The organism is Sarcina ventriculi, from assembly GCF_900456775.1.
Taxonomy (GTDB): domain Bacteria; phylum Bacillota; class Clostridia; order Clostridiales; family Clostridiaceae; genus Sarcina; species Sarcina ventriculi.
In genome coordinates, this window is sequence record NZ_UAUL01000002.1 from 1 (window position 1) to 46,508 (window position 46,508).

The 46,508-nt window shown below is 25.2% G+C and carries 45 protein-coding genes; 22 read left to right on the top strand and 23 right to left on the bottom strand.

The features are described 5' to 3' along the window. Positions 1-733, top strand: a 733-nt coding sequence (locus DR020_RS03625; RefSeq protein WP_265327735.1) for a nucleotide disphospho-sugar-binding domain-containing protein, incomplete at its 5' end; no start/stop codon positions are given. Positions 734-969: 236 nt separating this feature from the next. Here DR020_RS03625 and DR020_RS03630 read toward each other — a convergent pair. Both DR020_RS03630 and miaB read right to left on the bottom strand, forming a co-directional pair. Next, positions 970-1,335 carry a MazG-like family protein gene (locus DR020_RS03630; RefSeq protein ID WP_112365306.1) on the bottom strand — a complete coding sequence of 122 codons (366 nt, stop codon included), beginning with the start codon at positions 1,333-1,335 and terminating at the stop codon, positions 970-972. 72 nt (positions 1,336-1,407) lie between these two features. Continuing rightward, positions 1,408-2,739 carry a tRNA (N6-isopentenyl adenosine(37)-C2)-methylthiotransferase MiaB gene (miaB, locus tag DR020_RS03635; RefSeq protein ID WP_055257420.1) on the bottom strand — a complete coding sequence of 444 codons (1,332 nt, stop codon included), beginning with the start codon at positions 2,737-2,739 and terminating at the stop codon, positions 1,408-1,410. Between the two features lie 227 nt (positions 2,740-2,966). On the opposite strand from miaB, the gene DR020_RS12225 reads away from it, so the two are divergent. Continuing rightward, positions 2,967-3,122, top strand: coding sequence for a hypothetical protein (locus tag DR020_RS12225; RefSeq protein ID WP_156304283.1), 156 nt, complete (start codon positions 2,967-2,969; stop codon positions 3,120-3,122). 53 nt (positions 3,123-3,175) lie between these two features. Here the strand turns inward: DR020_RS12225 and DR020_RS03640 are convergent, their stop codons facing one another. The 8 genes from DR020_RS03640 to DR020_RS03675 all read right to left on the bottom strand — a co-directional run bounded on the left by DR020_RS03640 (position 3,176) and on the right by DR020_RS03675 (position 10,934). After that, positions 3,176-3,976, bottom strand: coding sequence for a GNAT family N-acetyltransferase (locus tag DR020_RS03640; protein ID WP_055257419.1), 801 nt, complete (start codon positions 3,974-3,976; stop codon positions 3,176-3,178). 41 nt (positions 3,977-4,017) lie between these two features. Next, positions 4,018-4,857, bottom strand: a complete 840-nt coding sequence (locus DR020_RS03645) for a 4-hydroxy-3-methylbut-2-enyl diphosphate reductase (protein WP_055257418.1) — start codon at positions 4,855-4,857, stop codon at positions 4,018-4,020. Positions 4,858-4,862: 5 nt separating this feature from the next. Beyond that, complete coding sequence (cmk, locus tag DR020_RS03650) at positions 4,863-5,513, bottom strand: (d)CMP kinase (protein WP_055257417.1); 651 nt, start codon at positions 5,511-5,513, stop codon at positions 4,863-4,865. Positions 5,514-5,531: 18 nt separating this feature from the next. Continuing rightward, positions 5,532-6,755, bottom strand: a complete 1,224-nt coding sequence (locus tag DR020_RS03655) for a BaiN/RdsA family NAD(P)/FAD-dependent oxidoreductase (protein WP_055257416.1) — start codon at positions 6,753-6,755, stop codon at positions 5,532-5,534. A 74-nt stretch (positions 6,756-6,829) separates the two neighbouring features. After that, entirely contained in the window at positions 6,830-7,714 is an 885-nt protein-coding gene (locus tag DR020_RS03660) for a MurR/RpiR family transcriptional regulator (RefSeq protein WP_112365307.1), read from the bottom strand. Positions 7,715-7,743: 29 nt separating this feature from the next. Then, a complete protein-coding gene (locus DR020_RS03665; RefSeq protein WP_058991775.1) occupies positions 7,744-8,286 on the bottom strand; it encodes a tRNA (mnm(5)s(2)U34)-methyltransferase in 543 nt (180 codons plus the stop codon). An 8-nt stretch (positions 8,287-8,294) separates the two neighbouring features. Beyond that, positions 8,295-9,005 carry a pseudouridine synthase gene (locus DR020_RS03670; protein ID WP_112365308.1) on the bottom strand — a complete coding sequence of 237 codons (711 nt, stop codon included), beginning with the start codon at positions 9,003-9,005 and terminating at the stop codon, positions 8,295-8,297. A gap of 153 nt (positions 9,006-9,158) precedes the next feature. After that, the gene (locus DR020_RS03675; protein WP_160110440.1) at positions 9,159-10,934 is read right to left on the bottom strand and encodes a penicillin-binding transpeptidase domain-containing protein; all 1,776 of its coding nucleotides are present in this window, start codon (positions 10,932-10,934) and stop codon (positions 9,159-9,161) included. A 180-nt stretch (positions 10,935-11,114) separates the two neighbouring features. Between DR020_RS03675 and DR020_RS03680 the strand changes: the two genes are divergently transcribed. The 5 genes from DR020_RS03680 (at position 11,115) to pulA (ending at position 16,515) form a co-directional block, all read left to right on the top strand. Next, a complete protein-coding gene (locus DR020_RS03680) occupies positions 11,115-11,663 on the top strand; it encodes a hypothetical protein (RefSeq protein WP_112365310.1) in 549 nt (182 codons plus the stop codon). Between the two features lie 5 nt (positions 11,664-11,668). Further along, a complete protein-coding gene (locus tag DR020_RS03685) occupies positions 11,669-11,992 on the top strand; it encodes a hypothetical protein (RefSeq protein ID WP_112365311.1) in 324 nt (107 codons plus the stop codon). Between the two features lie 43 nt (positions 11,993-12,035). Beyond that, on the top strand, positions 12,036-13,127 hold the full coding sequence (locus DR020_RS03690) for an amidase domain-containing protein (protein WP_112365312.1): 1,092 nt from the start codon (positions 12,036-12,038) through the stop codon (positions 13,125-13,127). 111 nt (positions 13,128-13,238) lie between these two features. Next, entirely contained in the window at positions 13,239-14,036 is a 798-nt protein-coding gene (locus DR020_RS03695; RefSeq protein WP_058991783.1) for an SdrD B-like domain-containing protein, read from the top strand. Positions 14,037-14,238: 202 nt separating this feature from the next. Beyond that, the gene (gene pulA / locus DR020_RS03700; RefSeq protein WP_112365313.1) at positions 14,239-16,515 is read left to right on the top strand and encodes a type I pullulanase; all 2,277 of its coding nucleotides are present in this window, start codon (positions 14,239-14,241) and stop codon (positions 16,513-16,515) included. A gap of 135 nt (positions 16,516-16,650) precedes the next feature. Here the strand turns inward: pulA and DR020_RS03705 are convergent, their stop codons facing one another. After that, a complete protein-coding gene (locus DR020_RS03705) occupies positions 16,651-16,809 on the bottom strand; it encodes a hypothetical protein (protein ID WP_156304282.1) in 159 nt (52 codons plus the stop codon). A 136-nt stretch (positions 16,810-16,945) separates the two neighbouring features. Here DR020_RS03705 and DR020_RS03710 point away from each other — a divergent pair, with 136 nt between their 5' ends. Then, the gene (locus tag DR020_RS03710) at positions 16,946-17,350 is read left to right on the top strand and encodes a PadR family transcriptional regulator (protein WP_112365314.1); all 405 of its coding nucleotides are present in this window, start codon (positions 16,946-16,948) and stop codon (positions 17,348-17,350) included. A 41-nt stretch (positions 17,351-17,391) separates the two neighbouring features. On the opposite strand, the gene DR020_RS03715 is transcribed toward DR020_RS03710, so the two are convergent. Together DR020_RS03715 and DR020_RS03720 are read right to left on the bottom strand one after the other, a co-directional pair. After that, positions 17,392-17,643: a hypothetical protein gene (locus DR020_RS03715; RefSeq protein ID WP_112365315.1), complete on the bottom strand. Its 252-nt coding sequence runs from the start codon at positions 17,641-17,643 to the stop codon at positions 17,392-17,394. A 95-nt stretch (positions 17,644-17,738) separates the two neighbouring features. Continuing rightward, positions 17,739-18,785, bottom strand: a complete 1,047-nt coding sequence (locus tag DR020_RS03720; protein ID WP_112365316.1) for an alanine racemase — start codon at positions 18,783-18,785, stop codon at positions 17,739-17,741. Positions 18,786-19,003: 218 nt separating this feature from the next. Here DR020_RS03720 and DR020_RS03725 point away from each other — a divergent pair, with 218 nt between their 5' ends. Beyond that, positions 19,004-20,323, top strand: coding sequence for an aspartate kinase (locus DR020_RS03725; protein ID WP_055257404.1), 1,320 nt, complete (start codon positions 19,004-19,006; stop codon positions 20,321-20,323). 42 nt (positions 20,324-20,365) lie between these two features. On the opposite strand, the gene yjeM (DR020_RS03730) is transcribed toward DR020_RS03725, so the two are convergent. Beyond that, positions 20,366-21,868 (bottom strand): glutamate/gamma-aminobutyrate family transporter YjeM, encoded by a 1,503-nt coding sequence (gene yjeM / locus DR020_RS03730; protein WP_265327736.1) that lies wholly within the window; start codon positions 21,866-21,868, stop codon positions 20,366-20,368. A gap of 415 nt (positions 21,869-22,283) precedes the next feature. Between yjeM (DR020_RS03730) and DR020_RS03735 the strand changes: the two genes are divergently transcribed. Both DR020_RS03735 and DR020_RS03740 read left to right on the top strand, forming a co-directional pair. Beyond that, entirely contained in the window at positions 22,284-22,940 is a 657-nt protein-coding gene (locus DR020_RS03735; protein WP_055257403.1) for a hypothetical protein, read from the top strand. Between the two features lie 80 nt (positions 22,941-23,020). After that, on the top strand, positions 23,021-24,025 hold the full coding sequence (locus tag DR020_RS03740) for a hypothetical protein (protein WP_055257402.1): 1,005 nt from the start codon (positions 23,021-23,023) through the stop codon (positions 24,023-24,025). 32 nt (positions 24,026-24,057) lie between these two features. On the opposite strand, the gene DR020_RS03745 is transcribed toward DR020_RS03740, so the two are convergent. Then, complete coding sequence (locus DR020_RS03745; RefSeq protein WP_160110441.1) at positions 24,058-25,650, bottom strand: putative polysaccharide biosynthesis protein; 1,593 nt, start codon at positions 25,648-25,650, stop codon at positions 24,058-24,060. Positions 25,651-25,903: 253 nt separating this feature from the next. Here DR020_RS03745 and DR020_RS03750 point away from each other — a divergent pair, with 253 nt between their 5' ends. The 3 genes from DR020_RS03750 to DR020_RS03760 all read left to right on the top strand — a co-directional run bounded on the left by DR020_RS03750 (position 25,904) and on the right by DR020_RS03760 (position 28,910). Continuing rightward, positions 25,904-27,157: an MFS transporter gene (locus DR020_RS03750; RefSeq protein WP_055257400.1), complete on the top strand. Its 1,254-nt coding sequence runs from the start codon at positions 25,904-25,906 to the stop codon at positions 27,155-27,157. Between the two features lie 5 nt (positions 27,158-27,162). Continuing rightward, a complete protein-coding gene (locus DR020_RS03755) occupies positions 27,163-27,906 on the top strand; it encodes a replication initiation protein (protein ID WP_160110442.1) in 744 nt (247 codons plus the stop codon). Between the two features lie 260 nt (positions 27,907-28,166). Beyond that, a complete protein-coding gene (locus DR020_RS03760) occupies positions 28,167-28,910 on the top strand; it encodes a hypothetical protein (RefSeq protein WP_055257398.1) in 744 nt (247 codons plus the stop codon). Positions 28,911-28,957: 47 nt separating this feature from the next. Here the strand turns inward: DR020_RS03760 and DR020_RS03765 are convergent, their stop codons facing one another. From DR020_RS03765 to DR020_RS03780, 4 genes are all read right to left on the bottom strand, one after another. Next, the gene (locus tag DR020_RS03765; protein WP_112365319.1) at positions 28,958-29,620 is read right to left on the bottom strand and encodes a hypothetical protein; all 663 of its coding nucleotides are present in this window, start codon (positions 29,618-29,620) and stop codon (positions 28,958-28,960) included. Between the two features lie 98 nt (positions 29,621-29,718). Next, positions 29,719-30,948, bottom strand: a complete 1,230-nt coding sequence (locus DR020_RS03770) for an MBL fold metallo-hydrolase (protein WP_082412314.1) — start codon at positions 30,946-30,948, stop codon at positions 29,719-29,721. Positions 30,949-31,167: 219 nt separating this feature from the next. Beyond that, positions 31,168-32,268, bottom strand: coding sequence for a tetratricopeptide repeat-containing glycosyltransferase (locus tag DR020_RS03775; RefSeq protein ID WP_112365320.1), 1,101 nt, complete (start codon positions 32,266-32,268; stop codon positions 31,168-31,170). Between the two features lie 73 nt (positions 32,269-32,341). After that, the gene (locus tag DR020_RS03780; RefSeq protein ID WP_055257395.1) at positions 32,342-33,175 is read right to left on the bottom strand and encodes a deoxyribonuclease IV; all 834 of its coding nucleotides are present in this window, start codon (positions 33,173-33,175) and stop codon (positions 32,342-32,344) included. A gap of 203 nt (positions 33,176-33,378) precedes the next feature. On the opposite strand from DR020_RS03780, the gene DR020_RS03785 reads away from it, so the two are divergent. Continuing rightward, entirely contained in the window at positions 33,379-34,548 is a 1,170-nt protein-coding gene (locus DR020_RS03785) for a DUF1002 domain-containing protein (protein ID WP_160110443.1), read from the top strand. Positions 34,549-34,704: 156 nt separating this feature from the next. After that, positions 34,705-35,475: an SDR family NAD(P)-dependent oxidoreductase gene (locus tag DR020_RS03790; protein ID WP_112365322.1), complete on the top strand. Its 771-nt coding sequence runs from the start codon at positions 34,705-34,707 to the stop codon at positions 35,473-35,475. A 57-nt stretch (positions 35,476-35,532) separates the two neighbouring features. Here the strand turns inward: DR020_RS03790 and DR020_RS03795 are convergent, their stop codons facing one another. Both DR020_RS03795 and DR020_RS03800 read right to left on the bottom strand, forming a co-directional pair. Beyond that, positions 35,533-36,744 (bottom strand): FprA family A-type flavoprotein, encoded by a 1,212-nt coding sequence (locus tag DR020_RS03795; protein ID WP_235865661.1) that lies wholly within the window; start codon positions 36,742-36,744, stop codon positions 35,533-35,535. Positions 36,745-36,959: 215 nt separating this feature from the next. Continuing rightward, complete coding sequence (locus DR020_RS03800) at positions 36,960-37,475, bottom strand: hypothetical protein (protein WP_112365323.1); 516 nt, start codon at positions 37,473-37,475, stop codon at positions 36,960-36,962. Between the two features lie 364 nt (positions 37,476-37,839). Here DR020_RS03800 and DR020_RS03805 point away from each other — a divergent pair, with 364 nt between their 5' ends. After that, positions 37,840-38,664, top strand: a complete 825-nt coding sequence (locus DR020_RS03805; RefSeq protein WP_112365324.1) for a nitroreductase family protein — start codon at positions 37,840-37,842, stop codon at positions 38,662-38,664. 33 nt (positions 38,665-38,697) lie between these two features. Here DR020_RS03805 and DR020_RS03810 read toward each other — a convergent pair whose 3' ends face one another. Further along, complete coding sequence (locus tag DR020_RS03810) at positions 38,698-39,102, bottom strand: PH domain-containing protein (protein ID WP_055257391.1); 405 nt, start codon at positions 39,100-39,102, stop codon at positions 38,698-38,700. Positions 39,103-39,213: 111 nt separating this feature from the next. Continuing rightward, complete coding sequence (locus DR020_RS03815) at positions 39,214-39,456, bottom strand: hypothetical protein (protein WP_055257390.1); 243 nt, start codon at positions 39,454-39,456, stop codon at positions 39,214-39,216. A 486-nt stretch (positions 39,457-39,942) separates the two neighbouring features. On the opposite strand from DR020_RS03815, the gene yjeM (DR020_RS03820) reads away from it, so the two are divergent. The 5 genes from yjeM (DR020_RS03820) to DR020_RS03840 all read left to right on the top strand — a co-directional run. Next, positions 39,943-41,484: a glutamate/gamma-aminobutyrate family transporter YjeM gene (gene yjeM, locus DR020_RS03820; RefSeq protein ID WP_055257389.1), complete on the top strand. Its 1,542-nt coding sequence runs from the start codon at positions 39,943-39,945 to the stop codon at positions 41,482-41,484. Between the two features lie 122 nt (positions 41,485-41,606). Continuing rightward, positions 41,607-42,488, top strand: coding sequence for a potassium channel family protein (locus DR020_RS03825; RefSeq protein ID WP_112365325.1), 882 nt, complete (start codon positions 41,607-41,609; stop codon positions 42,486-42,488). A gap of 130 nt (positions 42,489-42,618) precedes the next feature. Then, a complete protein-coding gene (locus tag DR020_RS03830) occupies positions 42,619-43,794 on the top strand; it encodes a macrolide family glycosyltransferase (protein WP_112365326.1) in 1,176 nt (391 codons plus the stop codon). Between the two features lie 262 nt (positions 43,795-44,056). Then, positions 44,057-46,066, top strand: coding sequence for an FUSC family protein (locus DR020_RS03835; RefSeq protein ID WP_112365327.1), 2,010 nt, complete (start codon positions 44,057-44,059; stop codon positions 46,064-46,066). 172 nt (positions 46,067-46,238) lie between these two features. Further along, positions 46,239-46,508: hypothetical protein (locus tag DR020_RS03840; protein ID WP_408069127.1), on the top strand; the 270-nt coding region annotated here is incomplete at its 3' end.

The following is a 46,508-nucleotide window of genomic DNA, read 5'->3' on the forward strand; positions in this document are numbered from 1 at the left end:
AAAAATGAAACCGGAAATGGCAAAATTAAAAGAAGATTATGGTATAGAACTTCCAAACTCTATGGAAGAAATTATTTTAGGATATAATGTTGATTTAAACTTAGTATTTACATCTAAATATTATCAACCATATACTAACAAATTTGATGATAAAAAATTTGCCTTTGTTGGACCTTCTATATTTGATAGAAAAGAATTAGAAAACTTTGAAATAGACAATCCAGATAATAAAAAGGTTGTATTTATATCTCTTGGAACTGTTGCCAATCAAAATTTAAAATTTTATAAAGATTGTTTAAAAGCTCTAGGTTCAAGGGATGATTTAATAGTTGTAATGTCTATTGGAAAAAGAATTGATATAAAAGAATTAGGAGATATACCTAGCAATTTTAGAATTTATAGTTATGTTCCACAACTTGAAGTTTTAAAACAAATAGATTTATTTATAACTCATGGTGGTATGAATAGTTCGAGTGAAGGATTATATAACGGACTTCCTTTAATTGTTGTTCCTCAATTTGCTGATCAATTTTTAATTGCAGAAAGGGTAACAGAACTTGGTGCAGGACTTCCATTGATTAATGACGTTAATCCATCATCAATAGAAAAAACAGTAAATGAAGTATTGTCAAATCCATCATATAGCGAAAACGCTAAAAAAATAGGTGAATCATTAAAAATGAGTGGTGGATATAAAAAAGCTGCTGAATGTATTCATGAACTTTTAAATTAATTAATATTTACTAAAAAGTGCTATATAAAAAATATAGCACTTCTTAGTTTTTAATTAAAAACTATTTTAAGTATAGCTAACACTAACCTCTTTTCTATATTTTTCATAAAATTTTCCCCTTTAAATTTAAAATAATAAAAATTTTTATTATGTTTAGTATAAATTATAATATTATCTTAAAATATTTAATATAATATTGAGGAATATTTATAAAAAATTAATATATTTAAGTTAATTTAAAAATTTTTACCATGTTTATATGGTCTTTCTTTATTTTTCTTCATTTTTTTGATTATTTCTTCTTCTATATTTATATTTAAACTTCCACATAAATCCCCAAGTCTTATAAATATATCAGCTAGTTCCTCTTTAAAGTTTTCCATATCATTTTTTCTAAGACCTTCAACTGCCTCTGCTACCTCACAGTTTATAAGCATAAGTCTTGTAGCTAAAGCATTATTTAAGAACATTTTATATTCATTAGAGTTAATTTCATATGTAGACTGTATAAGTTCAATATCTTCATAAAAACCTTTAGTTTTTGCATTTTTATGGGCTTCTTTACATAAAGTATCTATATTTAACTTATCTTTATTAGACATATATTTGTCCTCCTTCTATTTTAACTTAATTAAAACTTCAGGTAGCTAAAAATCTAGCTACCTGAAAATAAATTATGCTAATTCTCCAATTAAAGAGAATGATTGTGCTTTTACAATTTTAACTGAAACTAATTTCCCTATTAAATCTGCTGAACCAGCAAAGTTTACAAGTTTACCATTTCTAGTTCTTCCTGTTAATTTAGCTTCATCATTTTTTGAAGGTCCTTCTACTAAAACTTCTAAAATTTTTCCTTCGCATTCTTTATTTTTCTTTGCAACTGATTTATTAACAGCCTCAACTAATCTATTAAACCTATCATGTTTAACATCATCTGGAATTTGATTATCCATTTTATCAGCTGGTGTATGATTTCTTCTTGAGTAAATAAAAGTAAATGCTGAATCATATTCTACTTCATTGACTAAATCTAAAGTATCTAAGAAATCTTCTTCTGTTTCTCCTGGAAATCCTATAATTATATCTGTTGTTATAGATACATTAGGAATATTTGATTTTATCTTTTTAACCATATCTAAATAATATTGTTTATTATAATGCCTATTCATTTCTTTTAATATCTTATCTGACCCACTTTGTACAGGAAGGTGTATTTGTTCACAAAGCTTATCACATTCTTTTATAGCCATTATAACTTCATCTGTTAAATCTTTAGGATGAGAGGTCATAAATCTTAATCTTTCTAAGCCTTCTATATTATTTATTCTTCTTAAAAGACCAGCAAAATTTATATCCTCTTCTAAGCCTTTACCATAAGAGTTAACGTTTTGCCCTAAAAGAGTTATTTCCTTATATCCCTCATTTACCAAATCTTTTATTTCTTTTTCAATGTCTTCAGGCTTTCTGCTTCTTTCTCTTCCTCTAACATATGGAACTATACAATATGTACAGAAGTTATTACAGCCATACATTATAGTAACAAAGGCTTTTATAGCACTTTTTCTATCTATAGGAAGTCCTTCAACAATTCCTTCTTCTTTATTAATTATTTCCTTAACTTGAACTCCATCTTGAATTACCCTATTCAAATATTCTGGGAATTTGTAAGAATTATGGGTACCAAATATTATATCCACGAATGGGAAAGTTTTTAAGACTTTATCTGCCATACCCTCTTGTTGCATCATGCATCCGCAGATAGCTATTATTAAATCTGGATTCTTTTCTTTCATATTTTTCATTATTCCAAGATTTCCGAAAACCTTATTTTCGGCATTTTCTCTAACACAGCATGTGTTAAATATTATAATAGATGCCTCTTCTTTAATTTCAGTTTTCTTATATCCTATTCTTTTTAGCATACCAGATAATTTTTCAGAATCTTCTTCATTCATTTGGCAACCATAAGTTTGAATGAAGAAATATTTTTCTTTTATGTCTTTCATTATTTCCTCCTAATTTTAAAAACTATACATACGTATAAAATTAATTTATCATATTTATTTATTTTTTTCTATGATTATTTTGTATTAATTACTCTATATATCTTATGTAAATGTTTTTTAAAAGTATTTATTTTTAAAATTAATATTTTTAAATAAATTTGTTTTATTGTGGGGATTATTATTTTTTATTTAGGAAAAACTATTTATAAATAAGGAGTGTGATTTTTATGTATGATTTATTAGACGATTCAACAAGAAGAGGTCAAAAGGAAAAAAATAATAAGACAAGTAGATTTGATGAGAGAAATTATTATAAAAACAGTATCACAGCAAGTGTTTTAAACACAAAAACTTCTTATGTATCTACAGATTATTTATTATAAAATATTTTTTTATTGGCTTTAGATTTATTTATCTAAAGCCAATATAATGTAACCTATAAAATTTCATAACTATCTATTTTTGAAATTTCTTTAAATCCAAATTTTTTATACATATTATAAGCTATTTCATTACTTTCTTTAACTCTTATTGATATTTCTGATAAATTATTTTCACAAGCTAAATTTAAAATATAAGATAAAAGTTCTTTTCCATATCCTTTTCCTTGATATTTTTTTAATATTCCAAGATTGGCTATTGTATAGTTTCCGTCTAATATAAGCACTTGACCATAACCTATATCTTCTCCATTTAAAGTTATAAATTTTGCCATATCCTCAATAAAAAAATTTTTATTGTATTCGTATGCTATATCCCTTGGAGAAAGAGGAATTCTATCTGTTTCATAAAATACTTCATTTTGAATATCACATCTTAATCTGTCATCTTTTCCTTTAATAAATTGTCTAAAAGAAACATTATCATGTTTAAGAGGAAATTTTTTGCCTTTTAGATTAAGTGTCATTATAATATTAGCATCTTTTTTATAAAAGCCATAAGAAGTTAAATTATTCATATTATTATCCTTAACCTCATAAATAAACTTTAATGTATTTATATTATTCTTTTTAAAAATAGTTTCTTCTTTTTGATTTAATTTATCTATAAAATATATTTTATTTATATAACTTATATCAAAATCAAATCTATCTAATTGCCAAACCATTAAAAGTTTATTATTTATCTTAACTTTTACATACTTGTATTTAAAAAAATCAAAAGATATCTGTTCCTTGATTTTTGGGAATTTTTTTAATAAAAAATGCTCAAAAAAAGATATTTTACTTATTTCCATTTTAAGTCCTCCAAAATAATATACGTGTTACATATACTATCTTAAAGTTTTAATTTCTTTATAACTTCATCTAAAATCCATTGAGGAGTAGACGCACCTGCTGTTATTCCTATTTTTTTACCTTTAAACTTTAAAATATTATCTGTAAGTTCTTGCGCATTTTCTATATGAAATGAATTTTCGCAGTTAGCTTTACATATCTCATAAAGCTTTGTTGTATTAGAACTATTTTTTCCACCAACTACAATAACTACATCACAGTTCATTGAAATTTCAAAAGCACTTTTTTGTCTTATATCAGTAGCAGAACATATAGTATTGAAAGCAACTATTTGTTTGCTGTTTTTCACTACTTTTTCCATTATTGAATTCCAAGTTTTTTTCTTTTCAGTAGTTTGAGCAACTACGCAAATTTTAGATGGGATTTTATCTAATTCTTCTGCTCTGTTTACAACAATTGCCTCATCATTACACCATCCTGTAATTCCTATAACTTCTGGATGCGTCTTGTCTCCTATTATCATAATTTTATAACCTTTTTCATAATGATCCTTAACTTTAGAATGAATGCTCTTTACATAAGGACAGGTTAAATCGATTATCTTTAAATTCCTATTTTCTAGATTTTTTATAACACTTTCTTTAACGCCATGTGACCTAATTATTATTATGTCATCTTCATTTAATGAGTCTATATTTTTTTCATCTATAGAAAATATATTATTTTTTTCTAAATACTTTACTGCATCGTTGTTATGAATCAGAGAACCTAAAGTGTAGATTCTTTTATTGGCATCTTTTTGAGCTTTTATTGCTTCATCAACAGCCCTTTTTACCCCATAGCAAAATCCAGCATTCTTTGCTATAACTATATTATCTATGTCAATTACCTTCTTTCAATATATTGTGAGATTTTATTTGCTACATCTTCTATTCCAAGACCAGTAGTATCTATTTCAATAGCATCTTTCGCCTTTTTTAAAGGATCTACATCTCGATTAGTATCTAAATAATCTCTCTTTTTAATATCTTCTAATATTTCGTCATAAGAAACTTGTAATCCTTTTTTTAATAATTCATCATATCTTCTTGTAGCTCTTTCCTCTGGAGTTGCTGTCAAGAAAAATTTATATTTTGCATTTTTTAAAACAACTGTTCCAATATCACGCCCATCCATAATAACATCATATTTTTCAGCCATTTTTTGCATTTCTTTCACTAATTTTTTTCTGATTTCACTAATCGATGCAAAAGATGAAACATTCTTACTTATATTGGGCATAGTTAAATAATGTGAAACATTTTCTCCATCTAAAATAAGGTCGTCTCCTTCAAAATATATATCAGTATTTTGAATAAGAGTACAAATCTCATCTATATTGCTAGCACTTATATTATTTCTAAGAGCTTTTAATGTTACTGCTCTATACATAAATCCAGTATTTATATACATTAAATTAAATTTATTTGCTATAATTTTTGCTATTGTACTTTTTCCTGCTCCTGCTGGCCCATCTATTGCAATTGCTATTTTCATATTAAAATTCTCCCTTTTTTAAATCTCTTTTCCTGCTAAAAATCCTGTAGATAGTGCTATCTGTACATTGAATCCTCCAGTAAATGCATCAACATCTATAATTTCTCCTGCAAAAGATAAATTATTTATTACTCTTGATTTCATAGTTGATGGATCTATTTCACGTGTTGATATTCCTCCAGATGTAACTATTGCTTCCTTTAATGGTCTTAATCCATTAATGTTAAATTTCAACCCTTTTAAAAGCGATACCAAATGATTTCTTTCCTCTTTTGTTATAGAATGTACTTTTTTATTTTCATCAATTCCAGATTGCTTAATTATAATAGGAATAAGTTTCTTAGGAAGTAATTCATCTAAAGAATTTTTAAAATCTTTATTTAGATTTTTTTGGAAATCTTTTTGAATTCTTTTATCTAATTCTACTACATCTAATGCAGGTTTTAAATCTATATAAACATTAAATTCTTTATCATCTTTTATAAATCTGCTACCGCTTAAAACTAACGGCCCTGAAATTCCATAATGAGTAAAAATCATTTCTCCAAATTCTTTATAAACTGGCTTTTTTGCATTTTTTTCTTTAATAGTTAACTCAACATTTTTAAGCGATAATCCTTGTAATTCCTTTACCCATTCCTCCTTAAGTTCTATGGGAACTAAAGATGGCTTAAGTTCTATTATACTATGTCCTATCTTTTCGCATAATTCATGACCAATTCCAGTAGATCCAGTAAGTGGATAAGACTTTCCGCCTGTGCATAATATAAAATGATCTCCCTCGATTTTTCTTCCATCTTCAAGTTTTACATATTTTATAGTATTATTTTCTGTATGCCATGATATTACCTTAGAATTTAATTTAACATCTACATCTTTTTCTCTAAGTGCTTTAGAAAGTGCAAAAATTATATCTGATGACTTATCAGATTGAGGAAAAACCCTCATTCCACGTTCAACCTTTAGTTTAACTCCCAAATCTTCAAAAAAGTTTATAACATCATTGTTAGTATAAGTATATAATGCACTATATAAAAAGTGAGGGTTTCCAGGTATATAATCAAAAAATTCGCTTATATCACGTCCGTTTGTAACATTACATCTTCCCTTACCTGTTATATATAATTTTTTTCCAAGCTTTTCGTTTCCTTCTAACAACACTACATCATGTGACATTTTAGCAGAACTAATAGCTGCCATCATTCCAGCAGGTCCCCCGCCTATTACTACTATTTTTTTCAAATACAATCACTCCTTTAAAACATTATAGGGGTACTGTTATAATACATACCCTTCTAAAGTTTTTTATAAATTAGTTATCTTTCTATGTTATTTTGATTATAGGAGTATATATCATAATTTTTCCAAAGTTCTTCTAATTCATAAAAAGTTGATGTTATCTTATCTTTTTCTCTAACTCCTACTGCCACTATTAAAGCATTTATAACACTAAGTGGAGCAACTAATGAATCTACAAATGAAGCCATATTACTTTGTGCTATTAATGCGTAATCTGCAACTGTAGCTAGAGGCGATACATTACTATCTGTTATAGCTACAACCTTTGCTTTTCTTTCTTTAGCAAATTCTAGTCCATTTATAGTTCTTAGCGCATATCTTGGAAATCCTATGCCAATAACTAAATCCCCTTCATCACAATTAATCATTTGTTCAAATATGTTACTTATATTATGAGCAACAACTCTTACATCTTTGATGATAAGTCGTAAGTAAAATCCTAAAAATTCCGCAATAGCAGATGAACTTCTAAGTCCTACAATATATACTGTCTTTGCTTTAAATATTTCATCTATAACAGAATTAAAGTTTTCTAGATTTATTTTTTCCAATGTAGCTCTTAAATTCTCTATATCTGATTTTAAAACGCCCCTTAGAACATTTTCTTCACAAGCATAGTCATTAGAAAGTTCTAGACGCTGAACTGATGTTAATTTATTTTTTATAAGTTCTTGTAAAGCCTTTTGAAGCTTTGGATACCCACTAAATCCAAGTTCTATTGCAAATCTAACAACAGTAGATTCACTAACTCCAACACTATCTCCTAATTTTGCAGCAGTCATAAATGCTGCCTTGTCATAATTTTTTAATATAAAATTAGCTATAAGCTTTTGTCCTTTACTTAATCTTGGAAATTTTATTTGAATTAATTTCATAAGATCCTGAGTTTGTTCTATCTCCATAATAAAAACCTTTCTTAACTTTAAAACCTTTATTTTTTCTCTATTATCACCAAAGATGGTGGATTATTTGTTCTATTTAAAAATTGCTGATAAATTACTCCAAACTTTTTCTTTGATAAATTTTCGCAATAAGATAAAACAGCTTTTTTTTCTTTTTTCCCCTCTTCATGTCCACTATAAAGTGCTATAATCATAAGACCATTTTCTTTTAAAAGATTTAGTCCACTTTCTAAACTTTTTAATGTAGATTCTTTCTTAGTTGTTATAGATTTATCGCTTCCAGGAAGATATCCTAAATTATATACTATACAATCAACGTTTTCTTTTATATACTTATCAAAATTTTCATGAGAATCTAATATTAAAGAAACATTCTCAATATTTTTCTCTTTATAATTTAAAATAGCTTCCTTTTGAACATCAAAGGCATAAACCTTGTTAAAAATTTTTGATAAAAAATCAGTATCATAACCATTACCTAAGGTTGCATCTATTGCAATTAACTTTTTTTCTATAAAGTCATTTATTATATTCTGATAAATTGTTGAAATATCTCCTACATATTTAAACATATATACACTTAAAGAGAATTTATATAGGTAAGTTCTTCTAAACTTAATTCTCTCCATTTTCCTTTTTCTAGATTTCCAAGCTTTAAATTGCCAATTGCTACTCTCTTTAAAGCTATTACGTCATGCCCAAGCTTTGAACACATTTTTCTTATCTGTCTATTTTTCCCCTCATGAATTATAACACAAACTTCAGACGAATCCTTAAACTTTCTTATAGTATTTATTTTAGCATCTGCAGTTATGTATCCACCAATATCTACACCAGATTCAAAGTGTTTAATTTCATCTGTTGTAAATATTCCTTTTACCTTAACTATATATTTTTTATTAAGTTTTACTCTAGGATGAATTATTTTATTATAGATATCACCGTCATTAGTTAAAAGTAAAAGTCCAGAGCTATCGTAATCAAGCCTTCCTATCGGATATATTCTTTCATTAACCTCAATTAAATCCAAGACAGTTTTTCTTCCCTTTTCGTCACTATTAGTTGTTACATATCCTTCAGGTTTGTTAAGCATTATATATTTTTTAGTATCTTCTGGCTTTATAACCTTGCCATTAACCGTTACTTTATCTTTATTTGGGTCTATTTTACTCCCTAAAGTATAAACTATTTTTCCATTTACAGATACTTTTCCATCAGTTATAATGCTTTCACACTTTCTTCTAGAGGCAATTCCACATCTTGCCATATATTTTTGCAACCTTTCCTCCAAAATACATCACTCCACATTTAAATTCATATATATTTTAATTAAAAAGATTTTATTTTTCAATACTTTTTGCATGATTTAGAAACAAAATTTTCATAACATTATATTAATAACAAAAAATCAATGTAAGCAAGATACCACATTGATTTTTTGTTATTAATTACTATTTATATAATTTAATATATTGTCAAACAGAATATTTGCATAAGGTGCTGCAACAATTCCACCAAAATATTCACCACTTTTAGGGTGATCTATTACAATTATAAGAGATATATCTGGATTGTTTGAAGGTGCAAAACCAGCAAAAGATGAAACATATCCTGATTCTTCATCATATGTTCCTGTATTTTTATTAATTTTTTCTGCTGTACCGGTTTTTCCAGATATAGAATACCCCTTTATATATGCACTATTACTAGAGCCAACTTTAACCGTATTTTCTAACATAGTTTTTAATTTATTGATAGTATTTTCACTCACAGGCGCATCACTACTTGTAGCTTCAAAAGATTCAAGTGTAATTTTCTCACCCTTTGAATTTATATAAGATATATCTTTCATTACATGAGGTTGTATTAATTTGCCACCATTAGCTATTGAATTTAATGCTTTCATATATTGCATAATATTTAAAGTGTTAGTTTGTCCAAAAGATATTGTGGCTAAATCAACTTGAGTCATATCCTCTGTTGATTTTGTTATTCCTTTTATTTCTCCAGGTAAATCTATACCCGATAATTCATTTAATCCAAATTTTTCGATATATTCATTAAAAGTATTTTTTCCTAATTTAGATGCTATCTCCATAAAAACAACGTTACAAGAGCTTTCTAATGCCTCATCAAGCGTTATTAATCCATGTCCACCTTGTTCAGGACCTTTCCAACATTTTATGGTAGTATTGTCAATTGTTAATGAGCCTGAGCAATAATATTTTTCATTATTTCCCGCAATATTTTCTTCTAATGCAATAGCTGAAGTTATAACCTTAAATATAGATCCAGGTTCGATAGTCTTTGCAATAGCACTATTTTTCCACATATTTTGCAATTTATCATTATCTGTTTCTCCTGCAAAATTAGAATAATTATTAAATGAATCGTTAGGATTAAAATCAGGTTTATTTACCATAGCTAATACTTCTCCGTTATTGGGATTCATAACAACTATTGTTACAGAATCAGGATTTTGTTCTTTATAAGCTTTTTTAGCTACCTCTTCCGCAAAAAATTGAATTTTTTCATCAATAGTTAAAGTAACATCTTTTCCATTTACAGCCTCTGTATGTTGTGATTCCGAATAAGCTAATTGCCCTCCATAAGCATTAGTTTCCTGTATTGATATCCCAGGAACACCTGTTAATACTTTTTCATAATATGATTCTATACCGTTAATACCATTTCCATCAGAATTTATGTTGCCTAATAAATGAGAAGCAAAATTATTGTTAGGATAATATCTTTTTGTATTTGTCGTTACAGTAATTCCATCTATACCTAAATCTTTTATTTTAGTTGCTTGCTCTTTTTCAGCATTTTTTGATAGTACAATTAAATTATTATTTGAATTATTTAACTTATTTAGTACAGACTCTTGTGTTAAGTCTAATATTTCAGATATTGATTTTGCTATATTTTCTAGCGATGTATTATTATTTTTTGCATATTCTTTTATTAAATCTAAATTTAAATCTATTTTATACAAATTAGTATTTAGAACAAGAATTTCCCCGTTTCTATCTAATATATTTCCTCGATTCTCATCAATGCTTTTTTCGCTTGTCCATTGTTCCAAAGCCATACTTGCATATTCTTTTCCATTTATAATAGTTATGTAGCTTATTCTCAAAACTAAAATAAATAATAAAGTAATAAAAAATATTATAATATTTTTTATTCTTTTTTTATTAATATTTTTGCTCGAATTCATATTTTTTCTCCTAAATAAATACAATTTATGAATATTATAACATTTAATAATCATATTGTATACTTTAAAGTAAATTATTCTAGTGTAAAAATATTTTATAAACAAATAAAGGCTATATAGGATATAAGAATATTATTTTTTAATATTAATTAATATAGCAATTATTAAATTAGGAGCTATATGGATTATTTAAATAAATTATTTATAATAATACTTATTTTGTACAAAGATAGCGGTTATGAAGATAGATTAATGTTGACTTTGTTATCTTTAAAATTATTAAATCAACAAAAATTATATTCTAATAAATTTTATAAAATAAATAGAATTTATAAAAAAGATAAAGATGAACATATAAAAAAGATAAAAGATACTTATAATAAAAAAATATATATTCAAAAAATTAAAAATAACCATAAATCAAGAATAAATAGTTCTCTAGAAAAGGCAATGGCATTATACAAAGAACAGTTTAAGAAAAAGAGTGTTAAAAAAGCTTCTAATCTATTGATTTCAACTTTAAAACAAAATACAAAAAGCAATTATGTAATAGCTACTGATGATATTGTTAACAGAGAAAAAAATGAAAACAATAAAAAAATAATAAAAGCCCCTGTTCTTATATTAACTTTAAATATATTAGAAAGTTTTAAAGGTCAAATATATTTCTCAAATCCAATAAAATTTATAGACAATATAACTAATAAAATAATAATAAAGAGAAAATAGTTATAATGAGCTCAAATAACAAATTAACTATCTTTATAGAAGGATATTTAAAAACATGTATTGATTGTGTAGAAATGACTAATAATAAATTCTATAGTTATATAATAAATACTCCATTTTCATCAATTAAACATATAGATAAAGTTCATCATGAATTAAATGAAAAAACTGATTATAATAAACTAAGCATAGAAATATCAAATTCTAAACAAGAAATCAAGAAAAAATTAATAAAAAATGGTAATGATTATGGATATGATGAATGCAATTTATTAATGAATATAACATTTACAGCAAATATATTTAAAAATGATTTAATAACCATATAAAAATTTTAAGTATATAAATAAAAGATTAAATGAGGAATGATTAATGAAAAAACTAAAGAGCAATAAAATTAACCTATTAATTGTATTTTGTATTATTACTATGTTTATTTTTATAAGTTATAACAGATATGTTTTAGCTACTATAAATAATGATGAAGAAATTTCATTTGTTTTAGAGGAATTCTTTACTAATAAAAATAATTGTATTTTGTCTAAAGATTTAGAAGGATTAGGATGTTTTTATAATTTAGATAATAAAATTTCTAGATGGGCCTATGAAACTGAGGTACAAAAGATAAATTATTTAGATAATTGGTCTAGTAAACAAGGAATAAATTTTAATAATATTAAGTCAAATATAAAAATAAATAATGTTAAGAGTAAGGCAAATAATGTGTATAGTATAATATGTTCTATATCTACTGATGTTACATATAATTATCTAAATGATTCAACAGAAAATACTTTTGGTTTAGCATCTGTTCACTATTTAGATTTAAAAATAGAAAATGATAATTTAACAATATTAAAAGAATGGTATGCTGATCCATTAGTTGATTCATTAGATTTAAAAAAGATTAAAGCAGATAATATACAAGAATTTATTTTAGCTCAAAAATATCCTAATTTTATATTAAATGAGAGATTAGAAAAAGCAATGGATTATGCTCATTCCTATTGTGGGGTTTCATTAAATGGAAGTGATTTTAAATATAATTCTAATTATAAAGACTTTAATTCACAAGGGGGAGATTGTGCAAATTTTGCTTCGCAAATATTACATGAAGGTGGATTTAAGAAAAATAGCATTTGGAATTATTCAGCAGGCAGTGGAACAAAAGCATGGGTAAACGCTCAAGCTTTTAAAAATTATATGGTAAATAGCGGAAGAGGAAATTATATTTGCAAAGGAAAATATGAGAATATTTATAAAGAGGCATTTAAACTTAGACCTGGAGATTTTGTAGCTTATGAAGACAAGGGAAAAATAACTCATATATCAACTGTTACTGGATTAGATTCTAAGGGTTATCCTTTAGTTACATGCCATAATGCAGATAGGTTATTAGTTCCATATGATTTGGGATGGAGTAATAGTAATATAGTGTTCCATTTAATACATGTAAATTATTAATTTTTAATTAATCGAGTAACAATATATTAATAAACTTATATAATAATATATATTATTTATAACAAATAGAGTTTTAGATATGTAATTAAAGCTTTATTTTTAGGAGGATATATGATTTTTAATGAATTAAGTTGTACTTCAGATGAACAGGTAGAAATAATTGACGTTATTTTAGAAGATGAAAATGATAATACCACTAAAATAGAAAATGAAGAAGATACTTTAGGAATTATATCTGGAAATGTATTAGTTAATATAAACAATAAAGATTATGAAAAAGACAATTATATACCTGTAGATGGTTTAGAAATTGAATTGTATAACTATAAAAATCTTAATGCTCCAATAGATAAAGTAAAACCAGATAATCAAGGTTTTTATGAATTTAAAAATTTAGATGTAGATGACTATATTTTAAAATTATATTTACCCAATAATTATGAGTTATTAGAAGAAAATGATAAAAACTTTATAAATAAACAACTTTTAATATCTAAAAAAATAAATAACCAAAATAACATAGATATACCTATAAAATTAAAGAAAACATTTAGCGTAAAAGGTGTAGTATTTTTAGATAAATCTCAATCAAGTACTTATGATAAAGGAAGCATTGGTATAAATGGAATAAAAATTTCACTTTTAGATGAAGAGGATAAATTAATTAAACAGACCACTACTAAAAAATTTTTAAGCATTGATGGTTTTTTTGACTTTAATAATTTAGATTCTAATGTATATAAAATAGTACTTAAAATAGAAGATGGGATAGCATTTACTCCTCCAAAATATGATATAGAATTTGGTTCAAAAGCTAGTAAAACATTTTCAGGAATAAAATGTAAGGTAAGTGATCACGATTTAGATAATGCATATATTGGAGTTATTTCTTTGTCACAGCCACAATAAATATTTTTTTATATTAAGAAACCACCTATTTTATAGGTGGTTATAATTTCAAGGAATATTATTTTATTTTTATCATATAAATTATTAATTAATTTATATGATATAATTATTAAATTTTATGACTGTTTATATTTTTAATATATTATGTTAACTACATTCTTTAATATAAATTAAAAGAGTATTTGTTTTATGGAGATAATATATGTATAGAAGTTTAATAAATGATTTTGTTAACAGTAATAATAAAATATATTCTGCAATAATGGATAGTGATGACTGCATTAAATTATACTTAGATGAAAATATACATTGTGCTGATGATTATGATTTATTTGTTAATGGTAAAATAGAGAAAAATGTTTTAAAAATTTCTCTAGATAATAATAGAGAAATTTTAATAAAAAAGTTACCTAAAAATATAAAACCAAGCGATTTATTAGAGGTTCGTAAAAAAAATTCTATAAATAAAATTAAAGTTTTTATGAGAGAATATCTTGATAAATTTAATTATGACGGAAATGACCTAGGAGTAAAATTTTTAAAAGATAGTATAAGTTTAAAGATTTGGGCTCCTACTGCATATAAGGTTCAAGTAGCAGTATATAGAGATTGTTTTCAAAAACAAGATAAACCTAATTTTGTATATGATATGCTATTAGATGAGTATACGGGTGTTCATAGTATAAGAGTAGAAAAAACTAAAAATAGATATAAATATTATTTATATAAACTATACTTTAAAGATTTAGATGATAATAATTTAATGACTACTAAATTTAATTATGCAATGGACCCTTATGCCATAGCTTCTGGAATTAATGGGGATAAAGGATTTTTAATAGATATAAATGATTCAAGACTTATACCAAAAGAATGGGTTTTAGATAAAAGACCTAACAACATATCATATATAGAAGATTCTATTTTGTATGAATTGCATATTCGTGATTTTACAATAGATAGTTCATCGGGTGTTAGTGAAAATATACGAGGAAAATTTTTAGGGGCAGTTGAGGAAAATACTACTGTAAGCTATAACGGGATGCGAGCTAAAACTGGAATAGATCATTTAAAAGAACTAGGAATAACCCATGTTCATTTAATGCCAGTTTTTGATTTTGCAACTGTCGATGAATCTAAAAATGATAAATGTAGAAATTGGGGATATGATCCTAAAAATTTTAACATTCCTGAAGGCAGTTATTCTACTAATGCTTTTAACCCTACTGCAAGAATAAAAGAATTTAGAAGTATGGTTTCTAAATTTCATAAAAATAATATAAGAGTTATTATGGATATGGTTTATAATCACGTCTATGCTAAAGAAAATTTAAATAAAATAGTACCTGGTTATTATTTTAGAACAAATTCTATTGGAAAATTTACAAATGGCTCAGGGTGTGGAAATGAGTTAGCTACTGAAAGACCTATGGTTAGAAAACTAATAGTAGATTCTAATTTACATTGGATAAAAAACTATCATATTGATGGTTTACGCTTTGACCTTATGGAACTTATTGATTTAACTACTATGAAAGAAATTACTAAAAAAGTTCATGAAATAGATAACAGTATCATTATATATGGAGAGCCTTGGAAAGCAGAATGGTCACCATTAGTTACAGGAACTTATAAGGGATGTCAAAGAGGAAATAATTTTTCTATTTTTAATGATACATTTAGGGATGCTATACGTGGAAATAACAGCCCTTCTTGGGGATTTGTAAATGGAGATCAACATAATATGAATAAAGCTTGGAATGTAGTTGAGGGAATTAAAGGTTCAATAAATGGTCTTACAACTAATCCTAAAGAAAGTATAAACTATGTTGAAGCTCACGATAATTATACATTATGGGATCAAATAGAAAAATCATTAAATTCATCTTTGAAAATTGGCGAATTTAGAAAAAATATTTCTAAAAAACCTATAGATAATTATAACGTAAGACAATGTATGCTAGCAATTAGTATAATATTAACTTCTCAAGGAATTCCATTTTTACATGAAGGGTTTGAAATGCTTCGCACAAAACAAGGTGATCACAATAGTTATAAAAGCTCTGATGAAATAAATTCTATTAAATGGGTTGATAAAATAAAATTTATGGATATCTTTAATTATTATAAAGGTTTAATAAAGCTTAGAAAAGAACATCCTGCATTTAGAATGAGAAATGCTTTAGATATACGTGGAAATCAACATGTGTATTTCCCTCAAAATAATGATAAAAGTGGAGTTATAATATCCCATATAAGAAACCATGCCAATAATGATTCATGGAGTAATATACTTATAATTTATAATTCCACAACTATTGATAACTATGATATAAATTCATTTGTTCCCCTATCTTACAGCGGAAAGTGGAATATGGTTGTAGATAGCTCTTCTTCTGGAGTAGATATTATAAAAAGTGTTGAAAATGGAAATATTCCTGCTATGAAATCACATTCTATGATGGTGTTGTATGAATAAGCATAAAATTTATGATATTTTCTTATTAATAAAAAAAGAAGACTAACACGTTACGTATTAGTCTTCTTTTTTTGATCCTAATATTTAGTATTTATATTTAACACCAAAATCCTCCACATAAGAAAAGTAACCAAATTAATATCCAGCAATTATTTCCACAACCATATCCTCCGTTGTATCCAAATCCACAATTATTGCTACAACTGTTGTTGCAACCATAAAATCCGCAACTATTATTCCATCCTGAATTATTACATCCTGTTCTTCCACAGTTATTTCCGCAATTACATCCACAATTACACATAAAACTCACCTCACTTCTTAGGCATAATTTATTATATGTAACATAGATGATTTTTGTTAATAAATTAAAACCATTTATTTACTGATAAATTATATTATAATATAATTTATTATAAGAGGTGATTTTATGAAGGTTGATAATGAAAAAGGTAGAACAAGATTAGTTGCACCTAGGAATACCGTAAATACCAAACAATTATATACTTTTTATATATTAAAAGAACTTTCTAAAGGTAAAGAAATATTCGGAAATAAAGTTTTAGAGGAATTTAGAAATAAGTTTTCTACGTCCCCTCTTCCATTTCCAGTATCATCTAGTACAATATATGACACGTTTTACAATCTTGAAGAAAAAGGTTATGTAAAAAGTAAATGGATTGGAGATGATGTTGTAAATAAAAGAACAAAAAAGATATATTCAATTACAGATGAAGGAATGCAATATTATAAACTTCATGTAGCAAACTATATTGATGCGCTTGAAAAAAATAAAGCTGTTATTGATATGCTAATAAAAATGCTTAAATACTAATAATCCCCCCTAATGTAGGGGGGATTATTAGTATTTAATTTTTATCTATGACTTGATGAAGTATTTGTTTTAACATATCTTGAATTTCTATTGCTTGATTTAGATTTTCTAGATATACTTGCTCTCTTAGATGTAGATTTACCTTTAGAACTTTTTGAAACAGTTTTGGTCATTTTTTTATTATTAGTGTTTTTATATCTTTTAACACCTTTTTTAGCTTTAATTATCATATAGCATATAAATATTACAAGACCTAATGTAAGTATTCCTTTTATTACAGCTATAGTATTCATTTTTTATTACTTCCCTTTCCAATCCAACTTTAGACTCTATGCATTATTATATATTTCTTTATTCTCTATTGCAAATAAAAACTGCTTGTCTTATTTTACTCTATATAAACTTTCTCTACACTACTTTCGGATATTACAGGAGATAAATCTATTTTTAGTTTAGCATATTTATCTAAACCAGTCATATTTATAAGAGTTACGTTCATATTAGGTTTTCCTAATATCTCAACAGGTCTTCCACCATTAAATATTACATATCTTTTCTTTATGCTTCTATATAATATTTTAAACATATCATATATAGGGTTGTTCTTAGTTTCTCTTGTTATTCCCATTCCATGTACATTTCCACAAGCTAAAACCCCAACTGTCATATCAGATTTAGCAGTAAATAATCCGCCATATCCTACTTGTTCTCCTTTTGCTACCTTGCATACATTAACTGGAACTGCGTAATAAGTAAATGTCTTTTTTATTCCTCTATTATATCCCACATATCCATATATTATATTACCTCCTCTAGCTGCAGTTGTAAAATCTGCTGCCTTCCTAATATCATTATCTAGAATTCCACTTGATGCTAAACAATGAATAAACGGTATTTCTTCTTTGTATTTTTCAGCTACCTTTTTAAATCTTCCAACTTGTGATACTGTATATCTAACATCTTTACATTTATGTAAATGAGTGTATAATCCTTCAATTTCTATATTAGGATGATTTGATTTTAACTCTTGTATAACACTATCCAATCTATTTATTTTTATTCCCATTCTATTCATACCAGTATCTACATAAATGTGTACTCTTTTCTTAGTATTTTGAGGTAGTTCCTTTATAATTTCCTCATTATCTATACTAAATATAAGATTCTCTCTATCATCTTTAAAATCTTCTATTGTACAAAGAGGTGAAAGAAGTAATATATCAGTTTTTACATCTATCTGTCTACTTTCTTCTATATTTCCTACTGCTAAAATATCAACTTTATCTTCAAGATATTTAGAAATGGTGTTTATTCCAAGTCCATATGCATCACCTTTAATTACACCTATTAATTTTTTATCTCCAATTAGTTTTTTTATTATATTTATATTATGTTCTATAGCATTTAAATCTATTTCACACCAAAAATTACTCATTTTATAAACCTGCCTTCTTTTTATGTCTTAAATAATTATATTACATTAATAATATATAATAAATTTAATTCAAAAACTAGCATAATTTAAATTAAGTTATATTTATTAAGATTATTTATTAATAAATTAACCTTAATTAATTGAATTTAAAGTAAGTTATTGGTATGATTTATATATATAATTTTTAAATATATAAAATATTATTGGGGGCTAAAAATATGAATGAAATTATTGTAACAAAATTTGGTGGAAGCTCTTTAGCATCTGCCCAACAATTCAAAAAGGTTAAAGATATAATTCTTGCAAATCCAAATAGAAAATTTGTTGTTCCTTCAGCGCCAGGGAAACGAAATAGCAAAGATTATAAAATAACAGATGTTTTATATCTTTGTTATGCTCATATAAAAAGTGGTGTTCCTTTTGATGATATCTTTAAACTTATTGAGGAAAGATATTTAAATATAATAGATGAATTACAAATAGATATTAATCTAAAACCATATTTAAAAACTATCAAAGAAAAAATAGAATCTGGCGCATCTGCAGACTATATTGCAAGCAGAGGAGAATATTTAAATGGGCTAATTCTTTCTAAATACATTGGATTTGATTTTGTTGATGCCGCTGACATTATAGTTTTTGATGAAGACAGAAGTTATAATAGAGCTAAGACTCGTGAGAAGATAAATAAATTATTATCTAACAGAGAAAATGTAGTTATTCCAGGATTTTATGGAGCAAATGAAGAAGGTGACATAATTACATTTTCGCGTGGAGGTTCTGATATTACAGGTTCTATAATATCTTCAGGAATAAATGCTAATCTTTATGAAAACTGGACTGATGTTTCAGGTTTTTTAATGGCAGACCCTAGAATTGTTAAAGCTCCTAAAACTATTGAAACAATTTCTTATAAAGAGCTTAGAGAACTTTCATATATGGGCGCATCTGTTCTTCATGAAGAGGCAATTTTCCCTGTAAGAGAAAAAAACATACCAATTAGAATAAAAAATACAAATAGACCTAATGACCCTGGAACTCTTATCGTAGATGAATTATCTAAAGATTCCAAGGCATTAAGTGTAACAGGAATAGCTGGTAGAAAAGATTTTACTGTTATATCAATTTACAAGGCTCTTATGAATTCAGAACTTGGTTTTTGTAGAAAAGTTCTATCTATCCTTGAAAATAAAGGTGTTTCATTCGAAAATATGCCAGCTGGTATAGATACTGTATGTCTTGTTATAGATAGTAGTAAACTTAATAATAAATTAAATGAAATAGTAGATGAAATTAAAATGCAATGTAATCCTGACTCAATAGAAGTAAATCCTAATATGTCAGTTATTGCAACTGTTGGTCGAGGTATGGCTAAAACCCCTGGAATAGCAGCTAAAATATTTAATGCTGTTTATGAGGCTAATATAAACATAAAAATGATAGACCAAGGTTCAAGTGAAATGAATATACTTATAGGTATAGATAATAGTGACTTTGAAAAAGCTACAAATGCAATATATAACGCCTTTGTAAAATAAAAAAATAAAAGCATTAGGGAAAACTCCCTAATGCTTTTATTTTTATAAAATATCTTTATTCTTTAAATATCTTTTTTCATATATCATATAAAGAATTATTGCGATTATTGAGAATATTACAGGACCTGCAAGTTGTATGAAAGTTGAACGATAATTATTACTTTCAATTGCTGGTTGTATTATTGTAAATACATTAGCAAATCCTACAACACATGTAACTATTATAGCCCATATAGTACCAACTTTCTTAGACTTATACATTTCAAATGGTTTTTCAATTGATGTATTCTTTTTAAAGAATATAAATGCTATTGCTAAGAACATATATGGAATTGTCATTGATACATTTCCCATAAGAATTAAATCATTTAAAAAACTACTTCCGTCTGAACCTGCAAATGCTGAAGAAGCTATTATTATTATAACTATTGCACATTGTACCCACATAGCTACAACAGGCATTCCATCTTTGTTAAGTTTAGTTAATTTTTTAGGCCATATTTCCTTTGGAGTACCTTCAATAAGTTGTTTTATAGGTGAGTAAATTAATGTAAAGAAACCACCAGTTAAAGCAAGAAGCATTGAAAGTCCTATAAATCTTGCAAATAATGAACCTAAAAGTGCTGAAGCAGAAGCACTCATTCCAAATACTGAACCAATTTGTACACCTAGATTATTTAATATTACATAAGAAACATTTGCCATATTTACACCTGGATTTGTTAATACAGCATTCCAGTTTGTAAAAAATCCTACGAATAATATAGCTAAAGAATATCCAACCGCAATAACAATTGCTGCTATTTTAATAGCTTTAGGAAATACTACTGAAGCATTTTCTGTTTGGTCAACAAGTCCACCAACAGCTTCTAAACCTCCATAAGCGAAAATTGCAAATACTACAAATCCTAACATTCCAAGTGGTGATTGATATGCAGCATTAGGAGATGTTGTAAGTGCTGATAAAGTTAATTCTTGTGCTGGATGAAATCCGTTTCCAAAAAGTACAATTATTCCACCAAGTAATAAAACTACATTAGCGCACATTACAAATATACCACCAATTGATGCAATTTTAGATATATTCTTTAATCCTTTAGATGATACTGCAGTTATTACTAATATTAACAATATTCCTAAAACTCCAAGTAATTTTGGTCCGCTTAATCCAAATAATGACCAAGTAGATGTGGTGTCGCTACCAAATAATAAATTTGAAAATGGTACCCATATTGATGATGAGACACTAACCATCCAAATGATATATGAAGTATACCACATAAATGTTCCTATAAATGCAAACTTAGGTCCAACCGATTTTGACATCCAAGAATAAATACCACCTTTTTCATCTTTAAAAGCAGCACCATACTCTGCCATCATAAAAGCATATGGTATAAAAAACAATACTGCTGAGAATATATACCATGGTATAGCTCCGTATCCCATAAGATAAAAGGCTCTAGGTATATTAGTAAATCCAAATACTGATGTAAATATCATAAGTATTAATGATATTAGCCCCAATTTTTTAGTTTTTGTCAATGCTTTATTCCCCCTTTTATGTTAATTAATTGATAATTTAACTTCGTTAGTATATTCATCTGATGACTTTATATTATTATAGTTTTTGCCATTAGTCAACAAATTTCACATTACCTTTTTAGACATTTTTTTGTTTTTTTTTAAGATTATTTTAATTCCACTTAATGTTTAAAAAAAATACATGAATTTTAAAAAAAAATTTAATTATATTGTTTACTTATTAACTTTATTTTTTTAAAAAATACTTTTAATATAAAATATGTATAATAATTTAAAACATAATTATATATGTTTTAAATTATATTTAACAATGTTTTTTTACAAAATATTTATTATTTAGAAGGAATATACATTTTTTGTAAGAATATATAATATGTTGGTTTATTTTATACGCTTTAGGAGGGCTCAATTTAGAATGAATACTGTAAAAAATGAAATGTTATCAGTAGAAGATGTTTCTACTGCTTTAAAAATATCTAAATCACAAGTATATAAAGTTTTAAAAAAAAATAGGAACATCATAAAACCTATGATAAAAATTGATGGAAAAACCTTTATTTCTAATGAAGGAATTAAATATATTGAAGAAGTTTTTAATAAAACAATAACTACTTTAAGTGTAACTACGGATGAAATGGGGATTTCTTTAGAAGAAGTTGCAGTTACATCTAGTAGCACTAAATCATATGAAAATAAAAGTTTAGAAGATGTTAATTTAGAAAATTTTATTCAGAATCCTACTAAAAAAGTTACGACAATATCATCTAATAATCAAGAAAAAAAGGAAGTAAAAAATACGAAAAAGAAAAATATAAAAAATGATGATAAAACAAACATTTATGTGGCACCTATTGATTTTAAGGGTAAAACTATTTTTGAAACCGAGGAAAAAGAAGAAAAAAAATTAACTAAAGAACAACAATTAAAATTAGAGGAGGAAAAACTTTTAGAAAAACATTGCAGAGAAGTTGATACTAAGCTTATTAATTTAAAAGAAAGATTAATTGAAAAACAAGAGCTTAATAAAAAAAGTTTTTTTAAAAAAGTTATTAATAATATATTTAAAAAATAATTAGTTTAAATTTAAGAATATTATCTAAAGGAACAACTTAAACATATTATATAACTATGTTTAAGTTAAGGAGGATTCCTTTGGATAATTTTTTTTCAAATGATTCTACTACATCTTATACAAATATCTTTATATATTTAGATTCTATACTCATAAATGGCTTGTCTTCTGTATTTTTAAATGGATATATTCAAAAAAGAACAATAACTAAAACTATAGATAATTATATTTCAGGAAAAATAGATGATGGATTAAAAACTCATGATCATAATGAGTATAGTAAAAGTAAACAAGTAAATAAGCAATCGATAACCCCAAGAAGTAATGATTCACATATAAAAAGTAAAAATAATGTAAATTATTGCTGTGATGAAGATTTTCGAAATGAAAGTTTAGAAGGTCGTAGAAATGTAAGATTTCAAGAAAGTAATGAAACCATATATACGTATTTCTCTCTTCACCGAGAATTGTATGAATATATGAATTATTATAATATTATAAAAAACAATATTACTAAAGATAACATAATGAACGTATCATTTAATTCTGGTGATTATATTGAGATTAAAGGTGAAATAACATGTGTATCATTAGTTTGTTATTTAGACTATTTAATAACTATTATAGATTCTTTTAATACTTCAGAAAATGTAAATCTATTGGATAATTTAATAGCTAATAATAATCCAGGAATTTGGACATTCAATGCACTCTTAAAAGTTTTAATTCATTTTAAGGCAACTTTAGAAAAACAACATACTGGTGATATTGTGGTGAATTGTGGTGATAAAGTTGTCATTTTAACTGTTATTGATGATAATTTTTTAGAAAGTAAGGCTCACATATTTGACAAGTCTAATTGTTGTCTTACTATATTTGGAAAAGTTCTTAAGCATTGTTCGAAAAATGAAAATTTAAGTTTACTTAGAAAAACTGGACATCATGATTATTATGAAGGTTTTTTGAATAATCTCGAGCCATATTTAAATATATTGAGAAATAATGGTATATCAATTCCTAATCCACCTAAAATTAATTATGATGAGAACACTTTATTTGTAATACCTATTAGTATATATATTTAAAAAGGAGCTAAAAGTTTTAGCCCCTTTTTTATTTAAATATTTTTTAGTAGTAAAACTTTTTTAAATTTTCTAGGAACCATGTCCATAATGGTTTCATCTATCCCTTTTATGCTTAGCATCATATTTATATAAACTAATACCCCAGTATAAATTGTTATTAGAAGACTAAATACATTAGCTATATAACTAGGAACAACTACTACAAATAATGCATATAAAGCTTTATTTAAAATAAATATTATAACCCCCATAACAATTCCACTTAAAGCTGGTTTTTGCCAACTATCTTTAAGCACTCCAAAAACACCTATATGTTTTTCTATTACCTTTATATTAAGGATCATAGTTATTATATTAGATATTAGAAGTCCTATTATAACACCAAATATATTTATACTTGCGATTGGTATTAGTATAAAGTTACAAATAATTTTTATCACTACTCCAATAAATGATATAATAGCTCCTTCTTTAACTTTTCCTAAACTATTTAACATTGTGTAACTTAATTGATAAATAGATGAAAAAATAAATACATATGCACCAAACTTCATAATTGAGGCTCCACCTAAATTACTAGCTCCAAATATCATTGTAAATACTGATTTACTAAGTACAGATAATCCGATAGCTGAAGGAATGCCTATTAAAAATCCTGTTTTTATAAGCTTTTCAATAGATACTTTAAGTTTTGTTTTATCATTTAATACATTCGCTCCAGATATAATAGGAAGTACTGAAACTGCTAAAGAACTTATGAGTATCATAGGAACATTAATTATTTGCGTATAGTTACCATAATCTCCATATTTAACTCCTCTTACATATTCATCAAAACCAGCCTTCGCTAGTCCATTATTTATATTGGCTACATCTATTAAATTGCTTCCTGCATAAATAAATACAGCTGATAATAAAAGAGGAATAGAATATCTAATTATATAATTTAATATATAACGATTTGTATGCATTCTTTGTTTAGAAATTCTCTTAATGGTTTTATCTTTTTTGTATTTATATAATAAATATACAAGAGACCCCCCTGCTCCAACAGCAGTACCTACAGCTCCTCCAGCAACTCCTAGAGCCACACCATATCTTTTAAGTATAAAAGAAAACAATATACTAAAAACTATATTTAAAATTTGTTCTATAAATTGAGATATTCCAATTGGAGTTAAATTGTGTCTTCCTTGAAAATATCCTCTATAAGCGCTTCCAATAGCTGTAAGTAGTATACTTGGACAAAGTGTTAAAATTGCAAAATATGCATCTGAATAACCTATAAAATTTGTTATTGGTTTTGTAAATGCAAATAATATAAGCATCATAATAGTTCCCATTGATAAGAGAACTAATAACCCTAACTTAAAACTCGCCATGGCATCTTTTTCATGCCCTGTTTCATTATATTGAGAAATAAGTTTAGGTATAGCAGTTGATACCCCTGAGATTGTAACCATATATACAAAAGTATAGACGTTATAAGATGCATAATAAACACCATATCCAAATTTCCCTATACTCATGATTAAAAGTGGTATATATACAAGGGATAAAATTTTTGAGCAAATATTAGTAAATGCTAATATTATTAATCCCTTTGAACTATTTTTTTCACTCAAAACATTTCTCCTTTCTGTTATGTTTGTGTGAGATTATTAATTATTGCTTATTATACCTCTTTTTATATAATATTTACAATAATATTTATAATAATAAAAAATATTAAATTTTTGTTAATTTTTTAAACAATTTTATTTTTATTATGACTATGTAGCTTTATTGACATAATAAAAATAAAAGTTTATTATGACTTATGTACTTATTTGTCTTATTAAAAATTAATTTATAAAAAATAATACATAGGAGGAAAAGATGAAAAAAAAATTATCTAATAGTCAGCTTAAATTTATTATAATTTTAGGATTAGCACTAGGAATAAGAAATCTTGGTATGAGTTTAGTTGCTCCATTTATTTCTAATTACACTTTAGAACTTAAATATGGTACATTAGCTTTAAGTGGTATAGCTTTAGGAGGATTCAGTTTAACACAATCATTTTTCCAAGTACCTTTTGGAAGATTTTGTGATAGATTTGGTAACAAGCGCATTGTATTATTCGGATTGGCTCTTCTTATATGTGGTTTAGGATTATCGACATTTTCCCAAAATGCTTACATATACATTCTGTCTAGATTTTTACAAGGTACAGGTGCTATAACTGCTGGAGTCTTTGCATGGATTGCTAAAGAAATTGAAGATGAAAAAAGAGCGGATGCTATGGGGCTTTGTTCTCTTATAATATCCTTTTTTATAGTAGCTGCTTTAGGAGGAGGCCCTCTTCTTATTTTAATATGGAATGTTCAAGAACTTTATGCTATTGCAACTATTTTAGTTATTGTAGTATTTTTTCTTATTTTATTTTTTCTTAAAGATGATAGAAATAAAAATGAAATAAAATTATCAAAAGAAGAACAGGCAATAAAATCTAAAGAAACTTCTAAATATACAATCTCGTTATTAAAGAATTGGAAATTTGTTGGTTTTTGTTTTGTTGGATTTATAGCTCTTTTTGTATATATGTCTACATTTATAATAATCCCTGAATATGCTACGCATTTAGTTGGAGAAGTAAACCTTTGGATGGTTTATACACCAGCTATGTTAATTGGTATAGCTTCAATGAAAATATCAGTTGTATTTGTTAAAAGATCATATTCTAAGCAAGTAGCTATAATTGCTAGTTTATTTTTTGTTTTTTCAGGAATTATTTTAATATTTGCATCAAATTCATTAGTATTTTTAATAATAGGTAGCGCATTAGCTTTTGCAGCTTATTTCATATTAACTAATTTAATTCCTACTGCGACAAATCATATAGTAAAACCTGAATATAGAGGGTCTTTAAATGGTATTGTTAATGCTTTTACATATATCGGAGGTTTTTTTGGAAGTGCGATAACTGGTTTCCTTTGGGGAATAGATACAAAGTATGCAATCGTCGTTATAATTTCTCTTGCCATTTTAGTTACAATAATTGCATTTATAGCATTTCCTAAATTGATTATGAAAAATAGAAATAGTGCAGATTCAGAAAATGAAATAGAAATTGCAGTCTATAAGGAGTGATAATTTTGAGTTTATATGATTTATCTTTTTCATTTTTAAAAAGCGATTTTACAATATGTAATTCGATAAAAATAGATAAAATTCAAAAAGAATTTCTAAATCTTTTAATCTTATCTGTAAATAAAGATGATAGCAAAACTTCATATAAGTTTAAATTAGATAAGCTAGCTAATTATTTAGGATTAAGTAAAGAAAAGTGTTGTAAAGTAGTTAAAAGTTTGCTTCAAATATATATAGAGATGAAAAGTATTTCCGATAAATCTTATCTTTGTTTTAATATATTATCATCTGTATTTTTTAATATAGATGATAATTATATAGAAGTTGCTTTTTATGAAAATATAAAACCTTTTTATCTAAAATTAAGAAAGCTTTTTGAACTTGGAAATGCAACAGAACTTTTAAATCTAAATAGTAAAAATTCAATAAAGATGTATGAAATTTTAAAACCAGCAAAAACTAATAAAATTTATAACATTAAAATTGAAAGGCTTAAAGAACTTCTACATTTAAATAACGAATATAAATTATACGCTGATTTTAAAAGAAAGGTTTTATTATATACTCAACAAATGCTAAAACAAAAAACAGATATATATTTTGAATTTGAAGAAATAAAAATTGGAAAAAAGGTAGATTCATTAAATATAATTATATTTGAAAATGTATATAACGTAAAAGATGCAAATAATAATAAAATTTGTGTGGATTCTATTAAATTGGCATTAAAAAATATAATTATTTCTTAAAAAAGCACCTATATTAAAATCGTATTAAGTAATTATTTTATTATTTAATACGATTTTAATATTTTTAATAAATTTACACTCACATATTTAATTAAAAATATTACGAAATTAAATTTAAAAAGCATAGTATAAAAATTACAATTAATTACATTTAAAAAGAAAGTTGAAAGATAATGTAAAAAAGAATAATTTTAAATATTTTGTTATATTATGGATTTTTATAGGTATGTATGGTATAATATAGTCAGAGGTGAGAATTTATGGTAGGTTATACACAAGTAGAAAAAACTATTAATTTTCAAATGAGGGGATTAAACTATAGGGTAGATTTAAAAAGATTGGAAAATAATAATTCAATAGAAAGGTTTGAAAATTTCTTAAAAGAAAAACAACATTGTATAGAAATAGATAGTATACAAATCATTGATAAACCTTTAAATGCTAAGTTGGATTATCATGCAAATTTAATAGAAAAGGTTTTAAATAAAAACAAAGAAAAGTTATTACAAAATTGTTATAATGGATTTTGCAAATTCTTTGGAACTGAAATAAAATCAAATTCTTATTTTATAAATAAATGTAATTTAAGTATGGGAAATTTAATATATTTTCATTATTTTATGACTTTATTACTTGGTGAAGTTTATGATTCTGAAAGTTTATTTTTAAAATATAAAAAAGATTATAACTTTATAAAACATGAACAAATAATGGCATTAACGTTGGAATTAATGGAAAAAGAAACTTTATTTTTGTCATCCTTTATTAAAAAATCATATTTTAAACAATTAAGAGATAATGGCTTTGCATATCTTAATCTTCCTCTTAATGTTACAAATGAAATTATAGAAACTATAATTATGTTTTTAATAAACGATTGCAATGATGATAGTGATTATACTTCATTTAACTATATGTATAATTATCACATACAAAAATATAATAATAATATTTGTTCTATAAACATAAACGAAAACAAAATTTATTCAAAGCATTTTGCCTAAAGATAAAATGACCATCTATAAATATTATTTATAGACGGTCATTTTATTTATTTATTTAAAAGTTTCGCCAATCTTATGATATCTGAATTGTCATAAGATTTTCCAACTTTTTTTTGTTGATTACTGATGTTTTTTGCTGATTTTTCTTTCTCATGTATCTCTTTCAATATTTTAGCTATTTCTTCATTGGTGTGTTTATCATCTAATAAATATGTCTTAAATACTGTTTCATTATGAATAAACTTTGCAATGTTATTATCATCAATAACTACTTTGAAATCCCCTTTAGCTAATAGCATACATTTTATACAAGTATGATTATTTAATTCATTTATCAATTTCTCTATAGGCTTAGGATAAAAATTTACTAAACTAACCTTTTTCAAATAGTTTTTAAGCATTTGATTATTATAATAAGATGCATACTTATCAAGCATAAAACCATCTTTAAAAGAAAAATTTAAATTTTCTTTATTACCATTTAGATTTTTTCTAATTATAATGGAAACATAGTTGTCATTTATACTACTGCCATAAATAGATTCAATGTTTATACAGTTTCTAAGTATATATTCTATATCTTCTAGTTTTGCATTATATGAAATATATGCTGCTATTCTTTGAGCATGCTTATCATCTAAATGTGCTATCATCTCATATATCATGCATCTGTTTAAAAATTCATCTTTACTATTAATCATTATTTCCATCAATATCCACTCCTTTTGTATAAAATGTCCATATTTATATATTAACACTTTTTTAACAAATAAACTACATATGCACATTATTATACTTAGGAATTTTTTTAATTAGCCTTTTTTATATCTTTTATATAATCATCTTTATAACTTTCTTGAGAATCCACAATTTCTTCAGATATATAAATATCTTTTTCACTATTATTATGTACTAATTCGCTCCACCATTTTTTAGTTGGATATTCAGCATTATCATTTAAGATAACCCTTTCTCCTATGAAAGGTGTAGATATTTGTATATTTTTCTTCTCTCCCTCTTTTATAACTCTGTTTATAGAATCATCCCAATCGTGAAAAGCTAATGCAAATGTCGCCCAATGGATAGGTATCATAACCTTACCTTTTAAATCTATATGAGCTTGTACACTTTGTTCTGGGAACATATGAATATTAGGCCATCTGATATCATATTGACCACACTCCATAAGAGTTAAATCAAAAGGTCCATATTTTTCTCCTATTTCTTTAAAGTGTTTTTCATAATCTCCATCACCACTAAAAAATATTTTTTTCTTCTTATTATATATTACCCAAGAACAACTTAAAGATGTATGATTTGCAAAACTTCTTCCTGAAAAATGTTTTGTTGGTGTACATACTAAATTAATTCCTTCAAAGTTAACTTCGTTCCACCAATCAATTTCTGTAATTTTATTTTTGGGAATGTTCCATCTTTCAAGATGCCCTGCAACACCCAATGGCACAAAAAAATGATTTACTTTATCTTTTATTCTTTTTATTGTCCAATAATCTAAATGATCATAATGGTCATGAGAGAAAATCACAGCATCTATTGATGGAATTTTTTCTACATCTATGGGTGCTTGATTGAAACGTCTTGTTCCAAAATAAGGTACTGGAGATGGTATTTTCCCAAACATTGGATCTAAAAGCAATCTTTTACCACTTATTTCTAATAATAGAGATGAATGTCCAAACCAGGTTACAGATGTTACATTTGAATCTAAATCCTTGAATTCATATTTTTTAAATGGTAAATCCCCTTCTGGTCTCAATCTAGGATTTCTGAAAATTTTATTTTTAATAAACCATAAAGCATTAGATAAAGCTTTATACGGTTTTTTCGGTTTTTTTTCAATATCTGTAATTGAGTAAAAAAATTGATTATCTTTATAATGATCACTTTCTTTAAATGCCGTAGTTCCTTTTTTAGGAGCCTTGGCTCCGAAACTTGGAAAATATTTCATGAAGAAAAAAGCTCCAATTGATAATCCTATTATTATTCCAATTAAAATCTTTAATAATAAAAACAACATATTACATAATTTTCCTCCTGAACTATATAAATTTACTAACATTAAAATATTATCATATTTCCCCTTCTACATTCCAGTATAATTTTCTATCTTCATATAGTATAACCTTTTCATTTCAAAAATAATCATACTTAAATACTTTTTATAAAATAATATATACAAATCATAGGACATATTTCATTAAAATCAAATTTTATGTCCTATGATATAATTTTATATTTATATTACAAATTCATTATTTACTGAATTTTTTATTATGTTAAAATTATTTTTTATTCGTTCATCATTTGGTGATATTTTAAGTGCTTCTAGTGCATATTTTAATGATTTATTATAATCTCCTGTGTAATAATATGCGAGAGAGGCTAAATCATAAGGTGTTTCATTCCAAGCAAATTGCTCATTGTGATGATTTGTTGTATTTTCTTTTATTTCTAAAGCTAATTTAATCATTATTAAAATCAAATTCCAATCTTTTTCCAAATAAGCCAATCTAGCCATCTCAACATAAGGTTCTCGCATATTAGGCGCTTCTGACATTGCTTTTAAAAGATATAATTTAGCGGTATCTAACTCACCTTTTTCTTTATAGCAACAAGCTATATATCTTAACGCAAAGCTCCTCTCCTCTTTCCATGTAGCATCTTTTAAAGATAAATATTTTTCTAATGTTTCAATAGCTTTATCCCATTTACCCATAAAGTAATACTCTCTGCCTAAATAATTAATATTTCGAGCATTATTAGGATTTTCATTTACGGCAAGTTCCAAAAGAGATAAGTTAAAGCTTCTAGATTTATTGGTATCTGGATAGTGTTTGAAAATTAAATCTTTTGCCAAACACCACTTTTCTCTCCCCTCTCCTAGATATTCTAAAACCTCATGTGTTGGATAAATCCATCTATAATTGTGTCTACTATGAATTCTTTCATGATAATACCAAACCCCTGGCGAACCATCAGGATTAAACTTCCATATATAAAGGTAATTAGCTCTATTCGTATCCTTTTCCCACACACTCTCTAATGCTTCTCTCCACCCATCTTCTAAGACCTCATCTAGGTCAATACAAACGCAAATATCGATATCTTCAGGTATTTTTTCTAAACACGCATTTCTGGCAACATCAAACCTCCAAGGTTTTACTGGTATTTCATATACTTTAGCTCCACAATCTCTTAAAATGGCAACAGTATTATCAGTGGAGCCTGTATCACCAAAAACAACTAAATCAGCATCTTTTAAGCTATCCATACATCTTTTTGCGAATTTTTCTTCATTTTTACAAACACCATATACACATATTTTATACTTTCCCATATACAATCCTTTAACATAAAAATATTTATATTTATATGTATTTTATTATTAGATTTTATATGATTTAAAATTATTAACATCTATAAATACTTTTTAAAAGAGAAATTTCTTTAGCATATCCATCTAATTCATTAGGAGTTTCCAAGAAAAAAGGTAAATTTTTAAGCTTTTCATGATTTATAATATTACCTATAGCGTCTAAACCTATATTACCTAGACCAATTTTTTCATGTCTATCTTTATGGCTTCCTAAGATATTTTTACTATCATTTAAATGAATAGCACATAATTTATCTAATCCTATCACATCATCAAATTCAGCTAAGACATTATCTAAATTATTTACGATATCATAACCGCCATCAAAAATATGACAAGTATCAAGGCATACACCTATATGCTCATTTAAGTTAACTCCATCGATTATAGCCTTTATTTCATTAAAATTTCGTCCAATTTCAGTACCTTTTCCAGACATTGTTTCTAATAAAATTTTTGTTGTTTGGTCTTTTTTAATAACTTTGTTTAATAATTCAATAATGTAATTAATCCCGATATCTACTCCTTGTTTTACGTGACTTCCAGGGTGGAAATTGTATAGGTTATTAGGTAAGTATTCCATCCTCTTCAAATCATCTTCCATAATTTTATAAGCAAATTCCCTAATGCTTTCATCTTTAGAGCAAGGATTTAAGGTATATGGGGCATGAGCTAAAATTTTCCCAAAATTATATTCCTTCATCAATTTTAAAAGTTCTTCTATATCTTGTTTATCTATATCTTTTGCTTTACCCCCTCTTGGATTTCTCGTGAAAAATTGAAATGTATTCGCTCCAATACTAAGAGCAGTATCTCCCATTGATTTAAAGCCTTTAGATGTAGATAAATGACATCCTATATTTAACATATATTATCCTCCCAAATATTTTATCAAATACAATGCTAATATGTTGTATAAAATAAATCAATGGCTTTTTAGAGGTATTATTAATTTTTGTTATGTTTTAAATATATAATATTAATAAATTGTTAAATTTATATAAATAATAAATTTAATAGAAAAATATGATAAAATTAGAATATTATATTTGTATTATTAGGGGGAAAGTTATGAAGCATAAAAATATAAAAAAATCAATAGCAACTGGACTTTCTGGAGTTTGTCTAGCTGGGGTATTAAATATTCCTGTTTTTGCTTCAACAGATATTGCGGTAAGTTTAGGAAATGATTTAACTTCATCTCAAAAAGAAGATATGTTAAATGAATTTGGTGTTTCAAAAAACGACAATAACGTAACAATTATAAATATTACTGTAGATGATATAAGAGAACAATTGGGACTTGGACCTGCTACATCCAAAAGTTCAAAAAATAATTCTTATTCTAGCTGTTATGTTAAAGTAGAGAAATCTGGATATGGGATTAAAGTTTCAACTAATAATCTTACAGAGGTTACTGGTTCTATGTTACAAAATGCACTTTTAACATCTGGAATAACAGATGCTAATGTTAAAGCTTCATCTCCATTTCCAGTAACAGGAACTGCAGCACTTGCTGGTATTTTGAAAGGTTTTGAAGATGCAACAGGTGAAGAATTATCTCTTAATCATAAAGAAGTTGCCAAAGAAGAGATTAATGTAACAAATACTCTAAGTAATGCAACGACAGAAACTGGACAAACTTTAGGAAAAGATGAAGTTGCTCTTATTATAAATGAAATAAAAACACAAGTAATAAAAGACTCTCCTAAAACTGATATTGCTATAGATAGAATAGTCACAAATATAGTTAATAATTACAACATAAACTTAACAAGTCAAGAAAAGGGTCAAATAGTAACACTAATGTCTAGTATTAATGATTTAAACTTTAATTATGGTGAAATGAAGAGTTATTTAAAACAAATGACAACCAATATACAAGAATCATTAAATAAGGCAGGCAAAGAACTAAATGAAAGTGGTTTTATAAATAAAACTTGGAATAAAATAAAAAGTTTAGCTACTGTTTCTTGGGATAGTTTTTGCTCTATAACAAATAAGGTAAAAGCATTAATAGTTGGTGCAGATAATGTGGTTGTTGAAAAAGATGGTGTTAAATATGATGTAAATGGAAATATTCTTGGTTTAGCTGATGAGTCATCATCTAATGAAAATTCAACAACAAATACAATTGATAAAAAAGAATCAGAAAACACTGATGAAGTAATAACAGATGATACTAATAATTTATCAAAAGATGAAAATAGTGACACTAATACAAATAATACTTTTAATTAATGTATTATTAATTTTATATATTTGGTAATAATATTTCTTATTGCCAAGTTTTTTTTTATTATTTATAATTACAGTACAGTAAAAGTTATTTATAAAAATTAAAAATATATTACATGTCATAAAAAATAAAATTTATATAAGAGAAGGTAATTTAACATGAATATAGCTATTATAACAGGTGCCTCATCAGGACTTGGAAAAGAATTTTTAAAACAAATAGACTCCTATAACTTTGATGAAATATGGGTTATTGCTAGGCAAAGAGAAAAATTAGAAGCTCTAAGAGATATTATACATACTAACCTTAAAATCATTCCATTGGATTTATCATTAAATTCTAGTTTCAAAATTTATGAAGAAGAGCTTAAAAAAGAAAAACCTAATGTAAAGTTGCTTATAAATTGCGCTGGTTTCGGTAAATTTGGTAATTATTCAGAAATTCCTCTTGAGGATTCATTAAAAATGATAGATTTAAATTGTAAAGCATTAGTTTCTATGACTGAAAAGACTCTTCCATTTATGAATGAATTTTCTAAAATATTGCAAATATGCTCATCATCATCTTTTCAGCCACTTCCTTTTGCTAATGTGTATGCTTCCACTAAAGCATTTGTACTTAGTTATTCTAGAGCATTAAATTACGAATTAAAAGAAAGAAGAATTTTAGTTACTGCTGTATGCCCTGGATGGGTTAGAACAAATTTTTTTGAGACTGCTAAAAAAACTAAAAACCCTAATGCCGTTAATAATTATGCCTTTATGTCAGATGCAAAAGATGTTGTAAAAAAGGCGCTTCGTGATATGAAAAAAAACAAATCAATATCTATTTACGGTGCTTTTAGTTTAAGTCAATTTGTAGGAACTAAATTTTTCCCTAAAGATTTTATAATGAATATTTGGGTTATGAGTCAAAACAAAAATAAGTAAACAATAAAAAGATGTTACTTTTAATATAAAAGCAACATCTTTAATCTTATCTTATCCTTATTTTAATAAACAACTTGCAATTCCTTTTCCATATTCAAATGCCTTTTTAAGTTCTTCTTCTGAAGGTTTAAAATTAACACTAAGGGATTCTAAAGGCATCTTCATTCTAAGTTCTTTAAGTCTAGACTCTATTCTTGGAACAGCTTCTCCACTCCAACCATAAGAACCAAATGCACCTGCTATTTTTCCACCGTGAATTACAGGATTTAATCTTGCAAGTAATTCTCTAACAGGTTCTAAAAGTTCTGCTAAAATAGTTGGAGATCCAAATAAAATAGCATCAGATTGAACAATTTCATCTAAAAGTTTGCTTTGCTCAACACTTGTTATTTCATAAAGCTTAACATCTATTTTTTCTAAATTACCATCTTTTATACCATCTACTATAGCTTCTGCTAACATTTTAGTATAACCATAAGCTGAAACATAAAAAACAGTAGCCTTTTTTATATCATTTTTAGGTTTTGGAGTGCTCCACTTTCTATATATTTCAATTATTTTTTTGGGATTTTCTCTTAAAATAGGTCCGTGTCCTGGACAAATCACATCTATATCCAAATTTTCTATCTTATTAATAGCTTTTAACACAAAAGGTTTAAATGGTGCTATTATGCAATTGAAGTAATGCTCAAGAGCCCCCATATAATTACTTTTATCCACTATTAAATCATCAAACATTTTGTCAAAACAGTAATGAGAACCAAATGAATCGCATGTTATAAGAGTTTTATCTTCTTCAATATATGTATAAATTGTATCTGGCCAATGAAGTTGTGGAACCGAGAAAAATTTCAAAGTTTTATTTCCAAGAGATATACAATCCCCATTACAAACTTGAATAGATTCAAAATCTTTATTTACTATCCCTTTAATAAATTTTAAAGCCATAGGAGATGCAATTACTTTAGCCTTTGGTGCAAGTTCTAAAATCTTCCCTATAGAACCTGCATGATCTGGCTCAGTATGGCTAACTATTATATAATCAACATTTTTTATATCAATATGTAAACTTTTTAATCTTTCTATGTATTCATCAAAAAATTCTTCCTTAACAGTCTCAAATATAGCTATTTTTTCACTTCCTTTTATAACATAAGAATTATAGCTAGTTCCGTATGGAGTTTTCATTATTATGTCAAAAACCCTTAAATTATGGTCTAACACTCCAACCCAGTATAGATCTTTTTTTACATTTAAATATTTCATCATTTTAAAAGGCAAAAAGCCCTTCACCTCTCTTTTCTTTAAGAATCTTGATATTTCTATTATTAAAAATTAAATAAATAATAATTATTAACAAATAACAATTTTACATTAATATAATAACATTTTTATTATAATATTTTCAACATGTTAACAAAAGTTTAAAATAATAAACACTAGTTAACTAGTGTTTATTATTCTATGTAATCTTCTATTTTATACTAAATTGTTTTATAACCAAATTCATCACAGATAAATTTTACAAAGTCATTAAATACTTCTGTGCTAGATATTTTCATATAGCCTTGTTCAAGTTCTTCTATTTTTACTATAGGTTTTTTATTATAAACATAATTTTTATCTCTATATTCCATGAAGTGTTCTAATCCAAATACTTCTTTAAAAGTTTTAGTATTTATAGTTAAATCTTTATATGGATTATATCTCATAACATCAGTATACTCTATTTCATCATTTTTTAAAGTTTTTAAATAATCTCCAATTCCATAATTAAAGTATTTATCTAATATAGAAAGTAATAAATATAAATGATTATCTCTTTCTAATTTTTGCATGGCAAGTGATGCGCAAATATGAAGCTTTCTAGTTTTTAATTTCATTTCGTTATCTTGTTCTGGTTTTATAAATAAGTCAATTTTTAGTTCTTCAGTTATCTTTTGATATAATTTTTCAAGTTTTCTTTCGTTTTCTAAAATTTTCATTTTCTTATAGTTCATATTATCCCGCCTTTATTTGCTATTTATGAATTTATTTTCCTTTGTATAAAATAACTTTTTTTCAATAAAATTAATTTTATTAATTAAAATATCTTATTATTTAATAAATGAATATTTTATAAATTTATTTTATCATATGTGTAATATTTTGTCGAACCATTTTTTTCATATAAATATGCAGAATGTAATTATTATAGTGTTTTTTAGTTATTTATTTTATAAATACTAATTTTTTTAGAAAAATGTAGTTATCAAATGGAATTTAAAATGTTAAACTTATAAAAATAAAAATTATTATGATATAATTGTAAATGTTCTAAAAAGAACAGTAAATATAATAATGATTAGGAGATTTTTGAATATTATGATGTTAGTAAATGAAGAAAAATGTGTTGGTTGTGGTCTTTGTGTTAAAGATTGTTTGCTTGGTTGTATAAAAATTAAAGAAAATAAAGCTAAGATTCGCAATCTTACTTGTTTTAAGTGTGGACACTGTATAGCTATTTGTCCTAAAAACGCTGTTTATTCTGATGAATATGATATGGGGGAAGTTAAGGAATATATTGAAGATAATTTTAAGATAAATTCTGAAAATCTTCTAAACTTTATGAAATTTAGAAGGACAACTCGCCAATTCGATGTTTCTAAAGAAGTAGAAGTTGAAAAAATTGAAAAAATAATTGAAGCTGGTCGATATGCTCCAACTTCTAGCAATATGCAAAATGTTTCTTACATAGTAGTTAAAGAGAATATACAAAAATTAAGAGGACTTGCTCTTGAAACATTAAATAAACTTGGAGAAAATATTTTAAAAAGTGATAACCTTGAGCATAAAAAATATAAAGCTTATGCAAAAATGTGGATGAAAATGTATAATGATTTCAAAGCTAATAAAGAAAATAGTGATAAATTATTATTTAACTCTAGCTCTTTAATATTTGTACTTTCTGATTCAGATGTTAACGCATCCTTAGCTTCTTCAAATATGGAACTTATGGCAAATTCTTTAGGTCTTGGTGCATTATATAGTGGTTTTTTAGTTTTTGCTGCAAAAAATAGTCAAGAAATTAGAGAATTTCTTGGTATTTCAGACTCTAACAAAATAGTAACATGCATGATTTTAGGCTACCCTTCTGTGAAATACTTTAGAACTGTACCTAGAAATGATGCAAATATTATTTGGAAATAAAAAAACAAGGCTAAATTAGCCTTATTTTTTTATTTAACAAAGGTAATATTTCTTAATTAAATTAACTATTTCTTTAGCTTCCTTCGCTTGTGACCTTGGGACTTTAAAACTTATAGGGGCTGAGTGATAGATTCCTTGTTGATTTACCACAGTATTCCCATCCACTCCTATTTTTATATCCACATCTAAATCAAAATTTCCTGCTGTTTCAAAAGAAATAGTTTTTATAGTTTTAGCAGGAAAAAATTTAACTTCAACCTTTTTACCTGTTATTCCTTGAACATCTATTATATATATGCCTAGATTAGTTAATATTATCGAATCTCTTATAAATTGATATGCCATTATAACATCTTCGTTGTCTAAGAGATAATCATCTATATAGTCCGTTTTAGTAGTTAAAGTAGCATTTCCAACTAATTTATCATATAATCCCATAATAAATCCTCCTAAAGTTATATTTACACGATTATACCATACTTATTTGTATAAATATATTATTATTTTTTAAATAAAAACACAGTATTTTAATATACTGTGTTTTTGTCTTTAATCTAATTTAACTTCGTCTATATCAAGAAAATCTACTGTTGAATCATGAACATAAAATTCTTTTTCTTTATTTTCTTTTTTTCTTTTAGCATAATCTTTTAATGCTTCTCCACCGCTTTCATACTCTGCTAAAAGGTTCATATCTTCTATAATCCTTTTTCCATTTTCTGATTTTGCTTTTATAACTTCTATAACAACCCATTTATATTTAGCGGTTTTAACAACTTCTTTCCAAGTCATATGTATCCTCCTAATTGTCAACTCTCTTTAATAATTCATAAAATATATTTTATAAACATAACACTTAATTATATTTGTTTAATTAAATTTATATTTATTAAAACATTTTATCATTATATAAAAAATACAATTTAATATCAAGTTATATGTATTATTTTTCCTGAACAAATAGTATTTTAAATATAAAATATACCTAATCATAATATGATATAATAAAAAATAATTTATTGTGATAAATCATTAAAATATTGTATGAATATAAAATATTTTGGTTTTGTCAAAATATTTGTTTAATAAAATTAATAATAATATATTAGATTTAATAAGTATATATTAATTTTCCTAATAGAATCTCACTAAATAATCTTCAATAAAATTGAATATTTATTACTATTATATTAAATAAATATTCATTATTGAGTATTGAATTTCTTTTTATGACATGATATTATTTTATTAATAATTTATAAAGAGAGGAAAATATTAATGGAAAATAATACGGATTTAGAGTTATTAGATAGCGCTAACAATAAGACTAAGGTTTATAAAATAGGTTTTTGGTCATTTGTTGCTATGATTTTTATGACTGTATATAGTTTAGGTAATGGTCAACAGATTTATTATCAAATGGGTTATGCGGGAATAACGTATATCGTTATAGGTATTATTTTATTTTTTATACCTTATATGTTTATGGTATCTGAAATGAGCTCTGCTTTTAGTGAAGAAAAAGGTGGTATTTTTTCATGGATGACAAAATCAGTTGGATTAAAGTTTAGTACAACAGGAGCTTTTATTTGGTATATAGCAGCTATTATTTGGTGGTTTAGTTTAAGTTCTGTTGCCATTACTATATCAACTGCAATATTTGGTAAAGATATTTCTGAAACATGGCATCTATTTGGTTTAAGTAATACTGCAACAACTTCTTTAATTGGTGTTGTGTGGTTTTTAGCTGTAGTATTCTTTTGTCGTAAAGGTGTTAAATCAGTTTCATTTCTTGCAAATATGTCTATGTTAATTACAATAGTAATGCATGTTTTAATTCTAGGTGGAGGAATTTTAGTATTTTGTTTAAGTGGTTTTCATTTCCAACAATCATTTGCCTTTAATGGAATTAAATCTTTATTTTACGGACCTAATCCAAGCTACGACAATGTATTTTCAGCATTAGGATTTTTAGTTTTTGCTATATTTATTTTAGGTGGCATGGAAAGTATAGGTGGACTTGTTGATAAAGTTAAAAATCCTAAAAAAACTGTTCCTAGAGCAATGATATTTATGGGAATAGTTATGGGAATATTATACATAGCTATTATAATTATAAGCGGTATGGTTTTAAATTGGAAAGATACTTTTGGAAGCCCTAATGTAAATTTATATAACTATCCTATATATATGATACAACAACAGTTTTATCTTTTAGGAACTCACCTTGGAATGTCTAATACAGCTTCAATAGCTCTTGGACAATGGGTAAATAGAATTACAAACTGGATAAGTCTTATTGCTATGATGAATCTTCCTTTAACTCTTTATTATCCAATAAAGCAAATATTTGAAGGAATGCCTGAAGGAATGCTTCCTAAGGTTGTAACTAAAAAGAATAAACATGGTTTTAATGCTAATGCTTTATATATACAAGCAGCTATTATAGTTGGTGGTATGCTTGCGATAGGATTTGGTGGAAACACAGCAAATACAGTATATAACAATTTAACATTTATGGTTACAGTAGGTACATCTGTTCCTTGGGCCTTTATAGTTTTTGCATACATAAAGTTTAAATTAAACGATAATATAAAAAAAGAATATACGTTTTTCAGTAAAAAAGTGGGTGTCATAGTCGGAACAATAACACTTATAACTTTAATAGGTGCCAATGGTTTTTCAATTGTACAACCCTTCCTTCAAGGTAATATTCAAGAAGGTATATGGATTGCAGCTGGACCTTTAATATTTGGTTTTATAGGTTTTATTCTTGCAGTATTATATCAAAGAAAACAAAAAAGAAATAATAAAAAATGATCTACTATATAGTAGATCATTTTTTATTATTATATGAAAATATTACATATTTTGATATAATAATCTCTGGATAAAACATACATGTTAATTATTTATTAAAATTTCGAGGTGATTATATAATTATGGGGCTATTTATAATACTATTTTCAACGGCAATAGTAGTATTAATTATTTCTTTAAGAAACAAAGCTAAAAATTTATTATTATTTAATCTTATAAAGTTATCTATAAATAATGTAAATAGAACATATTTAGATTTTTTTAAAGATAAATCATTTCTAATTACTCTTATTCAAGGATTTATTATAATATTTGCAGAAGTTAGCGCACTCATAAGTTTGAGTACAAGTATTTGGAGATATTTTTTTATATCAAGTAATGTTTTTTTTAATATTTCAATTAAAATGCTTTTAATAATATTTTTTATGCTTATAGTGCACTATTCCATCGGTTATATAGTCTATATATTAACTAGTATAAATAAATTTTTATACAATGTAGAAGATAAAAACTTAAAAATTGATTTATTATTAAGTTATTTTATAATCAGTTCATATTCAACAGCTATTTTAATATTTCCAAAACAAATTTCTAAAATTTATTTAGTTGGTCTTTTAGGATGTTTTATATGTTATGCGTTAAATATTAAAATTCTTATTAGAATTATGAAAAACCCTAAAAATATTAAAAGCAAAAATCAAAATGATGTTAGTTTTACAAGAATAATTATAGCATCTATCATACTAATAATTATGATTATATTAAATTTATATTTGGCTGTAGTACTTATAAATAGTGGAAATCCACATGCTTTTACAAATAAACCTACTAATTTTGATTTATTTTATTTTACCTTAATAACATTTACTACTGTAGGTTATGGAGATATAATTCCTATTACAGGATTAGCTAAAATAGTTACAATATTTATTGCAGTAACTAGTGTTATATGTATAAGTATATTTATAAGTAGTATTTTATCTCATAAGGATTTATCTAATTAAAATTATAGAAATTAAACATACAAGTTTAAAAAAATATGTTATAATGGTTAGTATAAAAATAAACGATACGTTTTATTCGTTATTATTAACTATTAATAAATAGCAATAATATAATACTAGGAGGATACTAATGAAAAATATATTAATAGTAAACATATCAGCTCATGGACATGTAAATCCAACAATAAAGCTAGTAAAAGATCTTATAAGCTTTGGAAATAAAGTTACATATTACTCAACTGAAGATTTTAGAGAAAAAATTGAAGGTGCTGGAGCCACTTTTAAATCTTATGAATATAAAGAAATCAAAGGAAAAGATGGTGGCAGAGGCGATGAAAAAACTCTTATAAATAATATGGTAAATTTAGCAGATGCAGTTTTATCAGAAGTTTTAAAGGAAACACAAAAATTTGATTGCCTAATATATAATTCTGTATTATCAGTTGGAAAAAATATTGCTGAAAAATTAAATATAGAAAAAACTATAAGTTTTTATACTACATTTGCCTTTTCTAAAGATATGATTAATATGTTTGCAAAAAATACTAATGTTTCTAACAATAACATAGATTTTAGAAAAATGTTAGCGTCTTTCGAAGAAGCAACACAAGACATAAATAAAAAATATGATATCAAAGTTAAGAATATGATTGAAACTATGATAAATAGTGAAGCAGATTTAAATTTGGTATTTACATCTAAATATTATCAACCATTTTCACAAGAATTTGATGATAAATTTATTTTTGTTGGACCTTCTTTAACTGAAAGAACAGAGCAAATCGATTTTAAATTAGAAAAAGATAAAGATAAGAAACTTATTTATATTTCTCTTGGAACTATAGATAATCAAAATTTAGATTTTTATAAAAAAACATTCGAAGCATATGGCTCAATGAAAGATGTACAAGTAGTTTTATCAGTTGGTAAAAAGACAAATATATCTGATTTAGGAGATATACCTCAAAATTTCAAGGTTTATAATTATGTACCTCAACTTGAAGTTTTAAAGAAAACAGATGTTTTTGTAACTCATGGTGGAATGAATAGTTCTAGTGAAGCTTTATATAATAACATACCTTTAGTTATAGTACCTCAATTTGGAGATCAGTTTATAGTTGGAAATAGAGTTGTTGAATTAGGAGCTGGAATTTTACTTCCTGCAAAAGATGCTACAGTTGCTAAATTACAAGAAGATATGAATTTATTATTAAATGATTCATCATACAAAGAAAATGCAATTAAACTTGGACAATCCCTTAGAACTGCTAGTTCTAATTCAACATCTATATATAAAACAATATAACTAGAAATAGTAAAAGAGGTATGAATTATTCATGCCTCTTTTTTTATATTTTTAGTTAATTTATAAAACAGATAATAAATCATATATTTTATATAAACTTTTACATTAACTATTTTTTTTATTAATGATTTAATCATTATTTATTAAAAACTATTACAATTTAATAACAATAACTACTTTACTTAAATATTTATTATATATATTATTTAAGTAATACTGTTATTTGAAAATTTAATAATGTATATGCAAAGGAACAAATATTATGGAAGCAATAATGACTAAATTTAATATTGATAATAAAAACTTATTTGCTAAAACTTTAATTTATATTTTAGGAATCATAATATTTTTTGGATATTGGGAATTTTTTGGCGTTAGTAATGCTATTATTGGTTTTTTAATCGTAAATGCTGCAACAATGCTATTTCATAAGGATTTAACAGCTAAGCCATTAAGAAATATATTAAAATTTTTGTTTATATATTTCTTTATTGGAATTTGTACATTTATATCAAGTTACAATATTTATTTAGGTTTTTTTGTAAACTTTTTTTGTATATTTTTTATGGTTTATACTCTATTTTATGATTTCAAAACCACTATTTTGCCACCATTTTTATTATCTTATTTAATTTTATTAAGGCATCCTGTTACAATGAATGAGCTACCTACAAGACTTTTATGTTTAGGTATAGGATCTTTATTTATAGTAGTTAGTCAACTTATTATAAATCATAATAGGTCCAAAAAAGCTTTAAGAGCTAACTTAATAGGATTAGTAAAAGAAATATCTTTAAAGATAGATGCGTTAATAAATAATAAAGATATTAGATATGATTATGTAAATGTTGAAAAATACATAGATAATATAGTAAATATTCTTAATGAAAGAAAAGATAGTCGTTTTTGTATGGAAAATATAGATAGCATAAGACTTAATTTTGCTCTTTATGTGGAAAGGCTTAATTATTCTTTAGATGAATTATATCATCCTGCTAACGATGAAATATATAAAAAATTTTTAAAAGATTTATCAACACTTATGGATAAAATAATTAGATTTATAGAAACTGAGGACGCTATTTATCTATTAATACTTGAAATAGATGAATTTACTGAAAAATATGAAACTTTTCTTAGTTTCAATTATTCAGCTTACGAACTTATTCAAAATATGTCCATGCTTAAATTTTCTTTATCTAATTTTGCAAAAGAAAAAGAAAATTGCAAATGTAAGTCCAAAATAAGTTATTTCATTCCAATACCTGATATGTCAATGTTTAAAAATATTTTAACATTAAATTTTAACTTTAAATCTTTAAAATTTACTTATGCTTTTAGATTATCATTCTTAATTGCAGGTTCTTATTTTGTAGTAAAATTTTTAAATATACCATTTGGATACTGGATAACAATTACCTTATTTGCAGTTATTCAACCTTATACAGAAAATTCTAGGCAAAGATTTTTACTAAGATTTAGAGGAACAATTATTGGAATAATCATCTTTATGATAATAACTTTATTTGTACCTATTCTTTCTATAAAAATTGTTATATATTTATTATTATACTATATGTATTTATTCTTTAAAAATTATGATAATAAAATGGCATGCATAACCCCTATAGTTCTTGGAATATTTACATTGCTTGGTGATAACGCTTATGAAACTACCCTTTATAGATTTATATATATGGCAATAGGAATCTTAATTGGATATTTAGGAACTAAATATTTATTTCCTTATAATACTTTAGATTCTTTAAAAAATTTTACAAGATCATATTTTAATTTAAGTAAAGATACCATAACTTATGCTTTTAACAATAAAATAGATGAGGAATTGTTTAAAGAATTAAATGATAGATTAATAAAGGGAAAACTTTATGAAGATAAAATATTATTAAATAACGGATCTAATAATGTTAAATATATAAAAGATTTTACATATAACCAGAGAATATTAATGAACAACATATATTTTCTATTTTATTCATTATATAAAACTCCTATAGATGATTCTGTGTTAAACCAGTTTAAAAAAGAACTCACTGATATCTATAAGGTGAACTCAAGAGATTATATAGAATATGATGAAGAAACATTCTTAAAACAAATAAGAATAAAAAATAAAAATAATTTTAATAGTATTGATAGTTATCAAGGAAAACTAGTTTTAATAAATTTAAATAGAATTTATTCAAGACTCCAAATTTCAAAAGATTTAGGCGAAAGAATCAAAATAATAATTTTTACATTTTATAATTAACTTAAAAAGCAGCAAAGTTTATTCTTTACTGCTTTTTAAGTTATTCTTTTAATTACTGTCTTAAATTTTATTAATTAATAAAATAATTTATTTACATTAAGATGAAATAATTATTTTAATTAAAGGAAATCATATATATAATTATTTAAATATAACAAAGGATAATGATTTTATGAATATAATTAAAAATAAATTAAATATTGATACTAATAATGTAATTCCTAAAACTTTAATATATGTCTTAGGAATTATGATGTTTTTTAGTTATTGGCACTTTTTTGGTGTTAGTAATGCTATTGTTGGTTTTTTAATAGTAAATGTATCTGCAATGCTCTTTCAAAAAGATTTAACTTCATCTCCATTTAAAAATATAATTAAGTTTTTACTTATATATTTATTTATAGGTGTATTTTCATTTTTAGCAGCTTACAATATCTATATT

Bases quoted from the DNA above. Each gene is read 5' to 3' on its own strand.
- DR020_RS03690 (WP_112365312.1), top strand. From the start codon at position 12,036: ATGAAAAAACTAAAGAGCAATAAAATTAACCTATTAATTGTATTTTGT.
- DR020_RS03715 (WP_112365315.1), bottom strand. From the start codon at position 17,643: ATGAATACTATAGCTGTAATAAAAGGAATACTTACATTAGGTCTTGTA.
- DR020_RS03750 (WP_055257400.1), top strand. From the start codon at position 25,904: ATGAAAAAAAAATTATCTAATAGTCAGCTTAAATTTATTATAATTTTA.
- DR020_RS03735 (WP_055257403.1), top strand. From the start codon at position 22,284: ATGAATACTGTAAAAAATGAAATGTTATCAGTAGAAGATGTTTCTACT.
- DR020_RS03665 (WP_058991775.1), bottom strand. From the start codon at position 8,286: ATGTTTAAATATGTAGGAGATATTTCAACAATTTATCAGAATATAATA.
- DR020_RS03830 (WP_112365326.1), top strand. From the start codon at position 42,619: ATGAAAAATATATTAATAGTAAACATATCAGCTCATGGACATGTAAAT.
- DR020_RS03805 (WP_112365324.1), top strand. From the start codon at position 37,840: ATGATGTTAGTAAATGAAGAAAAATGTGTTGGTTGTGGTCTTTGTGTT.
- DR020_RS03695 (WP_058991783.1), top strand. From the start codon at position 13,239: ATGATTTTTAATGAATTAAGTTGTACTTCAGATGAACAGGTAGAAATA.
- DR020_RS03780 (WP_055257395.1), bottom strand. From the start codon at position 33,175: ATGTTAAATATAGGATGTCATTTATCTACATCTAAAGGCTTTAAATCA.
- yjeM (WP_055257389.1), top strand. From the start codon at position 39,943: ATGGAAAATAATACGGATTTAGAGTTATTAGATAGCGCTAACAATAAG.
- cmk (WP_055257417.1), bottom strand. From the start codon at position 5,513: ATGAAAATAGCAATTGCAATAGATGGGCCAGCAGGAGCAGGAAAAAGT.
- miaB (WP_055257420.1), bottom strand. From the start codon at position 2,739: ATGAAAGACATAAAAGAAAAATATTTCTTCATTCAAACTTATGGTTGC.
- DR020_RS03835 (WP_112365327.1), top strand. From the start codon at position 44,057: ATGGAAGCAATAATGACTAAATTTAATATTGATAATAAAAACTTATTT.
- DR020_RS03770 (WP_082412314.1), bottom strand. From the start codon at position 30,948: ATGTTGTTTTTATTATTAAAGATTTTAATTGGAATAATAATAGGATTA.
- DR020_RS03710 (WP_112365314.1), top strand. From the start codon at position 16,946: ATGAAGGTTGATAATGAAAAAGGTAGAACAAGATTAGTTGCACCTAGG.
- DR020_RS03800 (WP_112365323.1), bottom strand. From the start codon at position 37,475: ATGAACTATAAGAAAATGAAAATTTTAGAAAACGAAAGAAAACTTGAA.
- DR020_RS03775 (WP_112365320.1), bottom strand. From the start codon at position 32,268: ATGGGAAAGTATAAAATATGTGTATATGGTGTTTGTAAAAATGAAGAA.
- DR020_RS03790 (WP_112365322.1), top strand. From the start codon at position 34,705: ATGAATATAGCTATTATAACAGGTGCCTCATCAGGACTTGGAAAAGAA.
- DR020_RS03795 (WP_235865661.1), bottom strand. From the start codon at position 36,744: ATGATGAAATATTTAAATGTAAAAAAAGATCTATACTGGGTTGGAGTG.
- DR020_RS03760 (WP_055257398.1), top strand. From the start codon at position 28,167: ATGGTAGGTTATACACAAGTAGAAAAAACTATTAATTTTCAAATGAGG.
- DR020_RS03660 (WP_112365307.1), bottom strand. From the start codon at position 7,714: ATGGAGATAGAACAAACTCAGGATCTTATGAAATTAATTCAAATAAAA.
- DR020_RS03630 (WP_112365306.1), bottom strand. From the start codon at position 1,335: ATGTCTAATAAAGATAAGTTAAATATAGATACTTTATGTAAAGAAGCC.
- DR020_RS03765 (WP_112365319.1), bottom strand. From the start codon at position 29,620: ATGGAAATAATGATTAATAGTAAAGATGAATTTTTAAACAGATGCATG.
- DR020_RS03685 (WP_112365311.1), top strand. From the start codon at position 11,669: ATGAGCTCAAATAACAAATTAACTATCTTTATAGAAGGATATTTAAAA.
- DR020_RS03725 (WP_055257404.1), top strand. From the start codon at position 19,004: ATGAATGAAATTATTGTAACAAAATTTGGTGGAAGCTCTTTAGCATCT.
- DR020_RS12225 (WP_156304283.1), top strand. From the start codon at position 2,967: ATGTATGATTTATTAGACGATTCAACAAGAAGAGGTCAAAAGGAAAAA.
- DR020_RS03825 (WP_112365325.1), top strand. From the start codon at position 41,607: ATGGGGCTATTTATAATACTATTTTCAACGGCAATAGTAGTATTAATT.
- DR020_RS03680 (WP_112365310.1), top strand. From the start codon at position 11,115: ATGGATTATTTAAATAAATTATTTATAATAATACTTATTTTGTACAAA.
- DR020_RS03640 (WP_055257419.1), bottom strand. From the start codon at position 3,976: ATGGAAATAAGTAAAATATCTTTTTTTGAGCATTTTTTATTAAAAAAA.
- pulA (WP_112365313.1), top strand. From the start codon at position 14,239: ATGTATAGAAGTTTAATAAATGATTTTGTTAACAGTAATAATAAAATA.
- DR020_RS03815 (WP_055257390.1), bottom strand. From the start codon at position 39,456: ATGACTTGGAAAGAAGTTGTTAAAACCGCTAAATATAAATGGGTTGTT.
- DR020_RS03810 (WP_055257391.1), bottom strand. From the start codon at position 39,102: ATGGGATTATATGATAAATTAGTTGGAAATGCTACTTTAACTACTAAA.
- DR020_RS03720 (WP_112365316.1), bottom strand. From the start codon at position 18,785: ATGAGTAATTTTTGGTGTGAAATAGATTTAAATGCTATAGAACATAAT.
- DR020_RS03785 (WP_160110443.1), top strand. From the start codon at position 33,379: ATGAAGCATAAAAATATAAAAAAATCAATAGCAACTGGACTTTCTGGA.
- DR020_RS03675 (WP_160110440.1), bottom strand. From the start codon at position 10,934: ATGAATTCGAGCAAAAATATTAATAAAAAAAGAATAAAAAATATTATA.